We start from the raw sequence: 54,717 nt of genomic DNA on the forward strand, positions 1-54,717 counted from the left end.
GGTAGTTTCAAAGCCATTAATTAGCCCGCTTTCGTTGTCTTTGTTGGTGCTGGAGTAGCAAAGCCCTTGATCAAACCGCCGCCGGCGCTTGCCAATCCACCAATGAGGGCAGAACTAGCCGCCTTCTCATAGCTACCTTAAGAGACTCCAGCGAGACCGGAAGCGCCTTGAACTCTTCAAGGGACAAGCGGTACGGGACTCCAAGGGTACAAAGCTCAGCGCTGGATACCATTGGTATCCGGCTCAAGGGGTGGAAACGCATGAAGAATGCTCCATGACGTAGCCCACATGCGAGAACATGCAGAACTCAAAGAGCCTTTTAACCCGGTCCGGTTCAAATCCTGTTGAGTTGGCTATGGATATCTGGGAAGCACCTTGTTCCTTGGCTTGGCGGATGTACTCTTTGATGAGGCGAACTGCTGTTAGGCCTTCACGCTTCTCCGGGAGAATGAAAAGAGCCAGGTCATAGGCTTGCAGGTCATCGCCGAACCAGTGCGGCTCTACAGCACCAATAAATCCGCCAATGATCTTCTCACCCTCGGTGGCTACTATTGCAATGCCTCGTTCAAGCTCAATGAGGATCCCAATGCGCTGGGAGACTTTGGAAAAGTCGTAGGCGTACTTGCTGAACACGCTTTCAGCATGCATTGCCCTCCCAATCTCAGCCATTGCAGCAACGTCATAGTGAGTGGCATTGCGGATCAATTGACGGCCGCTTCAATCATCACACCGAGAATCGTGCTCGGCGTTGGGGTATCAGACGTAATGACGATGTTGTTTGGCGAACGCCACCCCAAAGACTTGACGCGCTTGTCTCCTGTAAAGGCTGGAATCTCTACGTCAAGTCCCAGTGTGTTTGAGCGGAATGGGATGACAACCCCGTTCACCTTGCAATTCAGCGTGTCCTGAAAGCGGATAACGATATCGGTGATGCTGATTGCCCTACTCTGGGAGGAACTTGTCGCATCACCAAACTCAGGATTCAGAAGTTCCAAAGTACTGGTGTATGGCAGACCAACACTTACGGTAGAGGCCGCGTTCTGCAAAGTCACAGAGCCGGAACTAACCATCAGACTCGGGTGCACAACGCCGTCAGCCAGCCGCCTCCATCCCAAATTGATCAGTTTCAATGCGATCTAAAACGATGTACTCAAGGTCCAGCACCTGGGCCGCAATTTCTGGGCGCAGCATCGTGAGCGGGTGAGCGCCCGCCTTGAAGAGCGCGCGCTGTGCCCTGTAAATCTCGCGGTGCAGGTAAGTTACTGCATCTTGAATTTGCTGGTTGTGCATTTGGGTACCTCCCGCTGTGGGCGGAATTTCCTATAATGACAATATATCAGAAACGCTACTGGTAGTGGTTTTTATTTGATTGAACGCTACCTATAGCGTTTTTCGGCCAATTTCTCTGCTGCGGTGCAACAAGGTCTAAATAGCCGATACACGCAGAAAGTTAGCCATGATCGAGAAGCACATACAAACCATTCTTGTTTCCCTTATCACGGGGGCAATAGTGTTTGCTTCCTCATACGTGTTCAACGACAAATCTGACAAAGCCGTTCTGGCGAGTCAGCTTCAGACGATCAGTGCTCAGGTGGCCGAACTGCGTTCAGAGGTAAGGGCAAGCTCAGCCAGCTTTGCCACCAAGGACAGCCATATAGACCACGAGAACCGCATTCGGACCCTTGAACGCAAGGTGTTGAAGTGAACCAAGCCCTTAATTTGTTTTTCACCGGTGGCCGCCCAGCGGCTCTTTGGGTTTGCGTGGCCGGATTGGCTTACCAGTTCGTACTGGTTCCGCTGGTGGCGTCGTGAGAACGACGATATTCAGGCCAGCATTGACGATTTGCTGGAAGATTCCGAATGCGTCCAGGGGGGAGGCACGAGAAAGACGGTCAAAACTCTCGATGATCAGCGTCGTGCCAATGGGGATTTGGCCGTTGCCAACGGCTTGCAGGAACAGACCAAGTGCGCCTTTGGTGACGTTCTTCTGGTCGTACCCAGAGACGCCAAGATCACGAAAACTCCGTGAATGATCAAGTTCTAGGTTGTTTTCGCGGGCATATTTCGCGGCTTGCTCCGTTTGACGGCGGAGGCTGTCGCCTTCACCCTGGATCGTGGAGCTATACCGGGCATAGGAAATTGCAAGATTGGCCATGGTGTCCTGACATGATAATTTATGTTTTGTCAGTTACCTAATTAGTATTTCAGGCCTTCATATAACGATGTTTGCCTGGGCTGCCTCACTGCTGATCGGCGCGCTGTGGCGGCGATCAGCGCGTTTCACTCCGCGGTTGTGCCTGGTGTTGCCGGCAGCCGCTGCAGGTGCCTTGGGCGGCTTGCTGCTCGCCACCCTGTATGCACTGTTTTCCGGCTGGGGCGTGCCCGCGCAGCGGACCATCTGGATGCTGGCCACCGTGATCCTGCTGCGGCAAGGCGGCAGGCAGTGGCCCTGGCTGCAGACCTGGTTGCTGGCCATGGCCGTGGTGGTGGCGCTGGACCCGTGGGCGTTGATGCAGGCCGGGTTCTGGTTGTCTTTTGTTGCAGTGGGTGTTTTGTTTGCTACAGATTCAGGAGCTGCTCGCGCTCATGGGGAAAGGGCTGTAGCCCAATTCGACTCAAAAAAACAACCTGAGGATGGGCGCTGGTGGCAGCGCCGGCCCAGATGGCTGGACAGCGTTGGGCGTGCGATGCGGGAGCAATGGGTCGTCACGCTGGCGCTCACGCCCCTGTCGCTGCTGCTGTTCAACCAGGTCTCGCTGGTCGGCCTGCTGGCCAATGCGGTGGCCATTCCGGTGGTAACTCTGGTCATCACGCCGCTGGCGATGCTGGGTGTGGCATGGGCGCCGGTTTGGTCGCTGGCGGCATGGTCGGTCGGCGGGCTGGCGATATTTTTGCAATGGCTGGCGAGCTGGCCGCTGGCCTCGGTGAGTGTGGCGGCGGCGCCGCTGTGGTGTGCTGCCGCCGGCGTGGCGGGCGGCGGCCTGCTGGCCACACGTCTGCCGTTTCATTTTCGAGCGCTGGGCCTTCCCCTGTTGCTGCCGGTGCTGTTGTGGCAACCGGCCCGCGTGGCACCGGGGCAGTTCGAGCTGCTGGCCGCGGACATCGGGCAGGGCAATTCCGTGCTGGTGCGCACGGCAAGCCACACGCTGCTGTATGACGCCGGCCCGCGCTTTTCGCGCGAAAGCGATGCCGGGCACCGGGTGCTGGTGCCGCTGCTGCGCGCGCTGGGCGAACGGCTGGACATGCTCATGATCAGCCACCGCGATATCGACCACATCGGCGGGGCCCAGGCCGTCCTGGCCATGCAGCCTGAAGCCAGCCTGGTGAGTTCGATTGAAGACGCGCATCCGCTGCAAACGCTGCGCAAAGCCAGCCGCTGCGTGGCCGGCCAGCGCTGGGAATGGGACGGTGTGGCATTTGAGGTGCTGCACCCCGTGGCCGCCGACTACGACGCTGCCAGCAAGTCAAACGCCATGAGCTGCGTGTTGCGCATATCCAGCAGCGCCCCTGGCGGCAGCCGCGCAGCCCTGCTGGTCGGCGACATCGAATCGCCGCAGGAACTCCGGCTGGCGACCAGCGTTCCGGCCAGCCTCCAGGCCGACTTTCTGCTGGTACCGCACCATGGCAGCAAAACATCGTCCAGCGCGGTGTTTCTTGATGCCGTCAGGCCGCAGTGGGCGGTGGTGCAGTCGGGTTACCGAAACCGTTTTGGCCACCCGGTGGAGTCCGTGGTGGCGCGTTATGAGGAGCGCGGCGTACGCCTGGTGAAGTCGCCGCAGTGCGGGGCTGCTACCTGGCAAAGCCTTCGCCCCGGCGAGATTTTGTGCCAGCGGGAGCAGGGCAAACGCTACTGGCATCATGAGCCCGGGCGTTAAAAATTCGGGCGGACGCACCGCCTTGGCGCATAACTTGCTAAGCTACGTTAAAACAATTGCCATGCGCATAACTTGCTGGAGATCAAGCCAATGAGCCGACCGATGTTTGACGAAATGAACGCCACGGAGTCCAGCGTCCGTGAGCATTACCAGGGTTACCAGCGGTGGCTGGCCCGGCAGCCTGCCGACGTGATGCAGGCCCGCCGAGCCGAAGCTGAAATGATTTTCCGCCGGGTCGGCATCACTTTTGCGGTTTATGGTGCCAAGGACGAAGACGGCGCCGGCACCGAACGCCTGATTCCCTTTGACCTGATTCCCCGCATCATTCCCGCCCACGAATGGGCCAGCATGGAAAAAGGCCTGGTACAGCGCGTCACCGCGCTCAACCGCTTCATCCACGACGTGTACCACGGCCAGGAAATCATCAAGGCTGGCGTGGTGCCGTCCGAGCAGATCTTCCAGAATGCGCAGTTCCGACCCGAGATGATGGGCGTTGATGTGCCTGGCAATATCTATTCGCACATCAGCGGCATCGACATCGTCCGTGCACCCGACGCGCAGGGCAACGGCGAATACTACGTGCTCGAAGACAACCTGCGCGTGCCCAGCGGCGTGAGCTACATGCTGGAAGACCGCAAGATGATGATGCGGCTGTTTCCTGAACTCTTCAGCGAAAACCGCGTTGCACCCGTTGCCCATTACCCCGATCTGTTGCTTGAAACCCTGCGCGGCATGGCGCCGCCGGCCACGGCCGAGCCCACGGTGGTTGTGCTGACGCCCGGCATGTACAACTCGGCCTACTTCGAGCACGCCTTCCTTGCGCAGCAGATGGGCGTCGAGCTGGTTGAAGGGCAGGACCTGTTCGTCAAGGACAACTTTGTCTACATGCGCACCACGCGCGGCCCCAAGCGCGTCGACGTGATCTACCGGCGCGTGGACGATGACTTCCTGGACCCGCTGGCCTTCCGCCCCAATTCCACCCTGGGCTGCGCGGGTCTCCTCAATGTGTACCGCAGCGGCAATGTCTCGCTGTGCAACGCCATCGGCACCGGCGTGGCAGACGACAAGTCCATCTACCCCTACGTGCCCAAGATGATTGAGTTCTACCTCGGCGAGAAGCCCATCCTCAAGAACGTGCCGACCTACATGTGCCGCAATAACGAGGATTTGCAGTACACCCTGGCCAACCTGAAAGACCTGGTTGTCAAGGAAGTGCACGGCGCCGGCGGCTACGGCATGCTGGTGGGGCCGGCCGCCACCAAGGCCGAGATTGAAGAGTTCCGCGCGGCCTTGCTGGCCAATCCGTCGGGCTACATTGCGCAGCCCACGCTCAGCCTTTCAACCTGCCCCACGTATGTGGAAAGCGGAATTGCGCCGCGCCATATCGACTTGCGGCCTTTTGTGCTGAGCGGTAAAGAAGTGCAGATGGTGCCGGGCGGCCTCACGCGTGTGGCGCTCAAAGACGGCTCGCTGGTGGTCAATTCGTCGCAGGGCGGCGGCACCAAGGACACCTGGATATTGCAGGACGGCTCGTCCATGCAGTACCAGTCCCAATCGCAGTCGCAATCCCGGGGAGGAAAATAATCATGTTGTCACGCACTGCAGACCACCTCTTCTGGATGTCGCGCTACACCGAGCGGGCCGAGAATACAGCGCGTATGCTGGATGTGAACTACCAGACCTCTTTGCTGCCGCAGTCCGATGCACTGGTGCAGGCCGGCTGGCAGGGCCTGCTCAGCATCAGTGAGCTCAAGCCTTCGTTTGCCGCCAAGTACGGCGACACCATCAATCCGCGCGACGTGATGGACTTCATGGTGCGTGATGAGAAAAACTCGTCCAGCATCATTTCCTGTCTGCAGAACGCCCGTGAAAACGCCCGTGCCGTGCGCGGCACGCTGACCACCGAAGTGTGGGAAACGCAGAACCAGACTTACCTCGAGGTCATCCGCATGCTGCGCAGCGGCGACTTCGAGCGCGACCCGGGCCAGTTCTTTGAATGGGTCAAGTTCCGCTCGCACCTGTCGCGCGGCGTGACACTGGGCACCATGCTGCAGGACGAAGCCTTTCACTTCCTGCGGCTCGGTACCTTTCTTGAGCGTGCCGACAATACCGCGCGGCTGGTGGATGTGAAGTTCCACGCCGTGCAGAACGACTTCCTCGGCATGGCCGGCGAGAAGGATCAGGAATACGACTTCTACCACTGGAGCGCCATCCTGCGCAGTGTTTCGGGCTTTGAGGTCTACCGCAAGGTCTACCGCGACGTCATCAAACCCGAGCGCGTGGCCGAGCTGCTGATCCTGCGCGCCGACATGCCGCGCTCCCTGCTGGCCTGCCTGAACGAAGTCATGAGCAACCTTGCCATGGTGACCAGCGATACCAGCAGCGAAACCCAGCGCCGCGCCGGCAAATTGCGGGCTGATTTGCAATACGCACGCATCGACGAAATCCTCGCAACGGGCTTGCACGCCTTCCTGACGCAGTTCCTGGACCGCGTGAACGAGCTGGGCGCACACATCAGCCGCGAGTTTTTGGTGCCGGCCACCACTTGAAAGACGGCCTAACTTCTGCCGCCGCAAAGGGTCGGTACTGTTGTATGACGGGGCCTTGATGAAGTTGCACGTCAGGCACATCACCGACTACCGGTACACGGAGCCGCTGCGCTATGCGCTGCAGACGCTGTGGCTCACGCCGCAGTCCAGCCCGGCGCAGACGGTGCATTTCTGGAGCCTGGGCGCGCCCGAAAAACTTTTTACCCAGCGCGACGCCTTTGGCAACACCATCAGCTCTTACACCTTTGTGGGCAAGGATGCCGACAACGTGCGCTGGAGCCTGGTTAACGCGGCCGGCGATGTGGAAACCTTTGGCGTGGCGGAGTTCAACGACCCGGAAACCCTGCCGCATCCGTACTTCTTCCTGCGCGCCACACACCTGGCCGAACCGCACTGGGAGCTTGCCGAATTTGGCCGCCGCTTTATCCCGCAAAGCCTTGACGGCACTGCAAGCTTGCCGGCCCTGCTGGCATTGAGCCAGGGCGTGCCAGGCGCTGTGAGCTACCTGAAAAACAGCACCAGCGTGACGACCACGGCGCTGGAAGCCTTCAAGTCCGGGGCAGGCGTCTGCCAGGACCAGGCCCACGTCATGGTCGCCATCTGCCGCAGCCTGGGCTACCCGGCGCGCTATGTCAGCGGCTACTTCTACGCCGCCAACGAGCCCGACCTCGCCAGCCACGCATGGTGTGACGTGTGCCTCGACGTGGCCACCCGACGCTGGGTCAGCATTGACGTCACCCACAGCTGCTTGATCGACCAGCGCCACGTGCGCCTGGCCATGGGGACGGACTACAACGCCTGCCCACCCATCAAGGGTGTGCGGCAGGGCGGTGGGGAAGAGTCGATGACGGTGGAGATCACCATCGAGCCGGTTGTGGGAAACTAACAGCTTTCTGATTCCTCCAACCGCTCAGGGCGGCGAGACCACTTTCCCGCCTCGCGATGAGCGTAAAACCATGACGACAGACAAAACGGTTTGCCCGGTCTGCAGTGCCGATTGCACACTGCTTGATCCCGTCGACTTCAACAAGTCATGCAACTCGGCCCCCTTGGGTGTTTCCGGCGTGCCTGTAGCCTATGCGGTCTGCCAGAGCTGTGCTTTTTGTTTCGCGCCGGAGATTTGCGCGTGGAGTCTGCAAGAATTTGAGGAAAAAATCTACAACGACCAGTACGTTGTTGTCGATCCCCATTACGTACAAGCCCGGGCAGAAGCAAACGCAGCCCTCCTGCGTGAAAGATTTGGCGATCTGGCCCCCAACCTGAGGCACCTCGACTATGGTGGCGGCAATGGCGGCCTGGCCAGGTTGATGCGGGAAGCCCATTGGCAATCCACGTCATATGACCCTTTTGTGGACAGAAACCTCAGCGTTGAGACACTGGGTAAGTTCGACCTGATCACCGCATATGAGGTGTTTGAACATGTTCCGGACGTTTGGGCATTGATGTCTGACCTCAAGAAGCTAATGTCACCGGATGGCTTGATCATGTTCTCGACGCTGTTGTCTGACGGCCATATCAAGACCGGCGAGCAGCTGACCTGGTGGTACGCCTCGCCGCGCAATGGGCATATCAGCCTTTTCTCATCACAGAGCCTGGCGCTTCTTGCGCAGAACCATGGGGTTGGCTTTGGCAGTTTCTCGGAAGGTGTCCATGCCTTCTGTAACCATATACCGCCTTGGGCCGCCCGGGCTTTCGGCCAACCTTGATGGTGCGTGGCGTGGTGCAGTAATGCTCCTTTTTTGATAGCTGGTTGCGCTCGTCCCTATTGGCCTGGAATCCCATTTCATGGATAAAAATGGCCCCGAAATTGCCCGAATGCCTTCAGGCTGCTTGTGAGCGCCCGAAACAACTTCCAGGTGCTCCAAAAGCCTCTTTAAGTTTTTTTCAAGCATCAAAAGTGAACTCAGCCCAGTAGAGACAGGCGCAAGCAGCTATTGAATTGATAGCGATTCAGATGGGGCGCGCGTCCAGCAGGCTGACAGGAATTGGCCAGCGCGATCGAATCTCATGGTGGTCAAAGTCGAGTGGCTGCTGGGTGCCTTATCTGGTCGTGACAGTAGATTGCAAACGCCAGCTTATGCCGCAGATGTGGCTGCATACATTTCGTTAAGCATTGAAGACCGCCCGGCCATAAGTGCGGCGTAGACTGCTCATCCGCGCACCTCGCGTAGTCATTGAAGGAGGCTCCCATGGCTGAGTTGGTTGCCGGGGYGAAGATGCCCATTCGACGCCCCGCAGCGGAGGTTTTCAGCGCGTTTGTCCAACCTGATCTCATCACAAAGTTCTGGCTGAAAAGTACCGCCGGTCCGCTCGCTCAAGGTGCTCAAGTTGAGTGGCAATTTATGGTTCCCGGCGCCACTGAGCGTGTGCGCGTCACTGCATTCGATGCGCCGCGCCGCATTGCGTTCTCCTGGCTGGAAGGCGGGCTGGACGTCGATATGAATTTTCTCGCCGAACAGAAAGATTTCACCGTTTTCAGTGTTGAAGTCCGGGGCTTTCAGGGCGAGGGCGCCATGGAGCAGGTGGTTAACGCCACCGAAGGGTTCAGCATTGTCTTGTGCGACCTGAAGGTTTTTCTTGAAACGGGGCGCCCGGCAAATCTGGTGAAAGACAAGGCTGAGTTGATACACCGAACCCGCGACACCTGAACTCCCATCGGGAATTGCCTGGAAGCGTGTGCTTCGGCGCGAGATGCGGTACGCTTTCGCGATGACCGATATCAAGCCCGCAACCTTCCCCGATGACCTTGAGCATGTCGTCTCCATCCTTCGGGAGTACGTCGCCAGCCCCAGCGTGAGCCTGGCCTTCCAGAATTACGAAGCGGAATTCGCTGCGTTACCCGGAAAGTACGCCGCGCCCGAAGGCCGCCTGCTTCTCGCATGGAAGGGTGCAACTGTCGTTGGCTGTGCCGCGCTTCGCCGCGTTGACGGAACCACCTGCGAAATGAAGCGCGTCTACGTGCGGCCGGATGCGAGAGGCGAAAGCCTTGGCCGCCGGCTCATCGAGCGCATCCTCGATGAAGCGCGGGCCGCGGGCTACTCCCGCATCTGCCTCGATGTCTTGCCTGAGTTTTCTGCCGCACAGCATGTCTATGAAACGCTAGGATTTCTGCCGGCGGCGCCCGTCACCTTCAATCCTGTTCCTGGGACCAAATACCTGGCGCTCGAACTCATGCAGTCACGGCTTGCAGATGCGGCCTGATCTTTCTATCAAGCGGGCATTCCATCAGCGGCTTGACCCGCAAGGCTCTTCAAGTCATCATCCGCCTCGCAGGCCGTCCGCTCAAACGCCTGATTGCGAGGCTTTCTCGTAGCATTTCCAGTGAGGTGTTTTAAAAAAATAGAAGCGTGCAGGAGTGTAGGTATGAGAATGCATTTGAAAAAACTGTTCCTCTTTTCCGCCGCTGCCGCGTTGCTTTGGTGTTCCCAGGCGAAGGCACAAACCGATTCCGCGGAAGTTCCCAGGCACCTGGCTGTTGCCCGTGAGCTGGTTGAAAACATCAAGCCAGAAGACAATCAATACACGCTCAGGGAACGGTCTATCAGCTTCCCCGGAGATATTTTCTCGAACAAGTATGCGATGAGGGCTGATTGCTCCGGCTTCCTGCTGGCTGTTTTTGAGCGTGCCAAATACTCGACGCAATCGAAGATGTCGTTTCTGGAGTGGACGCCCAACAGGAAAAAACACACCGCGGAAGATTTCGTCCTCTCCATCGAAAAAGAGGGCGGTTTTACACGCATCACAAAAGTCGAGGATCTGAGGCCTGGAGACGTCCTGGCACACGCCATGCTGAATGTGGAAGACAAAAAGAAAACAGGCTCGACAGGCCATGTATTTTTAATCAACGGCCAGCCGAAACAAATTACTCCCAGAAAACCAGTCGTTGAAGACACCAGGCAGTTCGAAGTTTCCATCATCGACTCGAACGAAGCCTATACCGGTGACGACGACAGCCGATTGGCCGATCCGTTGAATAAAGTCAAAGGGCTGGGCAAAGGAACCATCCGTCTTTATGCAGATTCCAGTGGCGAGCTTGTAGGGTGGGCAACCACATTCAAAACTTCGACCCGGTTCTTTTCCTACAATCCGAGGTTTCCGTCTGAGACCAAGGCCCGGAAAGCTGCCATGGGAAGACCGGTTGCAGGGATCTGAATTCCTGGAAGAGAGGTCAAGAAGTGTCAGGCGACAAAATTTACTGGTTCCCTGCAAAGCGCTACGGTTGGGGCTGGGGCCTTCCGACCACATGGCAAGGCTGGGCTGTCATGGCGGTCTTTGCCTTTCTGATTCTGGCTGGCGCCGTGTTCCTGCTTCCAGGTCACGGTCAAGCTCTATTCGTCATGTATTCGGCGCTTGTGTGCGCTGTGCTCGTAGCCGTCTGCTGGCTAAAAGGCGAGCCCCCGAGCTGGCGCTGGGGTGGCAAGTGAAGCCGCCGCTTACCCCCTTCTTCAACTGGATGTGCCTTGGGCCCACCGCTCAAGCCCAACATTAAGTACCGATGCGTCCCACTCTTGCTGTTGCCGTGCTCGCTGTCGCCGCAAGCGGTGGCGCATTCGCCACCGGCTCCTTGTCGTTCGAAAGCGCCGGCTATGTTCTGGACTTTGAAGTAGGGCAACAGGAGCGCCCAGTTCTGGCTGGTGTGTCACTTGCCGCACCTGGGGCGGGCTCGAGTTCGATGCTTCGGCCGCCGCATCTGGTAGTCGTGGCATTTGACGTAAAGGCAAAGATCCTGCTCGTTCGCTACAAGAATCCCGGGGACAGCAAGCTGCCGCCGGATTTTGAGCTTTCAGTCCGTGGCAGCGAAGGCATCTTGAAGATGCCGAATCGCTCAGTTACCGGCAGGTTCAACTGGGAAATGTGAGCTGAGAATGCCGCTGGCCGCATAACGCCAATGTTGAGTGCCGCAACGCGCATATGCTCCACCTTTACGATCGCGAAACTTCTGGCAATGCCTGCAAGGTCCGCCTGCTGCTGGTCTTCCTGGGCATTCCGTATGATCGAACCCTCGTTCTCTTAACGGTCGATCATTTCAGCCGCCCTCGGTGACCTGTCTGTATTGAATATTGGACCCCATCATGAACAAACTGCTTGTCTTCCAGCTCACGGTTCAAAGCTCCTATGTCGGCAACGTTGAGCGTGATGCTGAAGGTGATCACTTCGACACGGTTCAGTGGTGGTTCTCGGAAAACGAGACCTGGCGCATCAAAACGTTTGCAATAGACCAGGACATCCACACGCATCGTATTGCGGGCCCGGTCGCTGAAGAAGTTGCAATGGAGAACACCATGAAACACTACGAAGACGTGGTCGAGAGAGCGTTTGCCGTCGAGTTCGGCGATCTGGGTGACGAGAGCGAGGTATCGGAAGTCATGGAAGATTTAGGGGGAGCACCCGCGCTGGAGATTGCAAGAAACGGGAGCCAGTTTGCCTTCTGGAATCCGTCACGCCTCAAGTACACCTCCAGGAGTCAACCGGTCTGAGGCTCAACCACTCATGTCAAACACCTGCCCACAAGAACGAAATTCATGAAATTCGAATTTGGAGCGCCGAAGGCGCTGGACGATATCTCGCTGCAGGACGCCAAGAACCATCCCATTTGGTTGTGGGCCTGGGAGGCCGGAATGGAGGGCGAGGTGGAAGATGAGACGTGGCAGTGCCCGGTCTTGAACACCTCGGATGTCACGGATGCAATGACGGAGCCGGTCATTACGGTGCGCATCGAGGGGAGCGATGTGATTGGCTCGGCCAGCTACAACGCGGAGCTTGATCAACTGGAAGCAATTTCCATCTGGGAGAACGGTGCCTGGGCAGGAATCCAGGAGACCACGCTAGCGACACCGATTACATTGATTGCTGTCCCCAGCATTCGCGGCGTCACGGGTGTCAGGTTTGTCTGCAGTGAACCCGACGAAGATCGAGCTTCACGTGAGGGCTGACTGCGGTGGGTAATTGGGGTTGGAGCGGCGCATGACGCAATTTGCCAGTTCGGTCGGCACGGATGTTCGGCCAGCCTGCTTTGCATGCTTGTTGGCTGCCGATTGATTTCAACGTCAGGCTGAAAATGCGTTACCCAGAATCAAACCCCCCATGGACCGGCCGTGTACGAGACCCATCCCGATCGCCCGGGGGAACTCGCCAGGCTGTGGCAGGAGGCGATGCAACAGCGTGGCTCCGGTGATGCAAACCAGGCACTGATCGAGCCTGCAAATTGCGGCAGGCTGAACTTCCCCTTTCCGCCAACACATCAACATCAGACCTTACTTCATGACGACAACTGCCCTCCTTATCATCGACGTTCAGACGGCTCTTTGCTCCGGTGAGGGCGGGGCCTTTGAAAGCCGGCGCGTCATTGACAGCATCAACCAGGTGTCTGCCAAGGCCCGCGCCGCGGGTGCTCCCGTTATCCTGATCCAGCACGAGGCGCCGAATGATCCGCTGGAGTATGGAACTGAGGGCTGGAAACTCGCGGATGGCCTGGACACCCAGCCAACCGATATCCGCCTGCGGAAGAAGGCGACGGATTCGTTCCACAACACGGAGCTGCAGACCCTGCTGCAGGAGCGTGGCGTCAAGAAATTGATCATCTGCGGCATGCAAAGCGACTTTTGCGTAGACACAACGACCCGGCGCGCCCTGGCTCTCGGCTATCCGGTCACGCTGGTTTCGGATGGCCACTCCACCGTGGACAACGGAATCCTCACTGCGGCACAGATTTCGGCCCACCATACGGCGACCCTGGCAAATATTGAGAGCTTTGGGCCGAGGGTCACTCCGCAGCTTGCGGGCGAGATCAAGGTTATGGTCTGAGCCAGCTTTGATTTCTATGCACACACCCTGGATGCCCATCGCCTTCGCCGAAGCCGGCGTGCGCACGTTTCCCATGGGCCAGAGTAACCCCCGGGTGACCGAGTACCACGCCCACACCAACATCCGCGGTTATGACGACAAGGCGTCGTGGTGTTCTTCATTTGTCAATTGGGCTCTGGCCCAGGTCGGCATCCCTGGGACGGGGTCGGCATTGGCGCGTTCATGGCTGGACTGGGGCGAGCCGCTCAGCGCGCCTGTGCCCGGCTGCATCGCCGTGCTGTCGCGGGAAGATCCCGGCGGCTGGAAGGGCCACGTCGGCTTCGTTCTCCGGGTGGATGCGGAGTATGTGTATTTGTGGGGCGGCAACCAGCTTGACGAGGTGCGCGAGCATTTTTATCCGTTGGCGGCGGTGTTGAGCTATCGCTGGCCTTCGCAGAATACAGGCTGATGCCGGACCCGCAGGAACACGCTATGCCACAAGTTCTGCTCGAGGGGTATACGGTCGATGAGGTGCTGGACCTGCCGACCGATGAACTTCAGGCCATGGTGCTTCGCGATGAGCCGCTCGTGTTCAAGGCCGGCAGCGCCAACATGCTTGGGAAATTCAAGGTGCAGGGCGATACGCTGTTGATGGAGCTGGCGCATATTGATGGCGGAGGCGAGGGTGCTTTGCCCAGTCTGGCTGCCCTTGCAAGCCGCTTTGCAAAGCGCGAGGGCCTCGCTTTCGTGGAGTGGCGGGTCCATGCGGTTCATTGCGCCACGCCGAATCTCAAGCTGCGCCGGGTCCTCGAAAGAAAGGGTTTCGCTGTTCGTGAAATCTCAGGTGTCGGCGAGTGCTATTGGCTGCGCGTACCGGTCGCCGGAACTTAACCAGGGAGTTGCATTCGGATCCACGCCGGCAACCACCTCTGCCTCACTGTCTGACCCGCGCAGCCACTTCCCGCCCCAGCTCAATCACCGCCATCGCGTAATAGCTGCTCCAGTTGTAGCGGGTGATGGCGTAGAAGTTTTCGGTGCCGGCGACGTATTGGGGCGCGTCCTGGCCGTTAAGCAGCTCCACCAGCGCCAGCGGCCCGGTGTGTTGGAGCGCAGGTCCTTCCAGGACCGCACCCTTGGCCGTGAAGCTCTCGATGCTGAATGTGGGCAGGATGTCCGGCGCCATCAGGGCGTCCATGTCGAGCCGGCTTTTGTCGAAGCTCACGGGGTAATGTGTGGGCATGCCCGGCTGCCAGTTGAAGGCCTTGAAGTAACTTGCGACCGAGCCGATCACGTCGGCCGGGCTGCCAGACAGATCGATGCTGCCATCGCCGTCGAAGTCCACCGCATATTTGACCCGGCTGGAAGGCATGAACTGCGGCATACCCATGGCGCCCGCGAAGCTGCCGCGTGCGTCGAAGGGACTGGCCTCAAGCCGGTGTTGCAGGGTCAGGAATTGCTCGATTTCGCCCTTGAAGAATTCGCTGCGTTCTTTGGCGCGCGGGTGGTTCGCCGGGAAGTCGAAGGCCAGCGTGGTCAGGGCATCCATCACGCGAAAGCTGCCGGTGTCGCGGCCGTAGATGGTTTCCACGCCGATGATGCCGACGATGATTTCGGCGGGTACGCCGTATTCCTTTTCGGCACGCTCCAGTGTCTGCTGGTTTTCCTGCCAGAACCGTTTACCGGCCTCGATGCGCACCGGGTCGATGAAGCGGCTGCGGTAGACGCGCCAGTTTTTGACAAAGGTCTTGGCTGGCGGCTGCATCAGCCGCACCACGGTGGCGTTGTAACGCGACTGGCCGATCGCATCGCGCACCCAGTCGGGGTCCAGGTCGCGGCGTGCGGCCATGTCGTCGGCAAACTGCATGGCTTCGGGGCGGGTGGAATACAGCGGCCCTTGCGCCGGGGCCGATTTGGCGGCCACGCGTTTCTTGATGTTATTTCCCTCGCCAGACCAGGCTGATCCTGCGCAAGCAGCTATCAAAAAGAGAGCAAATCCGAAACGTTGAAGGCGCATGAAGGGGGTGATCGAATGACGAGGGGTGAGCGGAGAGGGCTGGACCGATTTTAAGCGGGCCAGGCGAGCCGGTCGAACTCCTGCCGGAGCGCATGAAGCTGCAGCGCCGCTTTACCGCCGCTTGCCGGTACGGCGGCGTAGCGCAGGTGCTCCAGGCGCATCAACCAGTCATGCAGTGCCTGGCCTTGCTTGCCGTAGCGGCCCAGCACCTCCAGCGCCAGCTGGCGGGGCGAGGTGGCGGGCGTGCTGTGAACGCCGGCCTTTTCCAGCCGCTTGCGTGTGCGGGCCAGCAGGCGCAGCCAGGGGTCGTGCTGCGCACGGTCCCACAGCGTCCAGGCCGCGCCAGCCAGGGCGGCCAGCACCACGATGCCGATCAGCACATAGCTCAAGTCTTCCCAGCTGGGGGACTCAAAGCCGATGTCTTTCAGCAGATTGAGCTGTTTGCCCTGGGTGTAGTTCAGCACCCACTGGTTCCAGCCGTTGTTCACGGCCTCCCAGGTGGCGCGCAGCTGCGCCGTCAGGGTCGGGCTGAAGTTGCCCAGGGCTTGTGCCACCACGCCTTGCGGTGCGGCCAGGCGCTGGAACGCCCCTGTGCGTCCCGGCGCCACTGCTGAGGTCGGGTCTACGCGCACCCAGCCTTCACCTGCCTGCCAGACTTCGGCCCAGGCATGCGCGTCGCTTTGCCGCACCATCCAGTAGCCGTCGACGCTGTTGAGCTCGCCGCCCTGGTAGCCGGTGACGATGCGCGCCGGAATGTCGAGGGCGCGCATCAGGATGACAAAGGCCGAGGCGATGTGTTCGCAAAAACCTTCCTTGCGGTCAAACCAGAATTCGTCGGCGGTGTGTTGCCCGTACACACCGGGCTCCAGCGTGTAAACGTAGCCCCCGGTGCGCAGCCGTTCCAGCGCAACTTGCACCAGCGTGCGGGTATTTGCCGCCGCATAACGCGGGTCGCGGCGAATCTCGGCTGCGAGCGCCAGCGTGCGGGGATTAAAGCCGGCCGGCAGCGCTACAAATTCCTGCAGGCCGATCACCTGCTGGCGCGGCCCATGCTTGAAGATCGGATAGCTCTGGGCCTTGTAGCGCACCAGATCGGTGACAGGCCGGTTGGTGAACCACTGGAGATCGGCCTCCATGGTATTGCGGTATCCGGGTAAGTCGGGGCTCTGCGGGGCCGCCTCCATCACGAAAATCCATGGTTGATTATTGGGGGCAAGAGTCACTTCATAGTTGACAGGCGCACCAGCCACTTCGAGGTTAGCAGGCAGGGCATAACGCGATGGCAGGAACGCGCGCAGCGGCTGCCAGTTGCGCCCATCGAAGTTTGAAAGCACAGGCCCCCTGAAGTACAGCTCTCGCTGGGGTGGTGGCTTGCCGCCCTCAAACCGGATGCGCATGGCCACGCTGTCGTCCAGTGCCAGGGTGGCGATAGTGCCCACCTGCATGCTGGGGCTCAGGCCGCTGCGGCCGGTCATGGCGTCGCTCGGTACTCCCCACAAAGGCGCCAGGCGCGGAAATAGCAAAAACAGCACCAGCATGATGGGCGCGCCCAACAGGGCCATCCATCCAGCTGTTTTGGCGGCTTGCAGCAGCGGCGGTTTGCCCACCGGCATGTGGGCATTGACCAGCACGGTCAGCAGCCCCATCAGCCCCAGCAGCATGCTGAAGGCGGTAAGCAGCGACTGCGAATAAAAGAAATTGCTCAGCATGCAGAAGAAGCCGAGAAAGAACACCACAAAGGCGTCGCGCCGGGCCCGCAGCTCCAGGGTCTTGAGCGTCAGCAACACCACCAGAAGAGTAACACCCGCATCGCGGCCGAGCAGGGTTCGGTGCGTCGTCAGCGTGGCGCCAATGGTCAGGGCCAGCAGGGCCAGCAGCCACCACTTGCCCGGCAGCGGCCGTGCCTGCACGGCCAGCCAGCCGCGCCACACCAGCACGGTACTGGCCAGTGCGCTGCACCACAGCGGCAGGTTGCCCACCTGCGGTAGCAGCACCCAGGCGATGACCAGCAACAGGAACAGGGTGTCGCGGGCGTCGCGGGGAAGGGTTTTGAGGCGGGTCAGCATTGTTGCTCCTGCTGACCGCCTTCGCGCTGTCTCGATTGCCGCGGGCTTTGCTGCGATTGCTGGCCAGGGGTTGCCCGGCTAGCAGTCCTAAGCAAATGGCACCCCAGTCGGACAAACCCAGAAACCATCAACATACCGCCAGCGCCTCCAGGCAAAGCCGTTTATGCGCCTCCCCACTGGCAGGCTTGATCTCCAGCGAAGGCAACCTCAAGCCATAGTCCAGCGCAAGTTTGTCAGCCATCAACACCCAGGCACACAGCCGCGAAAGCTTTTGTTCGATACCCCCGGAGCCCGCATTCATGAAGTCCAGCCAGAGCTCATGCCGCTGGGCTTGCTGTGTGTCGCGCACGACCAGGCCGTTGCCCTGTTCATCGGCCTTCGCTGCTTTTTTCCAGACGATCAGTTTCATGGGGTCGCCGCGGCGGTAACCGCGTACGCCGTCGAATTCACCCGTGCTCTGCGCCCGTGAGGCCGCCGCTGCGCCGCCGGAGCGGGGCTCGCCCGGCGGCAGCGGTGGCGGGTGGGCTTCGGGCTGCGGATAGACCAGTATCTGGGCAGCCGGCCGCCACACCGTCCAGACACGGAAGGTGCCCAGCGGATAACGGGTTTCAGCGGTCAGCGTTGGCAGCCGGTGCAAGCCGCGCCGCGGCGGCGTGAAGGCCACCTGCACCACGCTGCTGCCCTGCGCGGGCACGTCGGTCCACACCCAGTGTTGCTCGGATTTTTTCGCGTCCTTCTTGGCGTCGACATCATGCGGATCCAGCACGCTGAGACCGATGCCGTGACGTGCGGTACGCCTGGCGTTCATGAGTTTTACATCAAATGCGGCGGTAGCGCCCGCATAGTGAGCGGGAGGCGCTACTAAATTCATAGCAAGACCGCGCAGCGTGCCGTGGCAGACGTGCATGCCGACCAGCGCGCTGCCGGCCAGCAGGAACGTCAGCAGGTAGCCCAGGTTGAGCTGGTAGTTGATGGACGCCACCAGCAGCACCAGCAGCGTCACGCCCAGCATCAGGCCCGGGCGCGTGGGCAGGATGTACACGTTGCGCTGGGTCAACGACACGCTGTCGGTGAACGGCAGCTTGCTTTGCCACCACTTCTGGAAGCGTCTGCGAATGAAGGCAAAAGGATTCCATTCGCGGGCCGCCGTGGAACCGGCTTTGCCGGGCCACTGGTGGCGCCCCCCGGGGGGGGAGGCGCCGGAGGCGCTTCGGGGGGCGTCCATCTTCTTCAGGGAAGGGGCACGGCGTCGAGCATGGCGCGCACCTGCTCCACAGGGCCGCGCCCGGCGTCGCTGACGGGAATGAGCCGGTGTGCGGCGGTTTGCGGCAGCACGGCAGCAATGTCGTCCGGCGCTACGTAGTCCCGCTTGCTCAGGAAGGCCTGTGCTTTGGCGGCCCGCATGATGGCAATGCCCGCGCGGGGGCTGAGGCCTTGCAGAAACCAGCGGCCTGAACGGGTCGCCGTGACCAGGTCCTGCAGGTAGTTCAGCAGCGGCTCCGACGCGTGAACCTGCGCCACCATCTGCTGCAGCTCCAGCAGGTCGTGCGGTGCCAGCAGGGCTGGCAGCTTTTCGACCATGTCGCGGCGGTCGGCGCCGCGCAGCAATTCGCGTTCGGCGGCGCGGTCAGGGTAGCCTAGCGAAATCCGCATGTGAAAGCGATCCAGCTGGGACTCGGGCAGGGCGTAGGTGCCGAGCTGGTCGTGCGGATTCTGCGTGGCGATCACAAAAAACGGCAGGGGCAGGGGCCGGGTTTCGCCCTCGACCGTGACCTGCTTTTCCTCCATGGCTTCGAGCAGGGCGCTTTGGGTTTTCGGGCTGGCCCGGTTGATTTCATCGGCCAGCAGGACCTGCGCGAAAACCGGCCCGGGGTGAAACACAAAACTTTCTTTCTGGCGTTCGTAAATCGACACACCCGACAAATCGCTGGGCATCAGGTCGGCAGTGAACTGCACCCGCGAAAACTGCAGCCCGAATGAGCGTGACAGCGCATGGGCCAGCGTGGTTTTTCCGACGCCCGGAACGTCTTCAATCAGCAGGTGGCCGCCGGCCAGCAGGCAGGCCACGCAGTCCTGTACCTGCGCCGGTTTTCCGACGATGACCGTGTTAAGCTGATCAAGAAGTGCCTGGAGTTTTTCTGTGACTTTCATGGTGCCAACCATACCGTAATTTTTTACAAATTATTTCCCCCATGAACGCGACTGGTTATTTCACGCACGCAGATTGCCGCAAGCATGAGATGGGCCCCGGCCACCCGGAATGTCCGGAGCGGCTCGACGCCATTGACGACTGGTTGCTGGCGACCGGCGTCAAGGACGCCCTGGACGCGCGCGAGGCCCCCCTGGCAGCGCTGGGCGACATTGAGTTGGCGCACGACCGCATGATGGTGGCGGCGATCCGCGGCCTGAGCGACAGCCTGGTCGATGACATCAGGGCCGGCGGGCCGGCCTATGCGCAGATTGACCCCGATACCGCGCTCAATGCGCACACCTGGAACGCCGCCTTGCGTGCGACCGGCGCCGTGCTGGCGGCCACCGACGCAGTGATGTCCGGCGAGCTTGAGAACGCGTTTTGCGCGGTGCGCCCGCCGGGCCACCACGCCTGCCACAACCGGTCCATGGGATTTTGCGTTTTCAACAGCATCGCCGTTGCTGCCAAATATGCGCTGGAGCGCCACGGCCTCAAGCGCGTGGCGATTGTCGACTTCGACGTGCACCACGGCAACGGCACCGAGGACATCCTCAGCGGCGACGACCGTGTTCTGATGGTCAGCTTTTTCCAGCACCCGTTTTACCCTTATACCGGCACCGAAAACCACGCTGGCAACATGCTCAATCTGCCCGTGCCGGCCTATACCAAGGGCATGGCGGTGCGTGAGTTGATAGAAGCGGCGTGGATTCCGCGTCTGGAAGAATTCAAGCCCGAGATGATTTTCATCAGCGCCGGTTTTGATGCGCACCGCGACGACGACCTGGGCCAGATGGGACTGGTCGAGCAGGACTACGCCTGGATCACCCAGCGCCTGAAGGACGTCGCCAGGCGCCATTCGCAAGGCCGTATCGTCTCGTCGCTTGAAGGTGGCTACAACCTGAATGCGCTGGCGCGCAGCGTGGAAGCGCATATTCGCGTCCTGGCCGATTTGTAGGGCATTCATGAGTGCCGTATCTGCTGAGCTTTCGGCTCCCGTGCTTCACACGCATGACGCGCGCGGTGTCCACCGCCTGGTGCTGAACCGGGCGGCCGCCTTCAACACGCTCAATGAAGATGTCCTTGGGGCGCTACAGGCTGCGCTGAATGCGATAGCGGTCGACCCTGCAGCACGTGCGGTGGTCATTTCCGCGCAAGGCAAGGCGTTTTGCGCCGGCCATAACCTGAAAGACATGCGCGCCCGGCCCGAGCTGGCTTATTATCAGAAGCTTTTTGCGCAGTGCACGCGCGTGATGCTCAGCATCCAGAGGCTGCCGGTACCGGTGATTGCGCAGGTGCAGGGCCTGGCCACCGCGGCCGGGTGCCAGCTGGTGGCCCAATGTGATCTGGCGGTGGCCTCCAGCAATGCGACTTTTGGCGTGAATGGCATCGATGTGGGCCTCTTTTGCGCCACGCCCAGCGTGCCGCTGGTGCGCAACATGCCCGCCAAGCAGGCCATGGAAATGCTGATGACGGGAGACTTCATCACGGCCGACGAAGCGCGCGTGCGCGGGCTGGTCAACCGTGTCGTGCCGCTGGATTCGCTGGGCGCCGAAGTCGAAAAACTCTTGCAGTCGCTCCTGTCCAAACCGCGCGAAGCACTCGCCATGGGCAAGGAGCTTTTTTACCAGCAACGTGAAACCGGCATCGAGGCCGCCTACCAATTGGCGGGCCAGTCCATGGCCTGCAACATGGCCCATGCCACGGCACAGGAAGGTGTGCAGGCCTTCATCGAAAAAAGGAAACCCCAATGGCCAGCGCCGGCGCCCTGACGACCCGTTCTGCTCCTCCCGTCCGCATTGATGCGCTGGATGACTGGTTTGCGGCACTGGCCCAGCCTACCGCCCTCACGGAGCTGGCCGCGCTGATTTCCTGCGCGTTGCTGGCCTGGCTGGTGGTGCGCATGGCGGGCCGCGCACGTATGGCGGTCGATGGGACTTCCATCCTTTTCGGGCGGCGCGTGATTGACGGCGTGCTGTTTCCGCTGCTGCTGCTTTTCTTTGCCAATGCGGTGCAGGTCCTTTTGGCGAGGACCTTTCCGTTGGCGGTATTCAAGGTAGCCATTCCCGTGCTGCTGTCGCTGGCGGTGATCCGCCTGGGGGTCAAGGTGCTGCAGGTGGCCTTCAAGGACGCACCGCTGGTGCGGGCCCTGGAGCGCACCATCTCCTGGCTGGCCTGGATCGCCATGGTGCTGTGGGTCAGCGGCTTCTTGCCTGTGATACTTGACGAGCTCGACGACATCAAGTGGAAGGTCGGCAACTCGACGTTGTCGGTGCGCACCATGCTTGAAGGCGCGGTGACAGCCGGTGTGGTGCTGCTGATCACCTTGTGGATATCTTCGGCCATCGAGGCGCGCCTGCTGCGTTCGGCCACCGGCAACGAGCTCTCCCTGCGCAAGGCTGTCAGCAATGCGGTGCGTGCCATGCTGATGTTTGTCGGCCTGATGCTGGCGCTGTCGTCGGTGGGCATTGACCTCAGGGCGTTGTCGGTGCTGGGCGGCGCGGTAGGCGTGGGTGTGGGCTTTGGCCTGCAGAAGCTGGCGGCCAACTACGTGAGCGGCTTTGTCATGCTGGCCGAGCGCAGTGTGCGCATCGGTGACAACGTGCGGGTGGACACCTTTGAAGGGCGCATTACCGATATCAATGCGCGCTACACCGTGGTGCGTGCACCGTCCGGGCGCGAATCCATCGTGCCCAACGAGATGTTCATCAGCAGCCGTGTTGAAAACCTCTCGCTCAGCGATACGCAGGTGCTGCAGTCCACCGTGGTGTCGGTGAGCTATGACAGCGACGTCGAGCTGGTGATGGGCCTGCTCAGTGAAGCCGCGCTCAAGCAGGACCGTGTGCTGCGCGACCCTGGCCCCAGCGTCAATCTGACCCACTTTGGCGTCGACGGGCTCGAGTTCACGCTCAACTACTGGATGGTTGATCCCGAAAACGGCCAGCAGAACCTGCGCTCGCGTGTCAACCTCGCCGTCCTGGAGTCGCTGCGTTCGCACGGCATCGAAATTCCGTACCCGCAGCGTGTGGTGCATACCCGCGTGAGCATTTCGGAGAATGCAAAAAGCGCGGAGGGCGAGAAGGGCGCTACCGGTGCCAAGCCTTCCTGAGCAGCCCACAAACGGCCTGCAGCGCGTCTTTTCCCTGTTCCGTCACCTGTCGCCGCATCGGCAGTTGACGCCTGAAAGACACCTGCAGGCCAAGGGTTGGGCAGGATGCTCTAATTCCGTGTGTCCGGCCCTCTATAATGAAAAATAGAACGATCGTTCTTTTTCTGCCTGGTTCCCCTTGATACCCTCTGGCAACCAGTTCCGCAGCCCGCATCAGGGGCGCCGCAGCATAGAATGCAGAGCTTACGTTTACGTTAACGTCAATTCAGTCCCGATTTCATTTCGATTTCAATCAGTACTCAATCCATCAACTCTGGAGTCCTCTCATGAAGGTCTTGGTTCCCGTCAAACGCGTTGTGGACTACAACGTCAAAGTCCGCGTCAAATCCGATGGCACTGGTGTCGACATCGCCAACGTCAAGATGAGCATGAACCCGTTTGACGAGATCGCCGTTGAAGAAGCGACCCGCCTGAAGGAAAAGGGCGTCGTGACCGAAGTCATCGCCGTCAGCTGCGGCGTGCTGCAGTGCCAGGAAACCCTGCGCACCGCCATGGCCATCGGCGCCGACCGCGCCATCCTGGTCGAAACCGCCGAAGAACTGCAGCCGCTGGCTGTGGCCAAGCTGCTCAAGGCGCTGGTCGAAAAAGAACAACCCCAGCTCGTCATCCTCGGCAAACAGGCGATTGACGACGACTGCAACCAGACCGGCCAGATGCTGGCTGCGCTGCTGGGCTGGCCCCAGGCCACCTTTGCCTCCAAGGTTGAAGTTGCAGACGGCAAGGCCAAGGTCACGCGCGAAGTTGACGGCGGCCTGGAAACCCTCTCGCTCACGCTGCCGGCCATCATCACGACCGACCTGCGCCTGAACGAGCCGCGCTACGTCACCTTGCCCAACATCATGAAGGCCAAGAAGAAGCAGCTCGACAACATCAAGCCCGAAGAGCTTGGCGTTGACGTCAAGCCACGCATCAAGACCCTGAAGGTCAGCGAGCCGCCCAAGCGCAGCGCAGGCATCAAGGTGGCCGACGTGGCCGCCCTGGTCGACAAGCTCAAGAACGAAGCCAAAGTCATCTAAGGAGTTGATTGAAATGACCGCACTTGTAATCGCAGAACACGACAACAACTCCATCAAGCCAGCGACGCTGAACACCGTCACGGCTGCTGCCCAGTGCGGCGGCGACGTGCATGTGCTGGTGGCCGGGAAGGGTGCCGAAGCCGCCGCCAAAGCCGCTGCCGCCATTGCAGGCGTGGCCAAAGTCATCCACGTTGAAGGCGAGCATTTCGCCCACGGCCTGGCCGAGAACATGGCCGCGCAAGTCGTCGCCATCGCTTCCGCCTATTCGCACATCCTGTTCCCCGCCACCGCCTCGGGCAAGAACATTGCCCCCCGCGTGGCCGCGACGCTGGACGTCGGGCAGATCTCCGACATCACCAAGGTCGATGCCGCCGACACCTTCGAGCGCCCCATCTACGCCGGCAATGCGATTGCCATCGTGCAAAGCCTGGACGCGACCAAAGTCATCACCGTGCGCACCACCGGCTTTGACGCTGCTGCCGCCACTGGTGGCTCCGCTGCGATCGAAACGCCCGCGGGCGTTGCCGACAGCGGCAAGTCGACCTTCCTGGGCTCCGAGATCGCCAAGAGCGACCGCCCCGAGCTGACGGCTGCCAAGATCATCGTCTCCGGTGGCCGCGCGATGGGCTCCAGCGAGAAATTCAACGAAGTGCTTACGCCGCTGGCCGACAAGCTGGGTGCAGCTCTCGGCGCATCGCGCGCAGCGGTTGACGCGGGCTACGCCCCCAATGACTGGCAAGTGGGCCAGACCGGCAAGATTGTCGCGCCCCAGCTCTACATCGCCGCCGGTATTTCCGGTGCGATCCAACACCTGGCCGGCATGAAAGACAGCAAGGTCATCGTGGCGATCAACAAGGACCCGGAAGCGCCGATCTTCAGCGTGGCGGATTACGGCCTGGAAGCTGACTTGTTCACGGCTGTGCCCGAGCTGGTTGCCGCACTGTAATGCGGTTTCAGGCCAGCGCGACATGAAAGCCAGGCAGCAACCCGGCCAATCCGGCATGAGGCGAGGCGCATGCATCGCCTTGATGCTGACGGGCTTGCTCCTCACTGCGTGCGCGGGGCTTGACCGCAAAGTCGAACAGGTCAGCGTCAAGTCGGAAATCAAGGAGCCTGTGACGTCTTTGGCCCTGATTTTTGTGACCCCCGAGTGGGCCAACCAGAACCCGGATCTGGTCAAAGGCTACAGGCTCTCGGGTGTACTCGACAACCGCTTGATGAACCAAAGTGTTGGGCATGCCGCAGAGTTCATGCAGCTCAACGGTGTTCCCGCAAAGTACGCGGGTACGTTCGGTCAGCGTTCCAATATCAGGGGCGTGCTGGGCGAATGGTCCGGCCAGGGTTACAACACGCTGCTGTTTGTTCCGATGGGCTCTACCGTTACCTCCCAGGGCCATGAAGCCCGCAGGGGTTCTACCCGCTACCGCGTGACGCTGTACAGCAAGAAGCTCGTGCCCATGCTGGAGTTTCAGGATGCGTTTTACGCTTCGGCCCCGGACTCGGGTCATGTGGACTTGATGGCGGCGGGCTGGCTCAATGCCTTGATGGACAACGGTTATGTCGTGCGGAAATCCGAAAAACTGGTGGAACCTCCAGTTCGTGATTTCTCGCCCTAGATTCGCGAGAGGCCGTGTGGCAAGCGGCCCCGGCTACGCCTGGCACAGGCCAAACCAGCAGACCACTGTGGCACAGCTTTTAATGGCCTTCGCCGCGCAATAAGTTAATTTTCGGAGACAAAACATGACATACAAAGCCCCCCTCAAGGACATGCTGTTTGACATCAAACATCTGGCCAACATCGAACAGATCGCGCAAATCCCCGGCTTTGAAGAAGCCGGCTTCGACACCGCGCAAGCGGTGCTCGAGGAATGCGCCAAGTTCAACGAGGGCGTGCTGGCTCCGCTCAACCGTGACGGTGACATCAATCCGTCGAGCTTTCAATCCGGCGAAGTCACCACCACGCCAGGCTTCAAGGAGGCCTTCCGCCAATACGTCGAAGGCGGCTGGCAAGGCCTGCAGCACCCGGCTGATTTTGGCGGCCAGGGTTTGCCCAAAACCATAGGTGCGGCCTGCGGTGAAATGCTCAACTCCGCCAACATGAGTTTTGCGCTGTGCCCGCTGCTCAGCGACGGCGCCATTGAAGCCCTGCTCACGGCCGGCTCCGACGACCTCAAGGCGGTCTATCTTGAAAAGCTGGTGAGCGGCCAATGGACTGGCACCATGAACCTGACCGAGCCGCAAGCTGGTTCGGACCTCGCCATGGTGCGCAGCCGAGCCGAGCCGCAGCCCGACGGCACGTACAAGGTGTTCGGTACCAAGATCTTCATCACCTATGGTGAGCACGACATGGCCGAGAACATCGTGCACCTGGTGCTGGCGCGCGTCACCGGCGCACCCGAGGGTGTCAAGGGCATCAGCCTCTTTGTCGTGCCCAAGTTCATGGTCGGCAAAGACGGCGCCCTGGGCGCGCGCAACGACGTGCATTGCGTGAGCATCGAGCACAAGATGGGCATCAAAGCATCGCCCACTGCCGTGCTGCAGTACGGCGACCTTGGCGGCGCCGTGGGCTACATCGTCGGTGAAGAAAACCGCGGCCTTGAGTACATGTTCATCATGATGAACTCGGCGCGCTACGCGGTCGGCATGCAAGGCATCGCGATTGCCGAACGCGCCTACCAGAAAGCTGTGGAATTTTCCAAAGACCGCGTGCAAAGCCGACCGGTTGACGGTTCCATCAAGGCCAGCGCGCCCATCATCCATCACCCGGACGTCAAGCGCATGCTGATGACCATGCGCGCCTACATCGAAGGCTGTCGCGCCATGGCTTCTGTCGCTGCTGCGGCGTACGACGCAACGCATCACCACCCCGATGCGGACGTGCGCAAACAGAACCAGGCGTTTTACGAATTCATGGTGCCGCTGGTCAAGGGCTACAGCACCGAGATGAGCCTGGAAGTGACTTCGCTGGGTGTGCAGGTGCACGGCGGCATGGGCTTTATTGAAGAAACCGGCGCGGCCCAGTACTACCGCGACGCCAAGATTCTGACGATCTATGAAGGCACAACCGCCATCCAGGCCAACGACCTGATTGGCCGCAAGACCTCCCGCGACGGCGGCCAGACGGCCAAGGCGATTGCAGCGCAGATCGAAAAAACCGAAAGCGAATTGCTCAGGCAGGGCAGCGCCGACGCGCTGGCCGTGGCCAAGCGCCTGAAGGCCGCGCGCCTGGCATTCATCGATGTGGTGGATTTCGTGGCCGGCAACACCAAAGCCAGTCCCAACGCCGTGTTTGCCGGCAGCGTGCCTTACCTCATGCTCGCGGGCAACGTGGTGGCCGGCTGGCAGATGGCGCGTTCGCTGCTGGTGGCGCAAGAGCAAATCGCGCAGGGCGTTGATGTTGCCTTCATGCAGGCCAAGATCACCACCGCGCGTTTTTATGCTGACCACCTGCTGACCAAGGTGCCCGGCGTGCGCGACAGCATTGTCGACGGTGCAGACAGCGTGACGGCGCTGGCGCTGGATGCGTTCTGATCTTGTACACGCTGCTATTTATTTGATAGCTGCTTGCGCCCGTCAGTAAAGGGCTGCAGCATGTTTTTTCTTGAATTCAGAATAACAACGGAGCCACCATGTCCAGACTGCCCGGCGCATTGAACAAGCTGCCTTTGCCCATCATCGGTTCGCCGCTCTTCATCATCAGCAATCCCAAGCTGGTCATCGCGCAGTGCAAAGCCGGCGTGGTGGGCGCCATGCCCGCGCTCAACGCACGGCCTGCATCGCAGCTCGATGAGTGGCTGGCCGAGATCACCGAGGCACTGGCAGCCCACAACAAGGCCAACCCCGACAAGCCGGCGGCGCCTTTTGCCATCAACCAGATCGTGCACAAGTCCAACGACCGCCTGGAGCACGACATGGAAATGTGCGTGAAGTACAAGGTGCCCATCTACATCACCAGCCTGGGTGCGCGCGAAGACATCAACGCTGCCGCCCACAGCTACGGCGGCGTGGTGCTGCACGACATCATCAACAACAAATTCGCACGCAAGGCGATTGAAAAGGGCGCCGACGGCCTGGTAGCCGTGGCCGCCGGTGCGGGCGGCCACGCAGGCGTGAAGAGCCCGTTCGCGCTGATCCAGGAAATCCGCCAGTGGTTTGACGGCCCCCTGGCGCTGTCGGGCGCCATCTCTACCGGCGGCGCGGTGCTGGCCGCGCAGGCCATGGGCGCCGACTTCGCCTACATCGGTTCGGCCTTCATCGCCACGGACGAAGCGCGCGCAGCCGACGCCTACAAGCAGGCCATCGTTGACGGAAATTCCGACGACATCGTTTACAGCAGCCTCTTCACCGGTGTGCACGGCAACTACCTCGCGCCGTCGATTCGCGCAGCCGGCATGGACCCTGAGAACCTTCCCGAAGGCGACGTCAAGACCATGAACTTCGGCGGCGGCGAAGGCAGCAAGTCCAAGGCCTGGAAAGACATCTGGGGCTGCGGCCAGGGCATTGGGTCTGTCAGCAAGGTCCAAAGCGCCGCGGCCTTTGTGGACCAGCTCAGGCGCGAGTACGAGCTGGCACGCCAACGGGTCTGCGCTTAAGCGTCATCGGTACCCAGAGCAGCGCTGCGCCTGAAACACCCGCCTTGACCACCGCAACCCGACGCTTTCCCGGCATGGATGCCCTCAAAGGGCTGGCCTGCGTCATGATCGTTTTGCATCACCTGGCCTTTTATGGCCCGATGTCGGATGTGGTGCACCCGTTTGCACCGGCCCTGATGGACTGGCTTTACGACTACGGCCGCATGGCCGTGCAGGTGTTCCTCGTCGTGAGTGGTTTTCTGGCGGCGGCCTCGCTTGCGCCGCAAGGTGTGGCCGTGTTCGGTGCACCTGGCTCCCTGATTTTTCGCCGCTACTGGCGGCTCGTCAAACCCTATCTTGTGGCGCTGGCCGTGAGCATGCTGGTGGCTGCGCTGGTCAGGCCCTGGTTCGCGCACCATTCCGTGCCGGATGCTCCCACGGTGCACCAGCTGCTGGCCCATGTCCTGCTGCTGCAGGACCTGCTCGGGCAGGACGCGCTTTCTGCTGGTGTCTGGTACGTGGCCATCGACTTCCAGCTCTACGCCATGGCGGTTCTCATTTTTGCCTTTGCCCGGCGGTTCCAGTTTCAGCCGCATGACGGCGACGCAACACACACCACTTCGGTTTCGGCCCCGCTCGGCGTCAGCCTCATTCTGATGGTCGCCTTGGCCTCTCTCCTGTTTTTCAACCGCTTGCCGGCCTTTGATGTCACCGCCCTCTATTTTTGTGGCTCCTATGCCCTGGGGATGCTGGCCTTCTGGGCCGCAAACCGTCTCGGCGCGCGGCGCAGCTTCTGGCTCGTGACCCTGGCGGTCATGGGTGGGCTGGCCCTGGCGCTTGATTTCCGGGGGCGCCTGGTGGTGGCGCTCGTTACCGCCTTCGGTCTGGCCTGGCTGGCGGTGCTGCAGCCGCAGGCCTGGCCGGTGCAATGGTTGCAGCAGCGCCGTCTGGTGCAGCTGGGCCAGATGTCCTATTCCGTGTTCCTCATCCACTTCCCTGTGTGCCTGCTGGTCAATGCCATCGTGAGCCATTTCTGGCCCACGCAGCTTGCGGCAAACGTGTTGGGCCTGTTGACGGCCTTCCTGCTGTCGCTGCTGGCGGGCTGGGTGCTGTACCAGTCGGTGGAATCGCGACCGATTCCTTTGCGGCCGCGCTGGTTGAGTCGCTTTTATTTGCGTTAAAAAGCAGCTCCTCGCCTTTCTGGACGAGCGCAACTTGCTATTGAATTAATAGCATTCAAMTGGAGCCGGGCTCACCGCCTGAACATCTCCAGCTTCAACACGGCAGGCTCACCCAGCCATGAGGCATGCGTGGTGTGGTCGGCAAGGTCATCGCCGGTGAGCCCGTGCACAAACACATCCAGTCCGTCGCGGTGTTCTTCGAGCCAGGGAATGACGCTGCCGAACGCCGCGCGGTCAAATGCCAGCTGGCAACTCCAGCGCGGGTGCGGCCCCACCTCGCGTTCATGCACACGCCCCACGGCAATCCCGAAAAGCGCGCCAGCTTTTTCGCACAGGGCACGTGCCTGCTCAACGGTGCCGGGCCCGAAATACACGTGGGCGTGATAGCGGGCATAAAGGTTTTCAGGTCGCTGGATCATGGTGAAACGGAAGGGAGGAGAGGGAAGGGAAAATGGAAAAGGGGCGTATCCATCACGCATTGGATGAGGCCTCAGGCATCCTCCAGAAACGTCAGGGTCGGTAGCGGTACATCGGGGTTTTCTTCGCGGACTTTTGCATGCGTCTGCTTCATGCGCTGCTGGCAATGTGCCAGGTCTTTCACCTGAAACAGAAAAAACACCTCTGCTGCGTCTTCCGCGTTTTGCCAGAGATACTTCAGATACATGCCTTGCTTCGCATGTTCATCCGCATCTTTTTCCAGCTGCTGTTTGACGGCGGCCAGCGGCGCGCCGGTGAGTTTTGCCAGTACGTGTGCCATGGGATGTCTCCTGCTTTAAACCCATTATTGCGGGCACTGCTGCAGACATTTGCCAAAGGGTTTTTGTTTGAATATACTGTATTTATATACAGTATTTTCTGCGGCCCTGCCGGGCACCGCTACCTTCCACCGAATCTTGTTGCCCTATGTCCGACGCCGTCATTCCCCTCCATGCCATCAAGGGCCGGGGCACTGCTACACGCATGCCGCACCGGTTTGAGAAAGACGTGCGCAACGCATGGGACGACGGCTGGGGTACGCTGGAAGAAGGCGCGGCGGGTGAGGCACCCCGGATCGAAACCACGGTCACAATGGAAGAAGCCCGCAGCGCCATCGTCGGCAACGATTCGCCTGATATCTTTTTTGACTACAGCATCAACCCGTACCGGGGCTGCGAGCATGGTTGCGTCTACTGCTATGCGCGGCCTACGCACAGCTACCTCAACCTCTCGCCTGGCCTCGACTTTGAAACGAAGATCATCGCCAAGCGCAACATTGCCGAGGTGTTGCGCGCCGACCTGCGCAAACGCAGCTATGTTCCCAAGCTGCTCAATATCGGCTCGGCCACCGACTGCTACCAGCCCGCCGAGCGCGAGCTGCGACTGACGCGCAGCATCATTGAGGTGATGCAGGAAGTGCGGCACCCGTTTTCATTGATCACTAAATCCAGCGGCGTAGAGCGTGACCTGGATCTGCTGGCGCCGCTGGCCGCCGACAAGCTGGCCGCCGCCTACGTGACCATCACCACACTCGACGGCGAACTCGCACGCAAGCTCGAGCCGCGCGCGGCCGCGCCGCACCGGCGCCTGCGCACCATCCGCACGCTGGCAGAGCATGGTGTTCCTGTCGGCGTCAGCGTGGCGCCGCAAATCCCGTTTGTAAACGACGACATGGAGCACGTGCTGGAGGCGGCCTGGGAGGCCGGTGCACGCAGCGCCTTCTACACCGTGATACGCCTGCCGTGGGAAGTGGCGCCCATTTTCAAGGAGTGGCTGGAGCTGCACTACCCGCAGCGCGCCGCGCGCATCATGGCGCGCATCCACGAGATGCGCGGCGGCAAAGATTACGACAGCGACTTCGCCACGCGCATGAAGGGCCACGGCCTGTGGGCCGAGCTCATCAAGCAGCGCTTTGAGAAAGCCTGCCACCGGATCGGCTTTAACCGCCAGCGCATCGAGCTGGATCTGAGCCGGTTCCGGCCGCCAGCGGCTGCGGGTGCCGAAGGGCAGGGCAGGCTGTTCTGAGGGGCACGCGTCAGTTCGACGCGAGGGCTATAGTCCAAAAAGCGTGTGCATCACGCCTCATACCGTTTGAAGATAAAAGGAGTTCACCTTGGCGCTTGACTGGAAATATTCATCGGAAGGCATGGCCGATGCGGACTGGGAAGAGCTCTCCAATCTCTACCGCGTTGCCCCCTTGGGCGACAAGAAGCCTGCGGATCTGCAGATTGTTTTCTCCAACAGCATGTTCAAGTGTTTTGTGTATGACGCCGGCAAGCTGATCGCTGCGGGCCGTGCGGTAGCGGATGGCAGGGACTGCTCTTACATCTGCGACATCGCAGTGGCGCCGGACCGGCAGGGATCAGGTATGGGCAAGGACATGGTTGCGGCGCTGGTGAAGCTTTCCAGTGGCCACAAAAAAATCATCCTGTACGCGGTCGCCGGCAAAGAGCCGTTTTACCGCAAGCTCGGCTTTCGGCGCATGCTGACCGCGATGGCGATTTTTGCGAATACCGAGCAGGCGATTCAGAGTGGTTTGATCAGCGACACCTGATTCTGGTGCCCGGCGCTTCGCTAGCGCAGATAGCTGCGGTTGAGGCGCACTTCGAGCTTCTTCTGCAGCGTTTCAAACGAGGCACTCATCGCCCAGTAAATACCCGCAGCCGCCAGGTACAGCGGAAAGGGCTGGAAGGTAGTGGCAATCACTTCCTTGGTCGCCAGCATCAGCTCGCCCACGGCAATCACCGAGACGAGCGAGGTGTCCTTGATCAGGCTGATCAGGCTGTTCGACAGGCTGGGCACTGCCAGGCGCAGGGCCTGCGGGCCGATCACATAGCGCAGCGTTTGCGCTTGCGTCAGACCCAGGCTGCGGGCCGCATTCCATTGGCCGTGCTCCACGCCGTTGATTGCGCCGCGAATGGTTTCCGACAGGTAGGCGCCCACGTTCAGGCTCAGGCCCAGGATGCCGGCGCTGATCGGGTCGAACTGGATGCCTATGCTGGGTAGGCCGAAGTAGATGACAAAGAGCTGCACCAGCAGCGGCGTGCCGCGCATGCAGCTGACGTATAGGGTCGCGAATTGCGAAAGCCCCGGCACCTTGGCCAGCCGCGTGACAGCCACGAGGGTGCCGATGATGGCGCCGAAGAAAACAGACGCCACTGCCAGCAGCAGCGTCCACGCGGCGCCCTTGAGCATCAGCGGCAAAGCGTCGCGCAGCAACTGGGTCAGGCCAGACAGATCCATGGGAGTCTCCACAAATAAAAACCCCGGCGAAGAGCCGGGGTGTTTCAGGGCGCCTGCCGGAAGGCGGCGCGCGGCTGATCGAATGTTACTTCGGTTATTTCACGGCGACAGGCGGCTTGCTCACGTCACGGTCAAACCATTTGGTGGAGATCTTCGCGAAGCTGCCGTCGGCTTGCAGGTCTGCCAGCGCCTTGTCGATGGCGGCCTTGAACTTCGGGTTGTTCTTCACAAAAGGAATGCCGGATTTTTCAAGGTCACCCACGGGCGCACCGGGCTTGAGCGGCAGCTTGGTCTGCTTGACGATGTAAGGGATGAGCAGGCTGTCGTTGAGCGCGGCGTCGATGCGGCCCAGTGCCAGATCCTGCAAATACTCTTGCGCGCCGGGGTAGGTCTTCACGTCGATGCCGCCCACTTTTTTGGCGATGTCGGCGTAGTTGGTGCCCTGGCCCAGGCCGAGCTTTTTGCCCTTGAGGTCGGCCAGCGTCTTGAACTCGCGCTTTTCGTCCTTGCGGATGATCAGCTGCGGGGCCGAGATGGTGTAGGGCTCGGAGAAATCAAAGGTCTCCTTGCGCTTGTCGGTGATGCCCACCTGGTTGATCACCACGTCGTATTTGCCGGCCTGCAGGCCTGCCAGGATGGCGCTCCATTCGCTGGTGGAGAACTCGGCTTTGACGCCCAGCTTTTGCGCCAGAGCGTTGGCCAGTTCCACTTCAAAGCCGGCGAGCTGGCCGCCCTCTTTGTAGTTGAAGGGCGGGTAGGTGCCTTCGAGCGCCACTTTGAGTGTGCCGCGCTGTTTGACGGTGTCGAGCAGGTCGGCTGCGCTGGCACTGAGCGCGAGCGTCAAAAGGAGTGTGGAAGTGATAGTGGAGGCGGCGGCTTTGCGAATATTCATATTCAACCTTTGCATAAGAGAATTGTTATTGAGATGAATATCGAATATTAAATCTGCCACCACTTTGGTGCATGCGCGGCAGCAAAAGCCCTACGGCGAATCCGGATGCTTCGCGGACGCTGCGCGTGAACTCAGGGCTTGGCGCAGTGGGCGTAGATGTCGAGCGCGGGCTTGTAGATGCTGGTCTGCACATTCATCAGGCCGAGCACCGAGTGAAAGTAGTTGTCGTGGCTCACCGGTGCATCCAGCTGTTGCCTGAGGCACGCGGTGGTCAGCTTGTTGCGCTGCTCAAATTCGGGTGAGAGCCAGGTGATCCAGGGCACGCGCTTTTGCACCTCGGGCGCAATGCCCCAGGGCATGCCGTGCAGGTAGAGGTTGTTCTCGCCCAAGGACTCGCCGTGGTCGGCCAGGTAGAGCAGGGCGGGTGCGCTGCGCGCTTCTTGCGCCTTGAGCCACTGGATGGAAGACGCCAGCAATTTGTCGGTGTAGACGATGCTGTTGTCGTACGCATTGAGCAGGCCTTCGCGACTGCAGCTTTGCAGCGCGTTGTCGGTGCACTCGGGCAGGAATTTTTTGACAGCTTGCGGCGAGCGCTTGTAATACGCCGGGCCGTGGCCGCCCATCTGGTGCATCACGACCACCACGCCTTTGGCGCGGCGCTCGGCCGGCAGCGCGGCAATGCGTTCGTCAATGCCGTGCAGCATGACTTCGTCAAAACATTCGCCGCTATCACACAGGCCTGGTACTTTGAGCTGTACGGTGTTCACGTTGGGCACGCGGTCACACACGCCTTTGCAGCCCGATTGATTGTCGATCCACAGCACGGCCAGGCCCGCGCGCTGCAGCACGTCCAGCATGCCTTCGTAGTTGGCGGGCCGCGAATCATAGGCTTCACGCCCGAAATTGGAGAACATGCAAGGCACCGACGCAGCCGTGCTGGTGCCGCACGACCACGCGTTGCGCAAGCTGACCACGTTTTCTTTGGCCAGCAGCGGGTTGGTGGGCCGGCCGTAGCCGTTCAGCGAAAAGTTGGCGCTGCGCGCCGTCTCGCCCAGGACCAGCAGCAACAGCGGCGGTTTGGTTTGCGCTGCATAGCTTGCCCCGAGTTTGGCGTCTTCACCCAGGGGCAACACGATGGATTCATCACGCTGGAACGGTTTTGCCGCGATGGAACCCAGCGCGTAGAAGGAGTTGAGTGGGTTGATCAGGTAGCGCACATGCGTGTAGTTGCGCATGACGGAGGCAATGCTCTGGAAAAACAAAAACACCACTAACACCAGCAGCACGCACGCTCCGGTCAGCGTGGCTGCGTTGGTGAGCATCTGTCGCACTGCGCCTGCACGTCTGACCTTCTGCCGCCACAAAAAGATCATCGGCAGGACCGCCAGCACCATCACCGTGGCCAGCAGTCGCCAGTTCAGCAGGTCGCGTGTTTCGCGCACATCAGTCTGCAGCGTGTTGATCATCATGGTTTTGTCGATGACCACGCCATAAGTCACCATGAAATAGGCGCCGAAAGCGGCCGACAGCAGAAAGACCGTGATGGCGGGCTTGAGTGTCCAGCGCCAGGCCAGCACGCTGAGCAGCGCGGTGGTCGCCAGCGCAATCACCAGCGCCAAGGCGATGCTTATGACCACCGCCTGGCCCCCGGTAAGGCCGGGCAGGCGGGCCAGCTCGCGCCACAAGGCCACATTGCATACCGTGGCAATCCAGAGGCTTGCAATGACCACCAGCCACAACGGCCGCATGCCGGCGTCTTGCCGCACAGTGGTCAGGGGGGCGGGCCGCGATGTGGAGGATGCGGAAGGGGAAGGGCGCAGCGGCATAGCGCTGGATTGTATTGGGGCGGCCTTAATGCAGGCTTAAGGCCTGCTCACGGTCTTCAATCAAGCGGCCACAGCCAGACCCAGCTGCTGCGCATGGTGCCGCAGGTGTTCGGCCATGAAGGTTGCGATGAAGTAGTAGCCGTGGTCATAGCCCGCGTGGCGGTGCAACGCCAGCGGCTGGCCCGCCTTGGCGCAGGCGGCTTCAAAGAGCTCGGGGTACAACTGCTCGGCGAGGAATTTGTCGTCCAGCCCCTGGTCTATGCGTATGCCGCCCGGGTAGGGCGCTGCGGGCATCAGGTTCATCAAGGCGGTGGCGTCATGTTCAACCCAGTTTGATTCATCGCTGCCGAGATAGCCGGTAAACGCCTTGCGGCCCCATGGGCACTGGCTGGGCGCGCAGATAGGTGCAAACGCCGAGACCGATGTGAAAAGATCCGGATGCCTGAGCGCGAGCGTTAACGCGCCGTGACCGCCCATCGAATGACCGAAGATGCCGATGCGGCCTGTGTCCAGCGGTAACGTGTTCGTCAGCAAAGGCAGCAGCTCCCCCGTGATGTAGCTTTCCATGCGGTAGTGCTGTGACCACGGCGCCTGTGTCGCGTCAAGGTAAAAGCCCGCGCCGCGGCCGAAATCCCAGCTGTCGGTCTCACCCGGAGTCTTTGCGCCGCGCGGGCTGGTGTCAGGCGCTATCAGCGCCAGGCCCAGCTCGGTGGCTACGCGCTGCGCACCGGCTTTGATCATGAAAGTTTCTTCGTTACAGGTCAGGCCCGCCAGGTAGATCAGCGCCGGCACCATCTCCCCAGCCATGGCTTGCGGCGGCAGGAACACCGAGAACTTCATCGGCAGGCCAATCTCGCGCGAGTCATGCTGGTAAAAGCGCTGCACACCGCCGAAGCAGCCGTGTTCGCTGAGCAATTCCAGTTGTGTCGTCATGGATGTCTTTCTGTTCAAGGAGGGGCCGCGGGACTGGCTTTGCCAGACCGCAGGCGCAGCGGCCCCCTCGCGGGGCAGGGAGCTACACGAAGTGAGCGACCGTGGGGGCTAATAGACGACAACACCACGAATGGATTCGCCGCTTTTCATTAAATCGAAACCCTTGTTGATGTCTTCCAGCGGCATGGTGTGCGTGATCAGGTCGTCGATATTGATCTTGCCTTCCATGTACCAGTCAACAATCTTGGGCACATCCGTGCGGCCGCGCGCGCCGCCGAAGGCTGAGCCTTCCCACTTGCGGCCGGTGACGAGCTGGAAGGGCCGGGTGCTGATCTCGGCGCCGGCTTCGGCCACGCCGATGATGATGCTGCGGCCCCAGCCCTTGTGCGTGCATTCCAGCGCCTGGCGCATCACCTTGGTGTTGCCTATGCATTCAAAGCTGTAGTCGGCGCCGCCATCGGTCAGTTGCACGATGGCGTCCACCACGTTCTCGGTCTCTTTCGGGTTGATGAAATGCGTCATGCCGAACTTGCGGGCCATCTCCTGCCGCGCGGGGTTGATGTCGACGCCGATGATCTTGTCGGCACCCACCATCTTCGCGCCCTGGATCACATTGAGGCCAATGCCGCCCAGGCCGAACACCACCACGTTGGCGCCGGCTTCCACCTTGGCGGTAAAGAGCACTGCGCCTATGCCGGTGGTCACGCCGCAGCCGATGTAGCAGACCTTGTCAAAGGGCGCGTCTTCGCGGATCTTGGCCAGCGAAATTTCAGGGGCGACGGTGTAGTTGCTGAAGGTGCTGGTGCCCATGTAGTGAAAGATGGGTTTGCCGTCCAGGCTGAAGCGGCTGGTCGCATCGGGCATCAGACCCTTGCCCTGCGTGCCGCGAATCAGCTGGCACAGGTTGGTTTTGCGAGAGAGACAAAACTTGCATTGCCGGCACTCGGGCGTGTAGAGCGGGATGACATGGTCGCCTTTTTTGAGCGTTGTCACGCCGGGGCCGACGTCAACCACGATGCCCGCGCCTTCATGGCCGAGGATGGCCGGGAAGATGCCTTCCGGGTCGGCGCCCGAGAGCGTGTAGTAGTCGGTGTGGCAAATGCCGGTGGCCTTGATCTCGACGAGCACCTCGCCGAACTTCGGGCCTTGCAGGTCCACGGTTTCAATCGTCAGGGGCTGGCCTGACTTCCAGGCGACGGCAGCTTTGGTTTTCATGGTGTGTAGGGCTTGCGCTTGAAGTGAGTGGGGATGAGGTTCCGTGCGTAGGTCACTATAAGCCAGTCACCATCGGCAAATCTCGACTGAAGCCCTATCTTCACGGGCCCCGATGTTTCATTTTGAGAAAACCTGGGCCTTGCCTCCGGCGCTGTGTAACCGGCCCTATGGCTGGAATATGCTGTCGCGTTGCGGGGCACAGCCTTTCCAGCTTGGGTTAAAAGTAAAAAAGCTGCCTGGCCCATTAAATATAGGCGCAAGCAGCTATTAATTTCATAGCATTGAGGTTAAACGGGTGAGACCCGCAACGGCTTGCTCAGCGGCCGGCTTCTTTCAGATACTGTGTCCGGGCGGCGATGGCAGTGTCGGTGAAGTCGGTGAACACGCCGTCAACGCCTGCGCGGTAAAACGCCAGGTACTCGGCCTTGGCATCGCCCTGGTAGTCGCTGGCCAGGCGGCGCGACTCGTTACGGAAGGTGAAGGGATGAACGAACAGGCCTGCTTTGTGCGCATCGGCGACGAAGCTGGTGGCTGGCTGCGAGGTCGAGTCGGCGTCGTTGAGCTTGCCGTCGCGGTTGATGTCGACCTGCTTGCCGTCGGCGCCGAAGGTGCCTTTGGTGCTGATGATGTAGCGCTTCCAGGGGCCGATGCCGTCTGCGTAGGTCTTGATCTCGGCCAGGCCTGCGGGCGTGGTCATGGCATCAAAGAGGCGTTTGTCGCCGGCCTTGGTCCAGTCGTAAGGGCGGTCGCTCGGCACGGCAAAGGTCACGCGGCCGGTTTTCGGGTCAATGCCGTCGCCATCGACGAGCTGGATCAGTTTCGTATTGAGGCCCTTGCTCTTCATGTACTTCAGGCTGCCGGGCTCGAACGACTGCACGTAGATTGGCGCGGTTTTGCTGTTCCAGCCAGCTGCGTTGATGATGGCGATCAGCTTGTCCTCCATCGGCAGGCCGAGTTCGCGGAAGTAGGTCGGGTTCTTGGTTTCCGGGTAGATCGCAATCGTGCGGCCTGTCTTGATGGATTGGGCCTTGGCCATGTCCACCACTTCCTGAAGGGTCGGGATCTTGTATTGGCCGTTGAACTGCTGTGGGCGCTCGGCGTCGGTCGAGATCGCGCCCAAGGTGCGAATCTCGGCCAGTGTGAAGTCGTTGCTGAACCAGCCGGTCTGCGTTTCGCCGTCGACCTGGATGGTCTTCTTGCGTGAAGCGAACTCCGGGTGTTTGGCCACGTCGGTGCTGATCGCCAGGTTGGGGTCGTGACGGGTGACGAGCACGCCGTCCCTGGTCACGACCAGGTCCATCTCGATCACGTCGGCGCCGAGTTCGATCGCGCGCACATAGGCTTCCATCGTTTCTTCCGGCACATAACCCGAAGCGCCGCGGTGGGCGATGACCAGTGGCGCCTTGCCGTCAAGGGTGGGCAGCCCTGCTTGAGATGTCGTGCCTGAAGACGAGCAAGCGGTCAGCAGTACGCTGCTGCAAATAAGGGCGAGCAGGCTGCCTTGTCTCACGGCCTGGCGGGTCGATACGGTCATGGGTGTTTCCCGAAGTTAAAGGGCTGATCGTATGTGTCTGGTCACGACAGGCGTGTGACAGTGTGTAGCGCCCGGCCATAAAAAATGCCGGAGCAGGTCCGGCATTTTCTGGGGGCACGATCAGGCGCTGAAGAAGCTCTTGAGCTTGTCGGCCCAGCCTTCTTCGCTGGGTGAATGCTTGGCACCGCCTTTTTTCAGCGACTCGTCCAGCTCCTTGAGCAGCTTGCGCTGGTGCTCGGTCAGCTTGACCGGTGTTTCTACTGTGATGTGGCAATACAGGTCACCGGGATAACTGGAGCGCACGCCCTTGATGCCCTTGCCGCGCAGACGGAACTGCTTGCTCGCCTGGGTGCCTTCGGGAATGTCGATGGCCGCTTTGCCGGCGAGTGTCGGCACTTCAATTTCCCCGCCCAGTGCGGCGGTGGTGAAACTGATGGGCACGGCGCAGTGCAGGTCGTCGCCGTCGCGCTCGAAGATGTCGTGCTTCTTCAGGCGGATCTCAATATAGAGGTCGCCAGGCGGGCCGCCATTGGTGCCCGGCTCACCGTTGCCGGTCGAGCGGATACGCATGCCGTCGTCGATGCCCGCGGGGATCTTGACTTCGAGTGTCTTGTTGTTCTTGGTCTTGCCCACGCCGTGGCAGGTCACGCAAGGCTCGGGAATCAGCTTGCCCGTGCCTTTGCACTGCGGGCAGGTTTGCTGCACGCTGAAGAAACCCTGGCGCATCTGCACTACGCCGTGACCATGGCAGGTGGTGCAGGTCACCACTTTGGTGCCGGGCTTGGCGCCGCTGCCGTGGCAGGTATTGCAGTCGTCCCAGCTGGGAATGCGAATCTGTGCGTCCTTGCCGTTAGCGGCTTCTTCGAGCGTGATTTCCATGGCGTAGCTCAAGTCGCCGCCACGGTAAACCTGCCGGCCGCCGCCACGTTGTGCCCCGCCGCGCTGGCCGCCGAACACGTCGCCGAAGATGTCGCCGAAAGCTTCGGCAAAACCGCCAAAACCTTCCGCACCCGGGCCGCCGCGCATGTTGGGGTCTACGCCGGCATGGCCGTACTGGTCGTAGGCCGCGCGCTTTTGATCGTCGGAAAGCATCTCGTAGGCCTCTTTGGCCTCCTTGAATTTTTCTTCGGCAACCTTGGACGCATCCCCCTGGTTGCGGTCGGGGTGGTGCTTCATCGCAAGCTTGCGATATGCCTTCTTGATGTCTTCATCGCTGGCGTTTTTTGCAACGCCCAGCGTGTCGTAATAGTCTTTTTTGGTGGCCATGGCAGGTCAGTCAGGAATCGTTATTGTGAGGGTCAGCGGGAAACGCAAAAGCGGAAATCCTGGATTGCTCCCGGTTTTCCGCCTTTGCTGGCTGCCTTTGCCGTCTGCTTTTGCATGCAGTTATCGCGCCAATGCAGGGGTGCTTTGTAAAAAAGCGCTTAGCCCTTTTTGACTTCCTTGACTTCAGCGTCCACGACATTGTCGTCGACCGGTTTGGCTTCAGCCTGGGCGGCGCCCGCTGCGCCTGCGTCACCACCGGCTGCCGCCTGCGATGCCTGCATGTCGGCGTACATTTTTTCGCCGAGCTTCTGGCTGGCTTCCATCAGGGCCGTATTCTTGGCGTCGATGGCGGCCTTGTCGTCGCCAGTGAGCGCTTCTTCCATGTCCTTGATGGCGGCTTCAATCTTTTCCTTCTCGCCGGCTTCGAGCTTGTCGCCGTATTCACCCAGCGATTTCTTCACGCTGTGCACCATGGCTTCGGCGTTGTTCTTGGCGGTGACGAACTCGACTTTTTTCTTGTCTTCTTCGGCGTTCAGCTCGGCGTCTTTCACCATCTGCTGGATTTCAGCTTCAGACAAACCGGAGTTGGCCTTGATGGTGATCTTGTTTTCCTTGCCGGTGCCCTTGTCTTTGGCGCCGACGTGCAGGATGCCGTTGGCGTCGATGTCGAAGGACACTTCGATCTGCGGCGTGCCACGCGCTGCCGGCGGAATGCCCTCGAGGTTGAACTCGCCCAGGCCCTTGTTGCCCGAAGCGATTTCGCGCTCGCCCTGGAACACCTTGATCGTCACGGCCGGCTGGTTGTCTTCAGCGGTCGAGAAGGTCTGTGCGAACTTGGTCGGGATGGTCGTGTTCTTCTTGATCATCTTGGTCATCACGCCGCCCATGGTTTCGATACCGAGGGACAGCGGGGTCACGTCGAGCAGCAGCACGTCGGTGCGGTCGCCGGAGAGGACCTGGCCCTGAATCGCTGCGCCTACGGCAACGGCTTCGTCGGGGTTCACGTCCTTGCGGGGTTCCTTGCCGAAGAGCTCCTTGACCTTTTCCTGCACCTTGGGCATGCGGGTCTGGCCGCCGACCAGAATCACGTCATGGATGTCAGCCGCGCTGACGCCGGCATCCTTCATGGCGATGCGGCAAGGTGCAATCGTGCGCTCGATGAGTTCGTCGACCAGGCTTTCGAGCTTGGCGCGGGTCAGCTTGACCAGCAAGTGCTTGGGGCCGGTGGCGGGGTCGTGCGCAATGTAGGGAATGTTGACTTCGGTGGCCGGGCTGTTGGACAGTTCGATCTTGGCCTTTTCAGCCGAGTCTTTCAGACGCTGCAGGGCCACCACGTCTTTCGACAGGTCGATGCCGCTGTCTTTCTTGAACTCGGCCACGATGTAGTCGATGACGCGCTGGTCGAAGTCTTCGCCGCCCAGGAAGGTGTCGCCGTTGGTGGAGAGTACTTCAAACTGCTTCTCACCGTCGACATCGGCGATCTCGATGATGGAGATGTCGAAAGTGCCGCCGCCCAGGTCATACACAGCGATCTTGCGGTCGCCCTTTTCCTGCTTGTCCAGGCCGAAGGCGAGAGCCGCTGCGGTGGGTTCGTTGATGATGCGTTTCACGTCGAGGCCGGCGATGCGGCCGGCGTCTTTGGTGGCCTGGCGCTGTGCGTCATTGAAATAGGCAGGCACGGTGATCACGGCTTCGGTGACCGGCTCGCCGAGGTAGTCTTCGGCGGTTTTCTTCATTTTGCGCAGGATGTCGGCAGACACTTGCTGGGCCGACAGCTTCTTGCCGCGCACTTCCACCCAGGCGTCGCCGTTGTCGGCAGCCACGATGGAATAAGGCATCAGTGCGATGTCTTTCTGGACTTCTTTTTCGGTGAACTTGCGGCCGATCAAACGCTTGACAGCGTACAGGGTGTTCTTGGGGTTGGTCACGGCCTGGCGCTTGGCCGATGCACCGACCAGCACTTCGCCGTCTTCCTGGTAGGCGACGATGGAAGGGGTGGTGCGCACGCCTTCCGAGTTCTCGATCACGCGGGGGGTGTTGCCCTCCATGACGGACACGCAGCTGTTGGTAGTGCCGAGGTCAATGCCGATGATTCTTCCCATGATGATTTACTCCTGCTTTTTTGATTCGTTAAAGATTGAAGGTGGGGTGGCCGGGGCGTTCAGTGCCGCTGGCCGCGGTATGGATTAACTATGTTGATAACTTGTGGGTAAGTTGTGTGGCTTCAAGGGCTTCAACAATGTTTTCAAGGTTTTTTAAGAGTTTTTTACTTGGGAGCTGCCACCGTGACCAAGGCGGGGCGCAGCACGCGCTCGGCGATCAGGTAGCCTTTTTGCAGCACGTTGACCACGGTGTTGGCTTCCTGGTCGGCCGGCACCATGCTGATCGCCTGGTGTTGGGTCGGGTCGAATTTGGTGCCGGGCGCGGGGTCGATGGCGACTACCTTGTTGCGCTCGAGCGCACTTTTCAGCTGCTTGAGTGTGGCCTCGGCGCCTTCGCGGATCTGCTCCGGCGTAACGTCCTTGATGGCCAGGCCGGCTTCCAGGCTGTCTGCCACGGGCAGTAGGCTTTCGGCAAAGCTTTCCAGTGCGTATTTGCGGGCCTTGGCGACTTCTTCGTCCGCGCGGCGGCGGGCGTTTTCGGTCTCGGCCTTGGYGCGCAGGTAGCTGTCGGCCAGCTCGGTGTTCTTGGCCTGCAGCGTCGCGACTTCGGCTTGTGCGACGGTCAGCGCATCAAACTCGTTGGCGGCCTGCGCCGCTTCCAGTTCTTCAGGACTGGGCTCACCGCTAAGTGGTTGATTTTGTTCGGGTTGTGTATTGTCAGACATGCTCGAAAACAGGGTTGAAGCTGGTAATGTTTCCAGCTGGGGATGGCAAAGCCCTTTTCAAGACAGGGGCTTCGTTTTTGGTCCAGATAGTTTGGCTGCGGGTGCGCGGCCTGAGGGGTCCAGCACGGTTGGGGCCCTGCCGTTCCTGTGCGGACCGGTGTGCCCCAGCCGCAGAAACTGGTTCGTGGCCTGAATTGTAGTGGCTGGCCACCCGTTCCCCGGCCGGTGAGGCAGGTTCTGGCAGTCCATGGGATGGTGCCGGGTGCAGGCCTGATGCTATGTTATTGATAGCTATCGGCGCGCATTCCTATTGGGATGAAAGGCTAAAACGTCGAAATTTCAGGTGGAGACGGCAAAAACCGCTTCAAGGCGTGGCCGGTTTCTGCATGCGCATCATGAGTTCGCGCTTGTTGTCACGGCTGCGGTGGGCATGTTCGCGCATCAGGGCTTCGGCACGCGCCCCTTCACCGGCCTGCAGTGCGGCCAGCACGTCTTCGTGGTCGGTTTGTGCGCGCTGAATGAACCCGTATTCGAGCAGGGGCAGGGCGCCGTTCAGGCTGAGCGCCCCGGCGCCGGCCATCGGCGTTTTGCTGACATGGGCCAGTGCGGAGGTCAATGTGCTGTTGCCGGCGGCGTGCGCCAAGGCACTATGAAAGCGGGCGTTCATGGGGACCCAGCGGGCTGCGTCAATCACATGGCCGGCGGCCCGTGCCTGCTCCAGCAGCAGGCGGCCGTCCTCGATGCAGGCCTGCAGGGCCTCCCGGGTTTCGGGCGTGATGCCGCGCTCGGCGGCCTGCCTGGCTGCCATGCCTTCCAGCACGCCCCGCACGTCGACTGCATTGGCAATTTCGTCAACGCTGAATTGCCTGACGCGAAAGCCGCGTGTCGGCAGGCGTTCCAGCAAGCCTTCCTTTTCCAGCTCACCGAGCGCAATACGGATCGGTGTGCGCGAAACCGCCAATTGGGCGGACAGCTCAAGCTCCACCATGCGTTCGCCCGGGGCCGCCTGGCCGCTGAGGATTCTTTGCCTCAATGTCTGCGTGGTGTATTCAATCTGGGAAGACATAAGCTGTAACGGTTGATAGTGGTTGGCTGAGTGGAAGGATTATTGCATGCAGTATCTGGGTTTATTAGGGTTAATCTGGTTAATGAAGTCACTATTGCGTGCAATAAAATAAGATGACTAAGTATTTCGCGCTGGATGGCGCATGAACCATGTATGAACCATCAACCTGCCACCAGCGTTGTGGCCGATACCACCCCCAGGAGACACCATGGATCTACTTCGCCTCCATTCCTTGCGACGGCTTGCCCGCACCGCAACGCGGCTGGCAGCGGCTTGTGCTGCATCGTTGGTGCTTGTCTTCACTGGCTTGTCCGTCGCGCACGCCCAGCCGGCTGCAAGTTATCCCAGCAAGCCCATCAAGCTGATCGTTCCTTTTCCTGCGGGTGGTGGCGGTGACACACTGGCCCGGCTGGTCATGCAGCGTGCCACCAGGGAATTGGGTCAACCTGTCGTGGTCGAAAACCTGGGCGGCGCCGGCGGAAACGTGGGCAGTGCAACAGCGGCCAAGGCGCCGGCCGATGGCTACACCCTGCTGTACGGCACCAACGGCACACATGCCATCAACCATGCGATCTACAGGTCACCCGGCTTCAACCCGTCTCGCGACTTCGAGCCCGTGACCCAGCTCACACGCATCGCCGCCATGGTGGTAGTGCGGCCCACGCTGCAAGTCAACTCCATGGCGGAACTCACTAAGCTGCTCAAGGCCAATCCGGGGAAATACACCTTTGGCTCCGCCGGCAACGGCACCACGTCCCACCTGGCCGGAGAAATCTACAAATCGCGCGCGGGCCTGGCTGTGGTGCACATACCTTACCGCGGCGGCGCACAGGCCATGACGGACCTGATCGGCGGGCAGGTCGACATGATGATCGAGGTCATGCCGAATGCCGCACCGCAGGCGAAAAGCGGACGTGTCAAACCATTGGCGGTAACGACAGCCACGCGCGTGGCGGGCTGGCCGGATTTACCCACCATCGCGGAGTCGGGCTTGCCCGGATTTGATGTCAGCGCATGGGACGCGATTTTTGTTCCCGCCGGAACGCCCAGGCCCATCGTCAATCGCCTGAACGAAGCGATCCACAAAGCCCTGGCGGATCCGGAGTTGCGCGCGCAGCTGCAGTCGCGTGGTGCCGAGGTGGCGCCGGGCACCCCCGAGGAACTGGCCAGGCATATTGCCGCCAGCATGACTTTGTGGGGTGACGCGGTGAAGCGTTCCGGCGCTGCAGTGGATTAGGGCGCCGGGAAGTGCATGGATGAATACCTGATGAATGCCTGTTGATCGGTAAAACAGCGCAACAAAAAAGCGACCCTGAAGGTCGCTTTTTTTCGGGCCAGGCTGGCCAGGTAACTTACTTTTTCTTGGTCTGGCTGACGGCCCACTTGCCGGCAAATGCCTGCAGGTCGTTCAAGCGCTTGAGCAGGTCGGCGCCCAGTGTGGTGACCGTGTAGCCATCGCTGCCATGGCCAAGCAGGCCGGCTGCGCGCAATTCCTTGATGCGGGTATTGAGGGTGTTGGGTGTGATGCTGCCGATGCTGTCTTGCAGGAGGCGGAATGTCTGGGGATGGCCGTCTTTCAGGGCCCACAGCACGCGCAGTGCGTAGCGTGCTTCCAGCAGTTCAAGCAATTGGCCTACCGCTGCATTTTCTTTGGCACTCATCAGGTTATCTCCTCGGGTCACAGTTTGGTCACAGGGGGTTGTTAAGCAGAAAGCTTCGAAAGCTTGGGGCCAAATATAACGCAAATTGCTGACTGCTACGAGTTTTATAGCTGCCCACGCCCGCTGCCGTTGGACTACAGCCTGAAACTCTCTTGGAAAACCCTGATGCGCCGGATGTGGCAATGGGCTTAAGAACGCATCGGGTAAGCCCAAGCGCATCATTTCTACCTACATCACCGGGATCCGTGTTGCCGGATGAAGTGCTACAGCGCTGCCTGTTCTGGATGATTCCATGATCACTTCAATCACTTGTTGCACGCCAAGTGCAGAGCGCCCCGTTACGGTGGGTGCACGTCCATTCTGGACAGAGCGAATGAAATCCTGCAGCACGGCGCGATGAGCTGCATGGTCAAAGGCCATGGGGTTGGCGCCACCGCCGGAGGCCTGGCGTGCACCGGCGGTCAGCGTCTTTCCACTGGAAAAGACCGCCCGCATTTCACCGCCTTCCAGCGTCACGGTGCCCTGGGTGAAGTTGAGTTCAATGCGCTCGGGAAAACCGGGGTAGGCCGCCGTGGTGGCCTGAACCACAGCGACCGCACCGCTGCTGTAGTGCAGCAATGCGGCAGCCGTGTCTTCGCCCTCCATGCGATGCACTGCGCTGGTGCTTGCAACGCCTGTGACGCGCTCCGGCATGCCGGTGAAGCTGAGCAGCAGGTCGAGCGTATGAATGGCCTGCGTGATCAGCACGCCGCCGCCGTCCCGCGCCAGGGTGCCGCGTCCGGGCTCATCGTAATAACTTTGCGGCCGCCACCACCGGATCGACGCGGCAGCGCTGACCAGCGGGCCCATAACGTCGTCACGCAGCAGTGCCGCCACGGCAAGGGCCGCGTCGCGCATGCGGTGCTGCAGCATCACTGCCAGCATGACCCCCGCAGTTTCGCAAGCATCGACCAATGCATTGGCCCGGTTCAAATCAATTTCGAGGGGCTTTTCGACCAGCACATGCTTGCCCGCACGCGTTGCCTGCTGCACGAGGTCCAGATGGGTATTGGGCGGCGTGAGAACCAGCACGGCTGTTACGCTGGCGTCTTCCAGAATATCTTCCAGTCGCGTAGTTCGGCGCGCCCCTTGGGGCACTTCTACAGCGGCCAGCCGTTCGGGATTTCGCCCATAAACCCATGCGACGTCTGCTTCACTGGCCAGGTCTTCAAGACTTCGGAAGTGAGGTGCCGAGCCCAGCCCTGCGCCAATGACGGCGAGGCGCAGCCGCGCAGGGCTGGGTATGGACGGCATGTTCAGTCAAGCTTGACGTTGGCCGCCTTGATGACTTGCGCCCATTTCTCGACCTCTGCCTTCTGGAAGGCGGAGACCTGCTCGATCGTCATGCTGGACGGTTGCATGCCCAGTCCTTTGAGGCGTTCCTGCATCTCGGGCTGCGCGGTGATTTTCATGATTTCATCGTGCAGCTTGTCAATGATGGGCTTGGGGGTGCCGGTGGGTACAAAAATGGCTTGCCATGAGGCAACCTCAAATCCGGGGACGGATTCGGCCACCGTTGGCACATTCGGCATGGACTCCAGGCGCTTGGCGGAGGTGACCGCCAGCGCACGCACCTTGCCGCTCTGGATATGAGGACCTGCTACGACCGTGGTGTCGAACATCATGTCCACCTGCCCGCCGATCACGTCCTGGATGGCGGGGCCGCTGCCTTTGTAGGGCACATGGATGAACTGGGTGCCCGACTTGAAGCCCAGCAGTTCCAGCGAGAGATGCTGCGATGTGCCGCTGCCGGCCGATGCGGAAGAAATGGTTTTGGGTTTGGCCTTCGCTGCGGCCAGCACGTCCTGCAGCGTTTTGTAAGGGCTGTTGGCCCCCACCACCAGCACGACGGGGTTGGTGCCGATGAGCGCCACCGGCGAGAAAGACTTGATCGGGTCGTAGCCCAGTTTCGGGTAAAGGCTCACATTGATGGCATGCGAGCTGACGGTGCCGCCCAGCATCGTGTAGCCATCTGCCGGTGCGCGGGACGCGACTTCCGAGCCGACGCTACCGCCAGCACCGCCCTTGTTGTCAATCACGATGGTGGTGCCGAGTACCGGCCCGAGTTTTTGGCCAATCAGCCGGCCCAGGATATCGGTGGTGCCGCCTGCAGGAAAGGGCACGATGAAGGTGATGGGTTTACTGGGCCACTTGTCTTGTGCGAAGGCAGGAAGTCCCAGCGCCGACAGGGCAGCGCCAGCAAGTGCGGAATGGATGAGGGAACGGCGTTTCATGATGTCTCCTGTGTGTTGTCTGGTGGTGTTGGTTGGAACTACTTACTTGATGGCCTGAATGCGTTCGTACAGACTCTTGGGCCACGGGGCATCGGCAGCGGTGAGCGAAGGCAAGACCGCTGCGGCAAAAGGCGCGCGGTCTACCTTGTTGACGGTTTTGCCTTTTTTCTCGAACTCGGCGACCAGGCGGTTTTCGGCATCGACGATGTCCTGGCTGGCGCGGCTCGACGCCTCCCAGAGCACCTGGTCGAAGACCTTCTTGTCGGCCTCACTGAGTTTGGACCAGACCGAGCCCGACACGGCCGTGAGCAGCGATTCGGTGATGTGGCCGGTCAGGGTGATGTATTTCTGGACTTCGTAAAACCTTTTGGCCTCGATGGTGGGAAGCGGGTTTTCCTGTGCATCGACCGTGCCGTTTTGCAGCGCCAGGTAGACCTCGGCAAAGGCGATGGGCGTCGGGTTCGCACCCACGGCCCTTGGGAACATCACAAAAAGTGGTGCGTCGGGCACGCGCAGCTTGAGGCCTTTCATGTCCTCGGGTTTGTTGATGACCTTGTTGGAAGTCATGTGGCGCAGGCCGTAGTAGGTGTAGCCTGCAATGTGCTGGCCGCCGGTCTTGCTGGCATAACCCTGAGCCAGCTCCTGAAAGATCGGACCGTTACGGAATGCCTGAAAGTGCGCGTAATCGCGAAACACAAAAGGCGCGGCGGCGATCGACAGCGGCGGGTGTGCACGCCCGGCAAAGGCCGCGCCGGTGTAGATGATGTCGACGGTGCCCAGTGTCAGGCCCTGGTTGATGTCGGTTTCCTTGCCCAGGGATGAGGCCGGGAAGACCTCCACCACATAGCGGCCGTTGGTCTTCTTCCTGATTTCGTCGGCGGCCCAGACGGCCTGCTTGTGAAAGGTCTCCGAGGTCTCGTAGACGTGAGCCCATTTGAGTTTGGTCTGGGCTGCGGCGGCGCCTGCGCCCAGCGTGCCGGCCAGTGCCAGCAGCGTCGCACCCGCAATGCTGCAAAGGGTTCTGCGTTTCATGTCTTGTCTCCTGATTGTTTGTAATGGCTCAGTGGGTATCGTTGGTGGGGAAAGGGCGCCGCGGTATACCGCCCCCGGCGCCTTGCGGGCTACAAACTTCCCGTGCAGATGGGCATGGCAGATTTCCGGAATCCTCTAAATTCCGGCGGCCTGCTGGATTCATCGAACCATGCAGGGCATCTTGTTGTTGAATTTCCAGTTGGGGATCAGGTATTGCATGGCCACGGCATCGTCGCGCGCACCGAGGCCGTGCTTGAGGTAAAGCTGGTGCGCTTTTTCCACTTCAGCCATGTCCAGCTCTACGCCGAGGCCCGGTGTTTTTGGCACTGCAACCTGGCCGTCCACAATTTGCAAGGGTGCCTTGGTCAGGCGCTGGCCGTCCTGCCAGATCCAGTGGGTGTCAATCGCAGTGACTTTGCCCGGCGCGGCCGCAGCCACGTGGGTGAACATGGCCAGGGAAATGTCGAAGTGGTTGTTGGAGTGCGAGCCCCAGGTCAGCCCCCATGTCTGGCAGATCTGCGCGACGCGCACTGAGCCTTGCATGGTCCAGAAGTGTGGATCGGCCAGCGGGATGTCGACCGACTGCAGGTGGATGGTGTGCGACAGCTCGCGCCAGTCGGTGGCGATCATGTTGGTGGCGGTCGGCAGGCCGGTGGCCCGGCGAAACTCCGCCATCACTTCGCGGCCGGAGAACACGCCTTCGGCGCCGCAGGGGTCTTCTGCGTAGGCCAGCACATCGCCGCGGCCCTGGCAGATGCGGATGGCATCCTTGAGCAGCCACCCGCCGTTCGGGTCCAGTGTGATGCGCGCATCGGGAAAACGTTCGGAGAGGGCGATGATGGCTTCCATCTCTTCCTCGCCCCGCAGCACGCCGCCCTTGAGCTTGAAATCCTTGAAGCCGTAACGCTTGTAAGCCGCTTCGGCCAATGCCACGATGCCATCGGCGTCCATGGCGGTCTCGTGGCGCAGGCGCAGCCAGTCGTCCTCCGCATCCGGCGCACTGCCATAGGCCAGATCCGTCTGCTTGCGGTCGGCCACATAAAAGAGGTAGCCCAGCACGGCCACTGAATCCCGTTGCTGGCCTTCGCCCAACAGTGCGGCCACAGGTACGCCCAGGAATTGGCCCAGCAGGTCGAGCAGGGCGCTTTCCACGGCAGTGACGGCATGAATCGCCACACGAAGGTCGAAGGTCTGGTTGCCGCGGCCGCCGCTGTCGCGGTCCGCAAAACGTGTGCGCAGGGTGTTGAGAATCTGGTTCCACGCGCCTACCGATTGCCCTTCGATCAGTTCACGGGCGTCTTCCAGGGTGTTGCGGATCTTCTCGCCGCCCGGTACTTCACCTACGCCGGTGCGGCCTGAACTGTCGGTCAGGATCAGCAGGTTCCGGGTGAAAAATGGGCCGTGGGCACCGCTGAGGTTTAACAGCATGCTGTCCTGGCCGGCCACGGGAATCACCTGCACGCGAGTGATTCGGGGAGTTTGGGAAAGGGCGTGAGGGGCTGTTGCGGGAGCGTTTGAAGCGGGCATACCGGACTTGCTTGTAGGATGGTTGATAAAACAATTTATCAGTTATCGTACAACTCGTCGATTATTTATGCAACCAGATTTGTACCCAGAGTGCGAGGCGCTTGAGGTTCGGAAGGCTCTTCGGGTGGCTGCATGGTGTGCGCGTTATTGCCCCGGCGAAGCCGTTCACGGCTATTGGACAGGTGCGTCCGCATGGCGGCGCGTGCGGCCTCCGCATCCTGATTGCGGATGGCGTTGTAGATGCTCTCGTGCTCGCTGTTGACCCGCTGCAGGTAGTTGAAGCGGCCTTCGGGTGCGCTGTGCGCCGTGTTGACGCGAGTGCGCGGAATGATCATGGTGCCCAGGTAGGTCATCAGGTCGGCGAAGTGCCGGTTGCCCGTGGCGCGGGCCACTTCCATATGGAACTGGAAGTCCGGTGGCACGGCGTCAGAGTCCAGGCTGATGGAGTCGTGAAAGGCGCGCAGTGCATTTTCCAGGGCCTTGAGGTTTTCTGGCGTTCTCCTCTGGGCGGCAAGGCCGGCGGCTTCGGTTTCCAGGCTGATGCGCAGCTCCAGCACCGAGATCACATCGGCCACGGTGGCAAAGTCCTCGGCGGTGATCTTGAAGTTGCCGGCGTCCTGCGGTTGCAGGACAAAGGTGCCGATGCCGTGCCTGGTTTCGACCAGCCCTGAGGCCTGGAGCTTGGACAGCGACTCGCGCACCACGGTCCGGCTCACGTCAAAACGGGCCATGATTTCGGCTTCAGTGGGCAGTTTTTCGCCCGGCTGCAGGTGACCTGAACGGATGCTGGTGGCCAGATTTTCGACGATCTCACTCACCAGTCCGCGGGGGCGGCGCATGCGCAACGGCTCTTCGTGAAAGCCAACCGTAAGGCCTGCCTCAGAGCGACTAGGGGTTTTCCTTGAGTCCATTAAAAAACCATTGACAAGCTAGGGGGCGAACTGGAGAATTCCAAGTCATCAGACAACCTATGACTGCGATGTTCTTGGGTTGACTTTAACAAACTTCATAAAAAAGTCCAGTGTTTGCAATCACACCGGACGCAGATTAAAAAAATGACCATCAAAGTTCACGAAAAGCTCTTGTTGACCGGCGCGGCCGGTGGCTTGGGCAAGGCCTTGCGCGAGCGCCTGAAGGCCAATTGCTCGGTACTCCGGCTGTCCGACGTGCAGCCTTTCGGTGCTGCCGGAGCCAACGAAGAGGTGATTTTGGCCGATCTGGCCGATGCCGCCGCCGTCCACACCATGGTTCAGGGCGTGGACGCGATTGTCCACCTGGGCGGTGTCTCGGTAGAAGGGCCCTTTGGTCCCATCCTGCAAGCCAACATCCTGGGCGCCTATAACTTGTATGAGGCCGCGCGCAAGAACGGCGTCAAGCGCATCGTCTTTGCCAGCTCCAATCACGTCACCGGCTTTTACCGCCAGGACCAGACCATCAATGCCGACCATCCGCCGCGGCCCGACGGTTTGTACGGCCTGAGCAAAGCCTTCGGTGAAGATCTCGCGCGCCTGTACTTTGACCGCCACGGCATTGAAACCGCTTGCGTGCGCATCGGCTCTTCATTTGCCGAGCCCAAAGACCGCCGCATGCTGGCCACCTGGTTGAGCTTTGACGACCTGCACCGCTTGATCACCGCCTGCCTGACTACGCCGGTGCTGGGCCACAGTATTGTGTTCGGCATGTCCGACAACGCCGTCACCTGGTGGGACAACAGCCGCGCACGCCATATCGGTTATGTGCCGAAAGACAGCTCGGACATCTTTCGCGAGGCCGTCTACGCCCGAACCCCCGCGCCTGACCTGAAAGACCCGGTCGCCCAGTACCAGGGCGGCGGCTTCGTAGTAGCCGGTCCTTTCGGCGACTGAGTGGTCAGGATAAACATGAGCGAGTCTCACGTCGAGCTGGTTCTGGATGCGCGCAATGGCACAGGGGAAAGCCCTGTCTGGCAGGCCGCCGAACAAGCGCTCTATTGGGTTGATATTCCGGCGCGCAGGCTGTGCCGCTGGAGCGTGGCCGAAGGCGTGCTCACCGAATGGGCCGCTCCCGAAATGCTGGCCTGCGTTGCGTCGATAGGCGGCACGCAGGACTGGGTCGCAGGCACTGAAAGCGGCGTGTTCCGCCTGAGTCCACGGGCGGATGGCCAGCTTGGGTTCAAGCAGCTTGCCGCCGTTACGCATGCCACGCCCGGCATGCGCTTTAACGATGGCCGCTGCGACCGTCAGGGGCGCTTTCTTGCCGGTACCATGTTGATGAATATGGCTGCCGGCGCACGTGTGGGTTGTATTTATAGCTACAAAAAAGATAGCGAACTAAAAAAACTCCTGGACGGTTTCATCACGCCGAACGGTATGGCCTTCAGCCCCGACGGCCGCACGATGTACCTGTCGGACTCGCATCCGTCGGTACAGGTCATCTGGGCCTTTGACTACGACACCGAGACCGGCACGCCATACAACCGGCGCGTCTTTGTCGACATGAACCCGCTACCCGGCCGCCCTGATGGCGCGGCAGTCGACGCCGACGGCTGCTACTGGATCTGCGGCAACGACGCCGGCCTGATTCATCGCTTCACGCCCGCCGGCAAGCTGGACCGTTCGCTGGCCGTGCCGGTCAAAAAACCTGCCATGTGCGCCTTTGGCGGCGCCGGGCTCGACACCCTGTTCGTGACGTCGATACGCCCCGAAGGCATCGACTTATCTGACCAGCCGCTGGCCGGCGGTGTGTTCGCGCTGCGCCCCGGCGTGCGCGGGCTGCCTGAGCCCGCGTGTCTGTATTAAAAGTTCCTGCTACCTGTTTTCCACCACCAACCCTAGAGGATGAGACATGAAGATTAAAAAAACACTGTTTGCAGTTGCCGCTGCACTGGCGCTGATGCCGCTGGCAAGCTTCGCCACCGAGTTCCGTTCGTCGGACATCCACCCCGACGGTTATCCCACCGTCGAGGCTGTCAAGTTCATGGGTGAGCGCCTGAAGGTGTTGACCAACGGCAAGCACACCATCAAGGTGTTCAACAACAGCGCTTTGGGCAACGAGAAGGACACGATCGAGCAGACCAAGATCGGCGCGCTGGCCATGACCCGCGTGAACATTGCGCCGATGAACAACATTTGCGCTGAGACGCAAGTGCCGACCATGCCTTTCCTGTTCCGCTCCACGGAACACATGCGCCATGTGCTGGACGGCGCGATCGGTGAAGAGATCCTCGCCTCCTGCGCACCACAGGGCTTTATCGGCCTGGCGTACTACGACAGCGGCGCTCGCTCGCTCTATACCGCCAAAAAACCAGTCCGCACCTTGGCCGATGCCAAGGGCATGAAGATCCGCGTCCAGCAATCCGACCTGTGGGTTGCACTGCTGGAAGCCATGGGTGCCAATGCCACCCCCATGCCTTACGGCGAGGTCTACACCGCACTGAAGACCGGCCTGGTTGACGGCGCTGAAAACAATTACCCTTCGTATGAGAGCTCGCGTCACTTTGAAGTGGCCAAGTACTACTCGATCACAGAGCACTCGCTGGCCCCTGAAATGCTGCTGTTCTCCAAGCGGACCTGGGACACCCTGAGTGCGGATGACCAGAAGGCGATTCGCCAGGCGGCCAAAGAGTCGGTTCCTTACATGCGCAAACTGTGGGACGAGCGTGAAGCCAAATCCAAGGCCATCGCCAAAGCCGGTGGCGCCGAGTTCATTGAGGTCGACAAGGCTTCATTCCAGAACGCGATGAAACCTGTCTATGACAAATTTATTGTGGATGCAAAGCTGAAGGCGCTGGTCAAGCGTATCCAGGACACCAAGTAAGCAAGGTATGACCCCTCTCGTCATCGGCGATTGATCGCCGGTGACAGGAGATGTCAGCGAGCAAAAATATAACAGGCCGCCGGAAAGACCGGCGCCAACAGTTTCTTTTCTACCAACGCCGGTCCAACAGATCCGGATCAATTTATGTACACAACAATTTGTCGCAAGCTCGCCCGGGCCTGCATGTGGCTGGGTATCTTCGGGCTGGTAGCGGTGATTTGCGCCGTCAGCTGGCAAGT

58 protein-coding genes and 1 pseudogene (2 of these 59 cut by a window edge) are annotated in these 54,717 nt (G+C 60.7%); 32 read left to right on the forward strand and 27 right to left on the reverse strand.

Annotated features, from left to right (window positions below; all coding sequences use genetic code 11):
• The 4 genes from AC1DZE_RS13265 to AC1DZE_RS13280 all read right to left on the reverse strand — a co-directional run.
• Window positions 1–17, reverse strand: partial view of a hypothetical protein gene (locus tag AC1DZE_RS13265; RefSeq protein ID WP_477700175.1) — the 5' portion only. 250 nt of this gene lie to the left of the window's left edge; 17 of the gene's 267 nt are visible here — the first part of the coding sequence; the start codon lies at window positions 15–17; its stop codon lies off the left edge, out of view.
• Between the two features lie 226 nt (window positions 18–243).
• Complete coding sequence (locus AC1DZE_RS13270) at window positions 244–705, reverse strand: GNAT family N-acetyltransferase (protein ID WP_477700176.1); 462 nt, start codon at window positions 703–705, stop codon at window positions 244–246.
• Entirely contained in the window at window positions 702–995 is a 294-nt protein-coding gene (locus tag AC1DZE_RS13275) for a hypothetical protein (RefSeq protein WP_477672999.1), read from the reverse strand. The genes AC1DZE_RS13270 and AC1DZE_RS13275 overlap by 4 nt, the downstream gene beginning before the upstream one ends.
• Window positions 996–1,092: 97 nt before the next feature.
• Window positions 1,093–1,290 (reverse strand): hypothetical protein, encoded by a 198-nt coding sequence (locus AC1DZE_RS13280; protein ID WP_477672998.1) that lies wholly within the window; start codon window positions 1,288–1,290, stop codon window positions 1,093–1,095.
• Between the two features lie 166 nt (window positions 1,291–1,456).
• Here AC1DZE_RS13280 and AC1DZE_RS13285 point away from each other — a divergent pair, with 166 nt between their 5' ends.
• Window positions 1,457–1,705, forward strand: a complete 249-nt coding sequence (locus AC1DZE_RS13285) for a hypothetical protein (protein WP_477672997.1) — start codon at window positions 1,457–1,459, stop codon at window positions 1,703–1,705.
• Between the two features lie 21 nt (window positions 1,706–1,726).
• Here AC1DZE_RS13285 and AC1DZE_RS13290 read toward each other — a convergent pair whose 3' ends face one another.
• Window positions 1,727–2,155, reverse strand: coding sequence for a recombinase family protein (locus tag AC1DZE_RS13290; protein ID WP_477672996.1), 429 nt, complete (start codon window positions 2,153–2,155; stop codon window positions 1,727–1,729).
• Window positions 2,156–2,183: 28 nt separating this feature from the next.
• On the opposite strand from AC1DZE_RS13290, the pseudogene AC1DZE_RS13295 reads away from it, so the two are divergent.
• From AC1DZE_RS13295 to AC1DZE_RS13365, 15 genes and pseudogenes are all read left to right on the forward strand, one after another.
• A pseudogene (locus AC1DZE_RS13295) lies at window positions 2,184–3,875 on the forward strand (DNA internalization-related competence protein ComEC/Rec2); the annotation flags it as partial.
• Between the two features lie 90 nt (window positions 3,876–3,965).
• The gene (locus AC1DZE_RS13300; protein ID WP_477671100.1) at window positions 3,966–5,459 is read left to right on the forward strand and encodes a circularly permuted type 2 ATP-grasp protein; all 1,494 of its coding nucleotides are present in this window, start codon (window positions 3,966–3,968) and stop codon (window positions 5,457–5,459) included.
• A gap of 2 nt (window positions 5,460–5,461) precedes the next feature.
• Window positions 5,462–6,424, forward strand: coding sequence for an alpha-E domain-containing protein (locus AC1DZE_RS13305; RefSeq protein WP_457278908.1), 963 nt, complete (start codon window positions 5,462–5,464; stop codon window positions 6,422–6,424).
• 58 nt (window positions 6,425–6,482) lie between these two features.
• The gene (locus tag AC1DZE_RS13310; protein ID WP_477700177.1) at window positions 6,483–7,310 is read left to right on the forward strand and encodes a transglutaminase family protein; all 828 of its coding nucleotides are present in this window, start codon (window positions 6,483–6,485) and stop codon (window positions 7,308–7,310) included.
• Between the two features lie 70 nt (window positions 7,311–7,380).
• Window positions 7,381–8,130, forward strand: a complete 750-nt coding sequence (locus AC1DZE_RS13315) for a class I SAM-dependent methyltransferase (RefSeq protein WP_477674170.1) — start codon at window positions 7,381–7,383, stop codon at window positions 8,128–8,130.
• A 483-nt stretch (window positions 8,131–8,613) separates the two neighbouring features.
• Window positions 8,614–9,072 carry an SRPBCC domain-containing protein gene (locus tag AC1DZE_RS13320; RefSeq protein ID WP_477700178.1) on the forward strand — a complete coding sequence of 153 codons (459 nt, stop codon included), beginning with the start codon at window positions 8,614–8,616 and terminating at the stop codon, window positions 9,070–9,072.
• Window positions 9,073–9,133: 61 nt separating this feature from the next.
• Window positions 9,134–9,625: a GNAT family N-acetyltransferase gene (locus AC1DZE_RS13325; protein WP_477674169.1), complete on the forward strand. Its 492-nt coding sequence runs from the start codon at window positions 9,134–9,136 to the stop codon at window positions 9,623–9,625.
• A gap of 162 nt (window positions 9,626–9,787) precedes the next feature.
• Entirely contained in the window at window positions 9,788–10,576 is a 789-nt protein-coding gene (locus tag AC1DZE_RS13330) for a hypothetical protein (RefSeq protein ID WP_477700179.1), read from the forward strand.
• A gap of 23 nt (window positions 10,577–10,599) precedes the next feature.
• A complete protein-coding gene (locus AC1DZE_RS13335) occupies window positions 10,600–10,848 on the forward strand; it encodes a hypothetical protein (protein WP_477674687.1) in 249 nt (82 codons plus the stop codon).
• Between the two features lie 71 nt (window positions 10,849–10,919).
• Window positions 10,920–11,282: a hypothetical protein gene (locus AC1DZE_RS13340; protein ID WP_477700180.1), complete on the forward strand. Its 363-nt coding sequence runs from the start codon at window positions 10,920–10,922 to the stop codon at window positions 11,280–11,282.
• 214 nt (window positions 11,283–11,496) lie between these two features.
• Complete coding sequence (locus AC1DZE_RS13345; protein ID WP_477700181.1) at window positions 11,497–11,901, forward strand: hypothetical protein; 405 nt, start codon at window positions 11,497–11,499, stop codon at window positions 11,899–11,901.
• 45 nt (window positions 11,902–11,946) lie between these two features.
• Window positions 11,947–12,357, forward strand: coding sequence for a hypothetical protein (locus AC1DZE_RS13350; protein ID WP_477671095.1), 411 nt, complete (start codon window positions 11,947–11,949; stop codon window positions 12,355–12,357).
• Window positions 12,358–12,685: 328 nt separating this feature from the next.
• Entirely contained in the window at window positions 12,686–13,228 is a 543-nt protein-coding gene (locus AC1DZE_RS13355; RefSeq protein ID WP_477671094.1) for a cysteine hydrolase family protein, read from the forward strand.
• Between the two features lie 16 nt (window positions 13,229–13,244).
• Window positions 13,245–13,676 (forward strand): TIGR02594 family protein, encoded by a 432-nt coding sequence (locus tag AC1DZE_RS13360; RefSeq protein ID WP_477671093.1) that lies wholly within the window; start codon window positions 13,245–13,247, stop codon window positions 13,674–13,676.
• Between the two features lie 23 nt (window positions 13,677–13,699).
• Window positions 13,700–14,098: a hypothetical protein gene (locus AC1DZE_RS13365; protein ID WP_477671092.1), complete on the forward strand. Its 399-nt coding sequence runs from the start codon at window positions 13,700–13,702 to the stop codon at window positions 14,096–14,098.
• Between the two features lie 43 nt (window positions 14,099–14,141).
• Here the strand turns inward: AC1DZE_RS13365 and mltB are convergent, their stop codons facing one another.
• The 4 genes from mltB to AC1DZE_RS13385 all read right to left on the reverse strand — a co-directional run bounded on the left by mltB (window position 14,142) and on the right by AC1DZE_RS13385 (window position 19,438).
• Complete coding sequence (gene mltB / locus AC1DZE_RS13370; RefSeq protein ID WP_477700182.1) at window positions 14,142–15,221, reverse strand: lytic murein transglycosylase B; 1,080 nt, start codon at window positions 15,219–15,221, stop codon at window positions 14,142–14,144.
• A gap of 50 nt (window positions 15,222–15,271) precedes the next feature.
• Complete coding sequence (locus tag AC1DZE_RS13375) at window positions 15,272–17,287, reverse strand: transglutaminase TgpA family protein (RefSeq protein WP_477700183.1); 2,016 nt, start codon at window positions 17,285–17,287, stop codon at window positions 15,272–15,274.
• Window positions 17,288–17,414: 127 nt separating this feature from the next.
• Window positions 17,415–18,512: a DUF58 domain-containing protein gene (locus tag AC1DZE_RS13380; protein ID WP_477700184.1), complete on the reverse strand. Its 1,098-nt coding sequence runs from the start codon at window positions 18,510–18,512 to the stop codon at window positions 17,415–17,417.
• Window positions 18,513–18,517: 5 nt separating this feature from the next.
• Window positions 18,518–19,438 carry an AAA family ATPase gene (locus AC1DZE_RS13385; RefSeq protein WP_477646801.1) on the reverse strand — a complete coding sequence of 307 codons (921 nt, stop codon included), beginning with the start codon at window positions 19,436–19,438 and terminating at the stop codon, window positions 18,518–18,520.
• Between the two features lie 41 nt (window positions 19,439–19,479).
• Between AC1DZE_RS13385 and AC1DZE_RS13390 the strand changes: the two genes are divergently transcribed.
• The 9 genes from AC1DZE_RS13390 to AC1DZE_RS13430 all read left to right on the forward strand — a co-directional run bounded on the left by AC1DZE_RS13390 (window position 19,480) and on the right by AC1DZE_RS13430 (window position 29,412).
• On the forward strand, window positions 19,480–20,433 hold the full coding sequence (locus tag AC1DZE_RS13390; protein ID WP_477671088.1) for a histone deacetylase family protein: 954 nt from the start codon (window positions 19,480–19,482) through the stop codon (window positions 20,431–20,433).
• 7 nt (window positions 20,434–20,440) lie between these two features.
• A complete protein-coding gene (locus AC1DZE_RS13395; protein ID WP_477700185.1) occupies window positions 20,441–21,247 on the forward strand; it encodes an enoyl-CoA hydratase in 807 nt (268 codons plus the stop codon).
• Window positions 21,226–22,584: a mechanosensitive ion channel family protein gene (locus AC1DZE_RS13400; RefSeq protein ID WP_477671086.1), complete on the forward strand. Its 1,359-nt coding sequence runs from the start codon at window positions 21,226–21,228 to the stop codon at window positions 22,582–22,584. Before AC1DZE_RS13395 ends, AC1DZE_RS13400 begins: the two co-directional genes overlap by 22 nt.
• A 326-nt stretch (window positions 22,585–22,910) precedes the next feature.
• Window positions 22,911–23,660: an electron transfer flavoprotein subunit beta/FixA family protein gene (locus AC1DZE_RS13405; RefSeq protein ID WP_477700186.1), complete on the forward strand. Its 750-nt coding sequence runs from the start codon at window positions 22,911–22,913 to the stop codon at window positions 23,658–23,660.
• A gap of 13 nt (window positions 23,661–23,673) precedes the next feature.
• Window positions 23,674–24,606, forward strand: a complete 933-nt coding sequence (locus tag AC1DZE_RS13410; RefSeq protein WP_477673100.1) for an electron transfer flavoprotein subunit alpha/FixB family protein — start codon at window positions 23,674–23,676, stop codon at window positions 24,604–24,606.
• 55 nt (window positions 24,607–24,661) lie between these two features.
• Window positions 24,662–25,276 carry a hypothetical protein gene (locus AC1DZE_RS13415; RefSeq protein WP_477671084.1) on the forward strand — a complete coding sequence of 205 codons (615 nt, stop codon included), beginning with the start codon at window positions 24,662–24,664 and terminating at the stop codon, window positions 25,274–25,276.
• Window positions 25,277–25,400: 124 nt separating this feature from the next.
• Window positions 25,401–27,191, forward strand: a complete 1,791-nt coding sequence (locus AC1DZE_RS13420) for an acyl-CoA dehydrogenase (RefSeq protein WP_477700187.1) — start codon at window positions 25,401–25,403, stop codon at window positions 27,189–27,191.
• A 98-nt stretch (window positions 27,192–27,289) separates the two neighbouring features.
• Complete coding sequence (locus tag AC1DZE_RS13425; protein WP_477671082.1) at window positions 27,290–28,252, forward strand: NAD(P)H-dependent flavin oxidoreductase; 963 nt, start codon at window positions 27,290–27,292, stop codon at window positions 28,250–28,252.
• 44 nt (window positions 28,253–28,296) lie between these two features.
• Window positions 28,297–29,412, forward strand: a complete 1,116-nt coding sequence (locus tag AC1DZE_RS13430) for an acyltransferase family protein (protein WP_477673102.1) — start codon at window positions 28,297–28,299, stop codon at window positions 29,410–29,412.
• A gap of 71 nt (window positions 29,413–29,483) precedes the next feature.
• Here the strand turns inward: AC1DZE_RS13430 and AC1DZE_RS13435 are convergent, their stop codons facing one another.
• Together AC1DZE_RS13435 and AC1DZE_RS13440 are read right to left on the reverse strand one after the other, a co-directional pair.
• Window positions 29,484–29,831: a DOPA 4,5-dioxygenase family protein gene (locus AC1DZE_RS13435; RefSeq protein ID WP_477671080.1), complete on the reverse strand. Its 348-nt coding sequence runs from the start codon at window positions 29,829–29,831 to the stop codon at window positions 29,484–29,486.
• Window positions 29,832–29,902: 71 nt separating this feature from the next.
• Window positions 29,903–30,169: a hypothetical protein gene (locus AC1DZE_RS13440; RefSeq protein WP_477671079.1), complete on the reverse strand. Its 267-nt coding sequence runs from the start codon at window positions 30,167–30,169 to the stop codon at window positions 29,903–29,905.
• A gap of 146 nt (window positions 30,170–30,315) precedes the next feature.
• On the opposite strand from AC1DZE_RS13440, the gene AC1DZE_RS13445 reads away from it, so the two are divergent.
• Window positions 30,316–31,413 (forward strand): PA0069 family radical SAM protein, encoded by a 1,098-nt coding sequence (locus AC1DZE_RS13445; protein WP_477674464.1) that lies wholly within the window; start codon window positions 30,316–30,318, stop codon window positions 31,411–31,413.
• Between the two features lie 88 nt (window positions 31,414–31,501).
• Window positions 31,502–31,942, forward strand: a complete 441-nt coding sequence (locus tag AC1DZE_RS13450; protein WP_477674769.1) for a GNAT family N-acetyltransferase — start codon at window positions 31,502–31,504, stop codon at window positions 31,940–31,942.
• A gap of 20 nt (window positions 31,943–31,962) precedes the next feature.
• Here AC1DZE_RS13450 and AC1DZE_RS13455 read toward each other — a convergent pair whose 3' ends face one another.
• The 10 genes from AC1DZE_RS13455 to AC1DZE_RS13500 form a co-directional block, all read right to left on the reverse strand.
• Window positions 31,963–32,631, reverse strand: coding sequence for an amino acid ABC transporter permease (locus AC1DZE_RS13455; RefSeq protein WP_477700188.1), 669 nt, complete (start codon window positions 32,629–32,631; stop codon window positions 31,963–31,965).
• Between the two features lie 94 nt (window positions 32,632–32,725).
• Window positions 32,726–33,523: a transporter substrate-binding domain-containing protein gene (locus tag AC1DZE_RS13460; RefSeq protein ID WP_477674034.1), complete on the reverse strand. Its 798-nt coding sequence runs from the start codon at window positions 33,521–33,523 to the stop codon at window positions 32,726–32,728.
• 131 nt (window positions 33,524–33,654) lie between these two features.
• Window positions 33,655–35,349: a phosphoethanolamine transferase gene (locus AC1DZE_RS13465; RefSeq protein ID WP_477700189.1), complete on the reverse strand. Its 1,695-nt coding sequence runs from the start codon at window positions 35,347–35,349 to the stop codon at window positions 33,655–33,657.
• Window positions 35,350–35,409: 60 nt separating this feature from the next.
• The gene (fghA, locus tag AC1DZE_RS13470) at window positions 35,410–36,282 is read right to left on the reverse strand and encodes an S-formylglutathione hydrolase (RefSeq protein WP_477671074.1); all 873 of its coding nucleotides are present in this window, start codon (window positions 36,280–36,282) and stop codon (window positions 35,410–35,412) included.
• Window positions 36,283–36,390: 108 nt separating this feature from the next.
• Window positions 36,391–37,497 carry an S-(hydroxymethyl)glutathione dehydrogenase/class III alcohol dehydrogenase gene (locus AC1DZE_RS13475; protein ID WP_477671073.1) on the reverse strand — a complete coding sequence of 369 codons (1,107 nt, stop codon included), beginning with the start codon at window positions 37,495–37,497 and terminating at the stop codon, window positions 36,391–36,393.
• 316 nt (window positions 37,498–37,813) lie between these two features.
• Window positions 37,814–39,031 (reverse strand): glycerophosphodiester phosphodiesterase, encoded by a 1,218-nt coding sequence (locus tag AC1DZE_RS13480; protein WP_477674036.1) that lies wholly within the window; start codon window positions 39,029–39,031, stop codon window positions 37,814–37,816.
• Window positions 39,032–39,151: 120 nt separating this feature from the next.
• Entirely contained in the window at window positions 39,152–40,297 is a 1,146-nt protein-coding gene (gene dnaJ / locus AC1DZE_RS13485; protein WP_477671071.1) for a molecular chaperone DnaJ, read from the reverse strand.
• Window positions 40,298–40,455: 158 nt separating this feature from the next.
• Window positions 40,456–42,399 (reverse strand): molecular chaperone DnaK, encoded by a 1,944-nt coding sequence (dnaK, locus tag AC1DZE_RS13490; RefSeq protein ID WP_477671070.1) that lies wholly within the window; start codon window positions 42,397–42,399, stop codon window positions 40,456–40,458.
• A gap of 164 nt (window positions 42,400–42,563) precedes the next feature.
• Entirely contained in the window at window positions 42,564–43,124 is a 561-nt protein-coding gene (gene grpE / locus AC1DZE_RS13495; protein ID WP_477700190.1) for a nucleotide exchange factor GrpE, read from the reverse strand.
• Between the two features lie 364 nt (window positions 43,125–43,488).
• Window positions 43,489–44,190 carry a GntR family transcriptional regulator gene (locus AC1DZE_RS13500; protein WP_477672098.1) on the reverse strand — a complete coding sequence of 234 codons (702 nt, stop codon included), beginning with the start codon at window positions 44,188–44,190 and terminating at the stop codon, window positions 43,489–43,491.
• Between the two features lie 208 nt (window positions 44,191–44,398).
• Here AC1DZE_RS13500 and AC1DZE_RS13505 point away from each other — a divergent pair, with 208 nt between their 5' ends.
• Window positions 44,399–45,427 (forward strand): Bug family tripartite tricarboxylate transporter substrate binding protein, encoded by a 1,029-nt coding sequence (locus tag AC1DZE_RS13505; protein ID WP_477672099.1) that lies wholly within the window; start codon window positions 44,399–44,401, stop codon window positions 45,425–45,427.
• A gap of 115 nt (window positions 45,428–45,542) precedes the next feature.
• Here AC1DZE_RS13505 and AC1DZE_RS13510 read toward each other — a convergent pair whose 3' ends face one another.
• The 6 genes from AC1DZE_RS13510 to AC1DZE_RS13535 form a co-directional block, all read right to left on the reverse strand.
• Window positions 45,543–45,851: a winged helix-turn-helix transcriptional regulator gene (locus AC1DZE_RS13510; RefSeq protein WP_457278868.1), complete on the reverse strand. Its 309-nt coding sequence runs from the start codon at window positions 45,849–45,851 to the stop codon at window positions 45,543–45,545.
• A gap of 228 nt (window positions 45,852–46,079) precedes the next feature.
• Window positions 46,080–47,144 carry a Gfo/Idh/MocA family protein gene (locus AC1DZE_RS13515; RefSeq protein ID WP_477671066.1) on the reverse strand — a complete coding sequence of 355 codons (1,065 nt, stop codon included), beginning with the start codon at window positions 47,142–47,144 and terminating at the stop codon, window positions 46,080–46,082.
• A 2-nt stretch (window positions 47,145–47,146) separates the two neighbouring features.
• On the reverse strand, window positions 47,147–48,124 hold the full coding sequence (locus AC1DZE_RS13520) for a Bug family tripartite tricarboxylate transporter substrate binding protein (protein ID WP_477671065.1): 978 nt from the start codon (window positions 48,122–48,124) through the stop codon (window positions 47,147–47,149).
• Between the two features lie 42 nt (window positions 48,125–48,166).
• On the reverse strand, window positions 48,167–49,156 hold the full coding sequence (locus AC1DZE_RS13525; protein ID WP_477672101.1) for a sialic acid TRAP transporter substrate-binding protein SiaP: 990 nt from the start codon (window positions 49,154–49,156) through the stop codon (window positions 48,167–48,169).
• A gap of 159 nt (window positions 49,157–49,315) precedes the next feature.
• Window positions 49,316–50,683 (reverse strand): glucarate dehydratase, encoded by a 1,368-nt coding sequence (gene gudD, locus AC1DZE_RS13530; protein ID WP_477671063.1) that lies wholly within the window; start codon window positions 50,681–50,683, stop codon window positions 49,316–49,318.
• A 65-nt stretch (window positions 50,684–50,748) separates the two neighbouring features.
• The gene (locus tag AC1DZE_RS13535; protein WP_477671062.1) at window positions 50,749–51,522 is read right to left on the reverse strand and encodes a FadR/GntR family transcriptional regulator; all 774 of its coding nucleotides are present in this window, start codon (window positions 51,520–51,522) and stop codon (window positions 50,749–50,751) included.
• 216 nt (window positions 51,523–51,738) lie between these two features.
• Here AC1DZE_RS13535 and AC1DZE_RS13540 point away from each other — a divergent pair, with 216 nt between their 5' ends.
• The 4 genes from AC1DZE_RS13540 to AC1DZE_RS13555 form a co-directional block, all read left to right on the forward strand.
• Window positions 51,739–52,548 (forward strand): NAD-dependent epimerase/dehydratase family protein, encoded by an 810-nt coding sequence (locus AC1DZE_RS13540; RefSeq protein WP_477671061.1) that lies wholly within the window; start codon window positions 51,739–51,741, stop codon window positions 52,546–52,548.
• Between the two features lie 15 nt (window positions 52,549–52,563).
• Window positions 52,564–53,460, forward strand: a complete 897-nt coding sequence (locus AC1DZE_RS13545; protein WP_477671060.1) for an SMP-30/gluconolactonase/LRE family protein — start codon at window positions 52,564–52,566, stop codon at window positions 53,458–53,460.
• 46 nt (window positions 53,461–53,506) lie between these two features.
• The gene (locus tag AC1DZE_RS13550; protein WP_477671059.1) at window positions 53,507–54,478 is read left to right on the forward strand and encodes a TRAP transporter substrate-binding protein; all 972 of its coding nucleotides are present in this window, start codon (window positions 53,507–53,509) and stop codon (window positions 54,476–54,478) included.
• 144 nt (window positions 54,479–54,622) lie between these two features.
• Window positions 54,623–54,717: the 5' end (the start) of a TRAP transporter small permease gene (locus tag AC1DZE_RS13555; protein ID WP_477671058.1), read on the forward strand. Its footprint extends 394 nt past the window's final position; the window shows 95 of its 489 coding nt (coding positions 1–95); it begins with the start codon at window positions 54,623–54,625; the stop codon falls past the right edge of the window.

It is taken from the genome of Polaromonas sp. P1_F1 (assembly GCF_056405795.1).

Excerpts from the sequence above, each read along its gene's own strand:
- AC1DZE_RS13280 (WP_477672998.1), bottom strand. The coding sequence starts at position 1,290 with ATGCACAACCAGCAAATTCAAGATGCAGTAACTTACCTGCACCGCGAG.
- AC1DZE_RS13285 (WP_477672997.1), top strand. The coding sequence starts at position 1,457 with ATGATCGAGAAGCACATACAAACCATTCTTGTTTCCCTTATCACGGGG.
- AC1DZE_RS13290 (WP_477672996.1), bottom strand. The coding sequence starts at position 2,155 with ATGGCCAATCTTGCAATTTCCTATGCCCGGTATAGCTCCACGATCCAG.
- AC1DZE_RS13300 (WP_477671100.1), top strand. The coding sequence starts at position 3,966 with ATGAGCCGACCGATGTTTGACGAAATGAACGCCACGGAGTCCAGCGTC.
- AC1DZE_RS13305 (WP_457278908.1), top strand. The coding sequence starts at position 5,462 with ATGTTGTCACGCACTGCAGACCACCTCTTCTGGATGTCGCGCTACACC.
- AC1DZE_RS13310 (WP_477700177.1), top strand. The coding sequence starts at position 6,483 with ATGAAGTTGCACGTCAGGCACATCACCGACTACCGGTACACGGAGCCG.
- AC1DZE_RS13315 (WP_477674170.1), top strand. The coding sequence starts at position 7,381 with ATGACGACAGACAAAACGGTTTGCCCGGTCTGCAGTGCCGATTGCACA.
- AC1DZE_RS13325 (WP_477674169.1), top strand. The coding sequence starts at position 9,134 with ATGACCGATATCAAGCCCGCAACCTTCCCCGATGACCTTGAGCATGTC.
- AC1DZE_RS13330 (WP_477700179.1), top strand. The coding sequence starts at position 9,788 with ATGAGAATGCATTTGAAAAAACTGTTCCTCTTTTCCGCCGCTGCCGCG.
- AC1DZE_RS13340 (WP_477700180.1), top strand. The coding sequence starts at position 10,920 with ATGCGTCCCACTCTTGCTGTTGCCGTGCTCGCTGTCGCCGCAAGCGGT.
- AC1DZE_RS13345 (WP_477700181.1), top strand. The coding sequence starts at position 11,497 with ATGAACAAACTGCTTGTCTTCCAGCTCACGGTTCAAAGCTCCTATGTC.
- AC1DZE_RS13350 (WP_477671095.1), top strand. The coding sequence starts at position 11,947 with ATGAAATTCGAATTTGGAGCGCCGAAGGCGCTGGACGATATCTCGCTG.
- AC1DZE_RS13355 (WP_477671094.1), top strand. The coding sequence starts at position 12,686 with ATGACGACAACTGCCCTCCTTATCATCGACGTTCAGACGGCTCTTTGC.
- AC1DZE_RS13360 (WP_477671093.1), top strand. The coding sequence starts at position 13,245 with ATGCACACACCCTGGATGCCCATCGCCTTCGCCGAAGCCGGCGTGCGC.
- AC1DZE_RS13365 (WP_477671092.1), top strand. The coding sequence starts at position 13,700 with ATGCCACAAGTTCTGCTCGAGGGGTATACGGTCGATGAGGTGCTGGAC.
- mltB (WP_477700182.1), bottom strand. The coding sequence starts at position 15,221 with ATGCGCCTTCAACGTTTCGGATTTGCTCTCTTTTTGATAGCTGCTTGC.
- AC1DZE_RS13375 (WP_477700183.1), bottom strand. The coding sequence starts at position 17,287 with ATGCTGACCCGCCTCAAAACCCTTCCCCGCGACGCCCGCGACACCCTG.
- AC1DZE_RS13380 (WP_477700184.1), bottom strand. The coding sequence starts at position 18,512 with ATGGACGCCCCCCGAAGCGCCTCCGGCGCCTCCCCCCCCGGGGGGCGC.
- AC1DZE_RS13385 (WP_477646801.1), bottom strand. The coding sequence starts at position 19,438 with ATGAAAGTCACAGAAAAACTCCAGGCACTTCTTGATCAGCTTAACACG.
- AC1DZE_RS13390 (WP_477671088.1), top strand. The coding sequence starts at position 19,480 with ATGAACGCGACTGGTTATTTCACGCACGCAGATTGCCGCAAGCATGAG.
- AC1DZE_RS13395 (WP_477700185.1), top strand. The coding sequence starts at position 20,441 with ATGAGTGCCGTATCTGCTGAGCTTTCGGCTCCCGTGCTTCACACGCAT.
- AC1DZE_RS13400 (WP_477671086.1), top strand. The coding sequence starts at position 21,226 with ATGGCCAGCGCCGGCGCCCTGACGACCCGTTCTGCTCCTCCCGTCCGC.
- AC1DZE_RS13405 (WP_477700186.1), top strand. The coding sequence starts at position 22,911 with ATGAAGGTCTTGGTTCCCGTCAAACGCGTTGTGGACTACAACGTCAAA.
- AC1DZE_RS13410 (WP_477673100.1), top strand. The coding sequence starts at position 23,674 with ATGACCGCACTTGTAATCGCAGAACACGACAACAACTCCATCAAGCCA.
- AC1DZE_RS13415 (WP_477671084.1), top strand. The coding sequence starts at position 24,662 with ATGAGGCGAGGCGCATGCATCGCCTTGATGCTGACGGGCTTGCTCCTC.
- AC1DZE_RS13420 (WP_477700187.1), top strand. The coding sequence starts at position 25,401 with ATGACATACAAAGCCCCCCTCAAGGACATGCTGTTTGACATCAAACAT.
- AC1DZE_RS13425 (WP_477671082.1), top strand. The coding sequence starts at position 27,290 with ATGTCCAGACTGCCCGGCGCATTGAACAAGCTGCCTTTGCCCATCATC.
- AC1DZE_RS13435 (WP_477671080.1), bottom strand. The coding sequence starts at position 29,831 with ATGATCCAGCGACCTGAAAACCTTTATGCCCGCTATCACGCCCACGTG.
- AC1DZE_RS13440 (WP_477671079.1), bottom strand. The coding sequence starts at position 30,169 with ATGGCACACGTACTGGCAAAACTCACCGGCGCGCCGCTGGCCGCCGTC.
- AC1DZE_RS13445 (WP_477674464.1), top strand. The coding sequence starts at position 30,316 with ATGTCCGACGCCGTCATTCCCCTCCATGCCATCAAGGGCCGGGGCACT.
- AC1DZE_RS13455 (WP_477700188.1), bottom strand. The coding sequence starts at position 32,631 with ATGGATCTGTCTGGCCTGACCCAGTTGCTGCGCGACGCTTTGCCGCTG.
- AC1DZE_RS13460 (WP_477674034.1), bottom strand. The coding sequence starts at position 33,523 with ATGAATATTCGCAAAGCCGCCGCCTCCACTATCACTTCCACACTCCTT.
- AC1DZE_RS13465 (WP_477700189.1), bottom strand. The coding sequence starts at position 35,349 with ATGCCGCTGCGCCCTTCCCCTTCCGCATCCTCCACATCGCGGCCCGCC.
- fghA (WP_477671074.1), bottom strand. The coding sequence starts at position 36,282 with ATGACGACACAACTGGAATTGCTCAGCGAACACGGCTGCTTCGGCGGT.
- AC1DZE_RS13475 (WP_477671073.1), bottom strand. The coding sequence starts at position 37,497 with ATGAAAACCAAAGCTGCCGTCGCCTGGAAGTCAGGCCAGCCCCTGACG.
- AC1DZE_RS13480 (WP_477674036.1), bottom strand. The coding sequence starts at position 39,031 with ATGACCGTATCGACCCGCCAGGCCGTGAGACAAGGCAGCCTGCTCGCC.
- dnaJ (WP_477671071.1), bottom strand. The coding sequence starts at position 40,297 with ATGGCCACCAAAAAAGACTATTACGACACGCTGGGCGTTGCAAAAAAC.
- dnaK (WP_477671070.1), bottom strand. The coding sequence starts at position 42,399 with ATGGGAAGAATCATCGGCATTGACCTCGGCACTACCAACAGCTGCGTG.
- AC1DZE_RS13500 (WP_477672098.1), bottom strand. The coding sequence starts at position 44,190 with ATGTCTTCCCAGATTGAATACACCACGCAGACATTGAGGCAAAGAATC.
- AC1DZE_RS13505 (WP_477672099.1), top strand. The coding sequence starts at position 44,399 with ATGGATCTACTTCGCCTCCATTCCTTGCGACGGCTTGCCCGCACCGCA.
- AC1DZE_RS13510 (WP_457278868.1), bottom strand. The coding sequence starts at position 45,851 with ATGAGTGCCAAAGAAAATGCAGCGGTAGGCCAATTGCTTGAACTGCTG.
- AC1DZE_RS13515 (WP_477671066.1), bottom strand. The coding sequence starts at position 47,144 with ATGCCGTCCATACCCAGCCCTGCGCGGCTGCGCCTCGCCGTCATTGGC.
- AC1DZE_RS13520 (WP_477671065.1), bottom strand. The coding sequence starts at position 48,124 with ATGAAACGCCGTTCCCTCATCCATTCCGCACTTGCTGGCGCTGCCCTG.
- AC1DZE_RS13525 (WP_477672101.1), bottom strand. The coding sequence starts at position 49,156 with ATGAAACGCAGAACCCTTTGCAGCATTGCGGGTGCGACGCTGCTGGCA.
- gudD (WP_477671063.1), bottom strand. The coding sequence starts at position 50,683 with ATGCCCGCTTCAAACGCTCCCGCAACAGCCCCTCACGCCCTTTCCCAA.
- AC1DZE_RS13535 (WP_477671062.1), bottom strand. The coding sequence starts at position 51,522 with ATGCGCCGCCCCCGCGGACTGGTGAGTGAGATCGTCGAAAATCTGGCC.
- AC1DZE_RS13540 (WP_477671061.1), top strand. The coding sequence starts at position 51,739 with ATGACCATCAAAGTTCACGAAAAGCTCTTGTTGACCGGCGCGGCCGGT.
- AC1DZE_RS13545 (WP_477671060.1), top strand. The coding sequence starts at position 52,564 with ATGAGCGAGTCTCACGTCGAGCTGGTTCTGGATGCGCGCAATGGCACA.
- AC1DZE_RS13550 (WP_477671059.1), top strand. The coding sequence starts at position 53,507 with ATGAAGATTAAAAAAACACTGTTTGCAGTTGCCGCTGCACTGGCGCTG.